The following is a 57,671-nucleotide window of genomic DNA, read 5'->3' as shown; positions in this document are numbered from 1 at the left end:
GGGGCATCAAAAAAGCCATCGACATCGCGGCGGTCTTCTAATACTTGCCCTTCCGCCATGAAGACGATCCGATCAGCGACTTCCCGTGCAAAACTCATTTCGTGGGTAACCACGATCATAGACATGCCTTCACTAGCGATTTTTTTCATAACATCTAGGACATCACCGATCATTTCAGGATCGAGGGCTGATGTTGGTTCATCAAACAGCAACATCTCTGGTGTCATCGCCAATCCCCGTGCGATAGCTACCCGCTGCTGCTGCCCGCCTGATAGCATCGATGGATAAGAATCCTTTTTATCTAACATGCCTACACGATCCAACAATTTTTCTGCTAAATTGATCGCTTCTTGCTCATTCTTTTTTAATACTTTGATCGGCGCCAACGTAATATTTTCTAACACGGTTTTATTTGGATATAGATTGAAATGTTGAAAAACCATGCCAATGTTTTTTCTGACATCCGTCAGCTTGACATCTTTATCAAATAAATTTTTGTTATTGACCAATAATTGTCCACCCGAAATCGTTTCTAATCCATTGATGGTACGAAGCATGGTGCTTTTTCCGGATCCAGATGGGCCAATCACAACAACAACTTCACCTTTTTCAAATTCAAGGTTAATGTTCTTTAATGCATGGAATTTGCCATAATACTTTTCTACATTTTTAAATTCGATCATTGCCATTGCTTCACACTCCTAGCTTTATTTAAAATTACATGAGTAATTGGTAAGATTTGATTCATATTATAGCCTAAACTTTTTTGTTTTGTAAAGGCGCTTTTCGTTTATCCTTCCTTTATTAATGAAACTACCTTAGTTATTTTACTGATATGTCAGGTTTTTGTCCATGAAAATTTTTATGGAAAATTTTCTTCCTCCTTGGGGAACGAGTTGTTTCTTTTGCCAAAAAAAGGTAAGATAAACAATATACGTATCGTAAAGGTGGATGACATGTGAATACAATTTTAACAGGCGATCGCCCAACCGGGAAATTACATCTTGGTCATTACGTGGGCTCTCTCAAAAAACGGGTGGAAATGCAAGCAGACCCAGACAATCAACTCTTCGTCATGGTTGCGGATATGCAAGCATTGACGGACAATGCCAAAACACCGGAGAAAGTTTCCGCAAATATTTTGGAAGTTGCGCTAGATTACTTGGCTGTAGGAATCGATCCTGCGAAAACAACTTTATTTATTCAATCGCAAATTCCTCAATTATCTGAATTAACGATGTACTATCTCAATTTGGTCAGTGTGGCACGGGTTCGACGCAATCCAACGGTCAAAGCTGAAATCGAGCAAAAGAAATTTGGCGAAGGTGTCCCTAGCGGATTTTTTATTTATCCAGTTTCTCAGGCAGCTGATATAACGGCTTTCAAAGCCAATCTTGTCCCGGTGGGTGAAGACCAAAAGCCTATGCTGGAACAAGCGCAAGAAATCGTCCACAGTTTTAATAGTACCTATCAAGAAGTGCTAGTAGAACCCAAAGCAGTCTTGCCCCCTAAAGGTATGGGCCGGTTAGCTGGAATCGATGGCAATGGCAAGATGAGCAAATCATTGAACAATGGCATCTACTTGGCTGATCCTGCTGACGTATTGCAAAAGAAAGTCATGAGTATGTATACGGACCCCAATCATATTCATGTCAATGATCCAGGACAAGTGGAAGGCAATATGGTCTTTACGTATCTTGACGTCTTTGGCACGGAGAAAGAAAAAATTGCAGACTTGAAAGATCAATATCGACAAGGCGGCTTGGGGGATGTCAAAATCAAACGCTATTTGATCGATGTTCTTGAAGCAGAATTCGCACCGATTCGTGCACGTCGCGAAGATTTCGCAAAAGATCCTGGAGCAGTGATGGATCTTTTGAAAAAAGGCAGCCAGCAAGCCGAAAAAGTGGCAGCTCAAACCCTATCTGAGGTCAAAAAAGCAATGGGTATCAACTATTTTGCTTAATTAAACCGCATCACATGAAACAAAAACATGACAAAAAAATCACACAACGGATATTTTCCGTGTGTGATTTTTTCTGCTTGGCTCGTTCTATTGCTTACCGTACTTCAGCTTGTAATTTTTCTTCTAGATTTTTCGTGATTTTGGCCATTGCCTGATTGATTTCTTCATCAGTCAATGTCGCTTCTGGATTGGCAAATGTCAAACTATAGGCCAATGATTTTTTGCCTGATTCGATATTCTTGCCTTGATACACATCGAACAGACGGACATCTTTCAAGAATCGTCCTGCTGATTCGACAATCACAGTATTCACGGTTTGGTTGGTCGTTGTTTCACTCAGCAACAAAGCGATGTCGCGATTGACTGCTGGATATTTCGATACGGTTTGATACACCGTTTGTGCGGATGTATCTTGAAGCAGTTGATCTAGATCCAGTTCAGCAACATACGTTTCGGTCACGTCATAGGCTTTAGCCACTGTCGGGTGTACTTGTCCGACAAAACCGATGACTTGCTGATCCAATTGGATCATAGCCGTGCGGCCAGGATGCATCTCTTGCAACTGATTTGTTTGGATATAGGTGATGCGCTTAGTCAATCCCAATTGATCAAATAGATTTTCTAAAATGCCTTTGACATGATAAAAATCAACTTTTTGGGCTTGTGATTGCCAATCTTTGTTATGGACATTGCCCGTTACGGCGATGCTGACATGATTGACTTCTGTTGGCAATTCTTTTTTGCTATCCCCTGCTTGTTTAAAGACGCGGCCAATTTCATATAAAGCCACATTGCTGTTTTTACGGGCTAAATTATAAGCGAGGTCATCTAGCAAACCGGCAATCAAGTTTAGACGCAAGACTGCCCGGTCTTCTGTCATCGGCCAATCCAAACGTGTGACTTGACTTGACGTAAAGGTGAATTGTTGCGCTTTGTCTTCTGTTGTCAATGCGTAGCTGATTGCTTCACTGACACCATTGCCTTCAAGGATCGTGCGTACTTTGCGGGTCAACATTTGTTCATGGGTCAAACGGCCGGCGACTGTTTCGCCTGAAGGTAGTGTTGAAGGCAAGCGGTCATAGCCATAGATCCGCGCCACTTCTTCAATGATATCTGCCTCAATGCTAATATCCCAGCGGCGTGGCGGTACAGATACATGGTACGTTTCATTGTCTAATGTCGCAGTAAAACCTAACGCCGCGAAAATTTCTTCCACTTCAGCTTGATCGATCTTCGTGCCTAAATAGCGATTGATGCGATCCAAGGTGATTGCCACAGATACAGGCGCAACATCGACTGTCGCACCTTCTACAGCCCCTTTCAGCACCTGTCCACCGGACAATTCAGCAATCATAACAGCAGCGGCATCACATGCGGCTGCAACCGTTGCTTGGTTGATGCCTTTTTCAAAGCGAGCAGATGACTCACTGCGCAAATTGAATTTTTTGGATGTCAAACGAATCGCTAATGGATCGAATAAAGCAGCTTCTAAGGCTACTGTGGTAGTTGTCGCGGTGATTTCTGAGTCTAATCCACCCATCACACCTGCTAAAGCAACAGGAACTTGTCCATTGGTGATCACGATATCATCCCCAGAGACTGTTCGTGATTCTCCGTCAAGGGTCACCAATGTTTCTGCATCTTTCCCACGGCGAACCAAAATCTCTTGAGTATTCAATTTTTGGTAATCAAAGGCATGGAGCGGTTGACCGAATAACAACAGGATATAGTTGGTTACATCCACGACATTATTGATGGGTCGAATACCTTCATTCATCAAACGATTTTGCAGCCATTGCGGACTTGGCGCGATGGTCACGTCTTCAATGATGCGAATTTGATAGGCTGGTGTATCTGCTTGGTCCTCGACTGTCACGTTGATTTTTGAGGCAGCTGCGGTTTCAACTTCATGTAGTTCAAATGGTGGGAAGTTTGGCGTTTGACGATAGATTGCCCCAACTTCATAGGCAACGCCACGCATACTCAAGGCATCTGCCCGATTTGGGGTAATAGATAATTCAATCAGATGGTCATCCATAGCCAAATATGGGAACACTGGTTTACCAACTTCAGCATCCGCTGGCAAATAATAAATGCCTTCTGCATATTCTTTCGGTATGACACTGTCTCCATAGCCTAATTCTTGTAAAGAACAGATCATGCCATTGGAAACTTGCCCACGCATTTTGCCTTTTTTGATTTTGACATTGCCGGTGATGCGAGAACCTGGCAAAGCAACGATCACTTTGATGCCGCTTTTGACATTTGGTGCACCGCAAACGATCTGGGTGATTTCTTCACCGATATCGACTTGGCAGATCGATAAGTGATCAGAGTCTGGATGAGGTTCACAGGCTGTGACTTCCCCAACGACGATTTTCTTTAACCCTTCTTCTGGCACGTCGATTCCTTCAACTTCGATGCCTGTCACTGACATTTTGTCTGCCAATTCTTTTGGCGTGATAGCTGACAGGTCAAGGTATTCATTTAACCATTTATACGATACTAACATTTATTTATTCCCCCTTGAACTGACTGATAAAACGAAGATCATTGGTATAAAATTGACGAATGTCGTTGACACCGTAACGTAACATCGCCACGCGGTCTGGTCCCAACCCGAAGGCAAAGCCTGAATAGACATTGGCATCGATCCCTGACATTTCTAGGACATTTGGATGAACCATGCCTGCACCTAAGATCTCGATCCAGCCTGTGTGTTTGCAGACATTACAACCGGCACCGCCGCATTTGAAGCAACTGACATCGACTTCTACGGAAGGTTCAGTAAAAGGGAAATAACTAGGCCGCAAACGGATTTTTCGGTCTTCACCGAACATCTTTTGCATCATAACTTCCAATGTCCCTTTTAGGTCACCCATGGTCACATCTTTATCGATCACCAATCCTTCGATTTGGTGGAATTGATGACTGTGTGTCGCATCATCCGTGTCCCGACGGAAGACTTTTCCTGGCGAGATCATGCGTAATGGGCCTTTGCTGAAATCATGGGTTTCCATGGTGCGCGCTTGCACAGGTGAAGTATGGGTTCGAATCAAAATTTCATCAGAGATATAGAAGGTATCTTGCATATCCCGTGCTGGGTGATCTTTCGGCAAATTCATGCGTTCAAAATTATAATGGTCTTTTTCGACTTCATACCCTTCAACGACTTGATAGCCCATGCCCACGAAGATATCTTCGATTTCTTCCATGATTTGTGTCAAGACATGGCGGGTGCCTTGCGGCATGTTCTTCCCTGGCAATGTCACATCAATCGCTTCTTCTGCCAACGCTTTTTCAAGAGCTGCGGCTTCCAATTGGACTTTTGCTGCCTCGACAGCTTCTGTTAAGCGATCGCGGATCTCATTGGCATAACTCCCTACCTTTGGTCGTTCTTCGGCAGACAGATCTTTCATCCCCCGCAACACCTCAGTGATGGGGCCTTTTTTCCCTAGAACATCGACTCTGATCTGATTCAGGTCTTTGATCGTCGTGCTTTCATTGATTTTAAGAAGCGTAGATTCTTTCAAAGCTTCTAATTTCTCTTGTAAAGACATAAGTTTCCTCCTTCTAAATATAAATAGTGCTGGTCTGTTTCTTATCCATGACATGTGCTTGTGTTTTTTTGGCAACAAAAAAAAGACGTGTCCTCTAAAAGGAACGACGTCTTCGTGTTACCATCCTCATTCGCAGCAATATACTGCGCACTCACTTCATTTAACGACAAGAATACTGCCGACTGACGAATCAGTAAGCTCCAGAAGTGAAATTCATTTAGTGGATACAGGATATGCTTGCAGTCTATGGCATATCTCCCTTGACTGATCCAGCCAAATTACTAGCTTCTATCATCGCTTTTTCAACTATTCATTTAATGCTAGTTTACCTAAAAACCAAACATAAATCAACTGCATTCTTCTTCTGTGACCCAATTTTCTGCCCATCGCTTCACGCTCATCATACTATTTTCTAATGCGACCCCTCGTGGTGTCAAGCAGTAAAGATTGCTTTCTTTACAGACAATATCTTCCCGCTCTAATTCTTTCAATCGTTCAACCAAGACACGATCACTAACTTGAGGGATTTTATTGGCTAAGTCAACAAATCTTTGTTTGCCATCTTCCAGAAGGACATCAATGATCAAGCCATTCCACTTTTTCCCCAAAATCGAAAATGCTTTCTCAAATTTAGGGCAAAGGGCGTACTCTGTTTCTACTTTTATCATTCTCCATCACCTCTTGTGGCTATTATAGCATATTGCTTACGAATTGTAAGAAACCCGGCTTCTCTTACGAAAAGTCAAGCACCTGTTGTGCGTGCAGCAAGACTAGGTACATATGGCGAACCGGCTTATCTAAAGCTTTTTCAAGCGCTTGGCCATAGAGTTTCAATTGGCCGTAATAGCGATCTTTCATTTTTTTGATCATCCGTTCCTCGTTACCAAAGGTATCATCTGTTTTAAAGTCATATAAGATGATCTCGTCTGGCAATTCGATATACCCATCAATGATCCCATGGATCAAGAGTTGCGCGTCGGGTTCGTCAAATCCTTCAAATATCGTATCCGCTTCTTTTAACATCGAAAAGGGTTGTTCTCTTTTGACGCTATCTGAAAATTGAACCACTTTTTTTCCTAGCTCAGTATGATAAAACCATAAAATACTGTCGCGGTCAATTTGTTTGGCGATTTCTTCAGAAAAAAATCGTTTTTCAACTAAGCGATCGATATGTGCGGTCAACGACGCAGTTGTAGGTTGTTCACCCAATGGCAGCATTTGCAGTACAGTATGGGTGGCCGTGCCAATCGCAGCTGCGTCTGATGCAACAGTTTGCATGAATTTAGGTTTTGCCAATGCCTCTTGAACATACCGGTGCTGTTGCTGTGTCTTTTCTGTGGCGCTTTGCCAGGCCAGTAACGTCGTTTGTTGATCATCTGGATCATTGTACAGCCGTTTTAATTCTGAGACAGATTGATAGCTGGTGGTATCTGTTGCCTTGGGATATGTGTATTGATAGCTCAAGCGTTGAGTCATATCGGCAATATCAACAGAAGCTGGATCATCAACCACAGCCTCTTCTGTGACTTCTTCAAGGATTATTTCTTGAGCAAGTGCCGCTTGGTTCCACCAGGTGATCGAGAAATGTGCTGGATGCTGGATCGTTCGCTTACGGTCTAGCGCTTCAGAATAAACTGTTTCCATATCTGGGTGACGCATCAAGGTTCGACCGATCCAATCCATCAGGTTTCCCCGCGCGACCAACCGCAACGCCGGATCAAGCACGAGGTCTTTTTGGGTCAACCCTGCTTGCCAGGCTTTGAAACCATCTTCCTGATTTTTGTAGGATCCTACCAAAAAGAGTTTTTGTTCCGCTCTAGTCAAGGCAACATATAGTTTCCGCATTTCTTCAGATAACGCCTTTTTCAATCGGACTTGCTTGATTGCTTGAAACGGCAGCGTTTCATACTTGATATTTTCAGCCGCATCTATATATTGGATCCCAGCGCCTAAACCTTCTTCGAAGATGTATCGCTTTTGAAAATCTTGATAGTTGAAAAATTTTGTGGTGTCTAACAAGAAGACTACAGGAAATTCTAAGCCCTTACTCGCATGGACGGTCATGACCCGTACTGCATTTTCTACGGGGGTGGCCAGTGGTTCTGCTAGATCCTTGTTTTTTTCCTGCATCTTCTCGACAAATCGGATAAATTGGTAAAGGCCGCGGAAACTGCTCTTCTCATACTTTTCAGCACGGTGGATCAATGCCACTAGGTTGGCATAGCGCTGTTGTCCTGCTGGCAGCCCCACCACATAATCTAAGTAGGCTGTTTCCTCATAGATCCGCCACAATAAATCTGGGATCGTGCTGCGGCGTGCGTCTTCTCGCCAATGGGCTAAAGCGGTCAAAAACTGATGGACGGTTTGAGACAATTGGTGTGTTTCTTGCTGATGCACCTCGTGATAGGTTTGCAAGGCATCGTAGTAGTCCCCCACCCGATCCGCCATACGGATCTCAGCCAATTGGTCTTCCGTCAAGCCGACGATCGGCGAGCGCAAAACAGCCACCAACGGAATATCTTGATAAGGATTGTCAATGATCTGCAGCAGCGAGACGATTGTTTGGATCTCCGTTGCTTGGAAATAATTTTGGGCGTCATTGACAGCCAATGGCAAGCCGAATTTTTTGAAGACATCCAAGATCACGAGATTATTTTTGCGCGTCGGTGTCAACAAGACGATATCCCGATAAGTGATTGGCCGATTCTCTTTGGTTTTTTTGTCGTAGATCATAAACTGCTCATCGATCAACGCCCGAATCTTTAAGGCGGTAATATGCAGTTCACCTTCTGTTTTGTCATCGATGACTTGTTCTGATTCACCTTGCTCTTTCTCATAAAGCAAAATTTCTGTCTGATACGCATCGCTTTCAGGGAAATTGGGAAAACCTGTCACCAAGGCAGCCGCATCATCATATGGGATTTGGCCAACCCGTTCATCCATCAGCTGTTGAAAGACCAAATTGGTAAAATCCAGCACATCAGAACGCGACCGGAAGTTTTCGGCTAAGACGATCCTGCGACCGCCATTTTCCGTTTCAAAATCCACATATTTTTCGATAAAGAGCGTTGGATCTGCCAAACGAAATGAATAGATGGATTGTTTGACATCTCCGACCATAAACATATTGCCTGGATTGTTATCGACTTGACGCACCCAATAAAGCAAGGCTTCCTGCAAGCGATTGACATCTTGATATTCATCCACTAATACTTCAGCAAAGCGGTCGCGATAATAGGCCGCCGCTTCACTGCCCCCGCCATCCCCTCGCAAGATCTGCAAGGTAAAATGCTCAAGATCATTAAAATCTAAACGTCCAGTTGCCAATTTGCGGTCTTGAAATGCGCCCATAAAAGCCGCAGTCATTTCAGCCATTTTATCCACGATCGGCGCTGATTTCCTTAATAAATCGATCATCTCAGCTGGCGGATAGGGAAAATAAGCTTTTAACTGCTCGACCATTTTTTTGGCCTCATCTCGCAATGGTTTGATTTCTTGCGACAACTCTTTTTGCTCCGCTTTGCGGTAGGCCGGATAACGTGCATAATTTGGTTTTTGGATGTTGTCATAAAAAACATCCACCTGATCTTGTTGGATCAACCCTTGCAGCTGCTCCACCAATGTGAGATCCTGCTGCAAAACAAGCGCGGCTTTTTCCATTTCTGCTGAGGGATCGGCTAGGTCTTTGGCCGCAGTGACTAAAGAATGGGCAGTCTGCAAGGTTTCCTGCAGCATAGGTTTGATATGGGATCGATAGAGCGGTTGATCTGCAAATGTGCCTTCGACTGTATATTGATCTGCCAAATGATTCAACCAATGGATCGGATCTGGATTTGCGCGGGCAAAGTCATATAAAGACATGATCAAATCCCCGACACCTTCATCAGAACGATCACTGGCAAAGTTTTCTGTCAGGCGGAAAAAGGCTTCATCATTGGCTTCATACTGTTGATCCCGCAGTTGGGTCCAAATCTCTTCTTTCAGCAATAGCGTTTCTGTTTCATCCGTCAGCATCCGAAAATTCGGATCAAGATCGATCAAATAATAAAAACGGCGGATCACGGTCAAACAAAAAGCATGCAGTGTAGAGATATTGGCTGCTGGCAGCAACTGCAATTGACGAACAAAGTGCTGTCGCCTGACCTCATCACTTTCTTGATTGATAGCTTCATGCAAGGCTTGTTCGATCCGTTCCTTCATTTCTCTGGCGGCAGCTTCGGTAAAGGTCACGATCAGCAACGCGTCCACGGTGGTTCCGGCTTTCAATTTTTCGATCACCCGACGGACCAAAACAGTGGTTTTGCCAGAGCCAGCAGATGCAGACACCAATAAATTATCCCCATGGTCAAAAATCGCTTGCCATTGGGTATCCGTAAATGCTTCATTTTGCGGTTTTAAAGGGATCTTACTCATGTTCTTCCTCCCTTAAACGTTGTATGATTTCTTCTTTTGAAAGATTTTCTAATCTATGATAATCATTTTCTTTCAATAATACATCAAATTCACAAATACTGCGGAAAGGGCAAAATGCACATGCCCGCTTCTTATCTTTGATTTTGTAAGAAGGATTCAATGCGATATCACCACTGAGCAATTTCTCCGCACTCTGTTGCATGTTTTTGCGATTATGCCCCCGCAGCAAATCCAGTTCCTCTTCGGTGTAAAACTTATCTTTGGCTTGGGCGGTTTTCTGGTAGGCATCATTCTTGTCTTTGCGAATCGGAAAGATCAATGAATTCTTGCTTGTATCTACCTCTTGATCCAGTAAAGGAAAGACTTTTGGCTCATCAATGAATAAACCATCATACTTGAATCGTTTCAACCGTTCCTCTTCATCCGCCGATTGGCCATCCAATAAGGGATCATGGACGTGCAGATAATAAGCCCCAGCAGGATGCACATCTGGCGAGCCAACCAATTGGACGGCATCTGTCAAAGCGACATCTAAATACGTGATCAACTGCATCGCCAAGCCATAATACGCTTCTGACAAATCAAATTCACGGCTGCTGGATTTGTAATCAACGACAGAAATCCACTGTTCTTCTTCACTTTTGGCGGTATCCACGCGATCGATTTTGCCGCGTACATGGAGTTTCCCTCCTGAACTTAGTGGCAATTCGATGCCGTTGATGCCATTTGAGCCAGCGATTTGACCAAACAAGACTTCTGTCTTTTCAGGTGAAAAATGCATTTTCTGACCTTGTCGCATCAATGCCCAGGCCACCCGTTGAATTGTTTTGCCCAGTTGGTATCGAATAAAGTTCATGCGCGCTGAACTCGTCAGTAAGCGATAGCGGCTTTCCCCAAATATTTGTTGTAAAACAGCTTCAACAAACTGCGTCTTTTGCTCAGCTGTCAACTGAGTCAACGCGATGTTTTCTGTAATCAGCACTTTGACAAATCGGTCTAAGGCATCGTGGAAAAACTCGCCTGTCATGGCTGGACTTAGTCCGTAGATATCTCTTTCCTTCAGGCGCAAACCGTAACTGACGAAATATTTGTATTCACATTGGTAGAATGTTTCCATCTGAGAAATCGAGCTGTAGATCGACGGGCCGTACAATGCAGCGGCTTGTTCTTGTGACAGTGGCACAGGAATATTTTGATGGGTTTGGCTTTCAAAGACTTTATGGGCCAATCCGCTCCACTGAGTAGTCAATAATCGCTGCTTCAACGTTTGCCAAACTGGTGGCAAGTGGCTGTCATTTTTTCTAGCTTGCTGACTTAGGTTGTTGATTTGATAAATCAAACTGCGATAGGTTCCAACATAATAGGCCGCCGGGCTCGTCAAGGATAAGAAACCACGGTCGACAAAGCGACTGGATGTTCGCTGCGTGATCCGTTCTAGATAAGGTGATGGTTTGATATTTTGCTGGGTATCAAAGTTGCATGCATAAGATAGATATAAATGATCCGTTGCTGACAGCAGGATCCCATAAAACAAATAGGGCTCCTTGACGCTGCCTTCGATGATCGTATCACGCAAATATTTTGCGCCAGCAAAATGCTGATTAAATTGTTGCCGCTCTTCATTGGTCAGTAACGTACGGTTCTCGACTTTTCTAGGTAGCACACTTTCATTTAAGCCTAAAGCAAATGTGATCTTCGCTTGTCGTGGTCGGGCAAGGTCATGACGGTTGATATTGACTTGGTCGATCGCTGTTGGGATTTTGCCAAAGGTCACTGCTTCTAGACCAGTCATGACGATGTCTTGAAATACATCTAGGTCAAAATCATCTTCGCCATAGACAGCAATATATTCATCTAAAAGATCCATCAAGGCTTGCCAAGCCTGTTCATGATTGCGGGCTTGGTCTAATTTCCCCTGGTCGATCGCTTGATCACGCCAATGCCGCAGTTGTGCTTCGACACCTGACTGGATCAAGAATAAATACACCAGTTGCACTGCTTCTTGATTGGTTTGGACGGCCGTTAGTGCTTGTAAAGTTTCTGCAATGTCTGCACGAAAAGCGCGGCGCAACTCATTGGTGGCTGCTGTCAACGCAGAGATTTCTGTTTGTTCTTGCTCGTCGGTCGTGTAAGCTGCTAAAGTCCAATCTTCTGCTTTGGTCCATACGGCACCTTGAAAATCATGTGCTAATGCTTGATTTTCAGTGATATCTGTCAATTGCCGAAAACGATCTCGTGCGGCTAGCCAATCGGCTTCTTCCTGAAAAGCGCGAGGCAAATATAATTCAGTCCGCAACAGCCGAAAGACATCCCGCAAACGAAAGCCATATTGTCTGCAAGCAAAAAAAGCATGCAAGAACTCCACTAGCGGATGTTGCGCCATCATTTGCTCTTCATCAATATAAAAAGGAATCTCATATTCGCTGAATATTTTGGGCATATATGGGTGATAGACCTCCGGTTCTGCCACCAGCAGCTGGATATCACGATAGCGCAAACCCGCTGGATCCGTCGCTTCACTCATCAAACGGCGGATCTCAGCCGCGATCTGCCGCACTTCTTCTTCCGGGTTCCCCAACTTCCATAAGGATACATGCGGAGCGAGGGATGTCTGTTGCTGATACTGCCCTTGCGATTGGGTTTCTCGCCAAAAAGTTTCTAATTCAAAATAAGCCCTTTGTTGTGCTGATTGGCTCGTCACTGGAGGCAATTTTTGATCAAGATATACTTTGAACCGCTTTTCTTTGGCGTACTGATAAAACTGATAATAACTGCGGCCTGCTTCATAAAATAAATCTAATGGCGATGGCAGTTCATTGGTGTATGGCCGATCCAACAATAGATCGATCACCACATGACCTTTTTGCATCAATACATTGAGCAATTGCTGTTCTTGTGTAGAAAAACTTGAAAAACCGTTGACTACAAATAACGTGTTTGATAAGTCAGGTCTTTTCAAGCGGAGGCGATCATTGTCGGTTGTTGTGCTTTGACTGGAAAAGTCCTCTTCATCCTCTGTCAAATACTGCGTCAATAAGGTGATTGGCTGATCGACCTGAAGGTCTCGCGCCAGTAATTCTGCTTCAAACCGTTGAAAAATCGCCGCTAATTCAGTGAATTTGCGGTTGGCATCTGTCTTGCTTTCAATGATGCTGCCCCCTGCCAATAATTCCTCGACACCCAGTTGGCTGGTATGCATTTCCTGATAGAATGCCAGCAATTGTTGAATAAAACCGCTCTTGTTGATTTCTCCGCGATACAATACCAGTTCATCTGCCATTTCCAGCAGTAGTTTTCGCATGATCATTGTGGCGCCATTCTCCGAAAGTGTGCCCTGTGACAATAAACCGGTTTGTTGCAAATAGTACCACGCCAAACGATGAAAACTATAGACTTGTCCGCGTATCGAAGCAAAATCCCCCGAACGACCTGCCTTTAGTCCTTGCAATATTTCTCTCTCTCGTTCAAATTTATTATAGTTTGGTACCAAAAAAAACACTTCGTGCTGCGCTTGTTGCAGCCATTCTTCAGCCGCAGTCTGTATCCCCTGTTCGTGGTCACTGCGTCCGTCGCCGATGATAAATCGTAGACTCATAATTGGCTCCTTCCTTGCAAGACTGCCCTATTGCGTGGCGTTGTTTGACTACCACAAAATAAAGGCTGTGTATCCTAATCATTTTCTAGTCGCCCAAAATCAGCTAATGGCCAAAAGACAAAAGCCACGTCCCCTAATACGGCGGTTTCATCGATCAATCCCAACTGACGACTGTCTTTCGAGATGCGTCGATTATCGCCTAAGACCAGCAGTTTTCCTTCTGGTACTTCTGTTTCATTGAATAATGACATATCAAAGTCATCCGTTAATGGAAATCCATCATCTAGCGTCGCTTTGTAGGCTTCCAAATAAGGTTCATCATAGGCGGTTCCATTGATGTATAAAGTATCATTTTGATAAACGACTTGATCGCCAGGCAATCCAATGACGCGTTTGATGTAATTTCTGCCTGTGTCATCCGGCGCAATAAACGTAATAATATCAAAACGCTCGATCTCCGTTTGCTTGAGGGCGATCACCCGCTCCCCATCATGCAACGTGGGATCCATTGAATCGCCTTTCACGATCACAGGCGTAAACACGTACTGTCGCAACAAAAAAAGAAACAGTGCGAAAATCGCGATAAATCCTAATGTTTTCAGTAATTCTTTCATATCATTTACGCATCCTTACCTGTTGACTCATTTGATGATTCGATGTGAAATCGAACAAACATTCTTATTTTTTTATTTTAACATAAATCAGCACAAAGGTAAGTCAAAGGAAGACTTTCTTTAAAAAAACTTGACTAGGCCATCTTGCATATGAATTGTCAGATAGACGGATCCATGCTACGGTTTGAATAGAACGATACATTGAAAGGAAGTGCCAATATGAACAGACAATTACCAGAAGTACCGACAAAATTATTGATTGATGGCAAATGGGTCGATGGCAGTCAAGAAGCGGTGGCTGTGCTGGATCCCGCAACCAACGAAGAACTGGTCAAAGTCAGTCAAGGCAGTACCAAAGAAACCAAAGAGGCAATCGATGCCGCAGCAAAGGCCTTTACCACATGGTCTCGCTTATCGCCAAAAGAACGCGCTGACCATATGAACAAAATCGCTGATTTGATGGCTGAAGAAAGTGACCGTCTGGCGTTGATCATGAGTTTAGAGCAAGGCAAACCTGTCAAAGAAGCTGCTGCTGAGATTCAATCAAATGTCGATAACTTCCGATGGAATGCGGCTGAAGCACAGCGCGTCTATGGGGAAGTGATTCCAGCGCCTGAGACGAACCACTGGCTGGTGCGCAAGGAGGCGATCGGTGTCGTAGGTGCCATTACGCCTTGGAACTTCCCTTCTAATATGATCGCCCGCAAGATTGCTCCGGCGATTGCCGTTGGTTGTACGTTGGTGATGAAACCATCAAAAGAAACACCGCTATCGGCTTTAGCGTTAGGCGATATTTTCCAACGCGCTGGATTACCTGATGGGGTTGTCAATATTCTTTTGGGCGCTTCCTCAGATATCGGCAAAGAGTTGACAGAAAATGAGACCGTCAAAAAAATCACCTTTACCGGTTCAACAGAAGTTGGCATGAAACTCTATGAACAAGCAGCGCCTACTTTGAAGAAAGTATCATTGGAACTAGGTGGTCACGCCCCTTTTATTGTTTTCAGCGATGCCGATCTCTCCTTGGCAGTTGAAAAATTGATTGCTGCTAAGTTCAGAAATAATGGACAGGTTTGTACCTCTCCTAATCGCATCTTTGTGGAAGAATCAATCAAAGAAGCTTTCACAGAACGTCTACTTGAAAAAATGAAAGATGTGACAGTTGGACTAGGCACGGATGACCCAACTGTGGGCCCATTGATCAACCAATCTGGCGTGGACAAAGTCGTCGATCAATTGGCTGATGCGACCAATAAAGGCGCCACCATTTTATACGGCGGACACAAATTAACAGAGGGTGATTATGGCAAAGGAAACTTCTTTGAACCTACTGTGATCGATGGTATCACCACAGACATGGACATTTATTATGAAGAAACATTTGGCCCAGTCATCCCATTGATTGCTTTCAACGACCGTGACGCAGTGATCGATGCAGCAAACGATACTGTCTTTGGTCTGGCTTCTTATTTCTTTTCCACCAATTTACAGACGATCTCGACGACTGCACAAAAATTGCAGTACGGCATGGTAGGTGTCAATGATATCGCCATCTCCAACCCGGCAGCACCTTTTGGCGGTGTCAAACATTCAGGTTTCGGGCGCGAGAATGGCAAATATGGCCCTGAGGAATATGTGACGGTCAAATTTATCGCTATTGATGCACAATAGCTTTAGCTTTATCTAGGAGTCCAGCATATAGCTGGACTTTTTCTAAGCACTTTTATTTACTAACATTAAGTAAGCATGTATACTACAGCTATATTATAAAAAGGTGGTTACAAGATGACAACATTCTTAGATACAATCAAAAAACGCCGTTCAATTTATGGATTAGGCAAAAACGTTACATTATCCGAATCTGAAATTGAAGCAATCATCAAAGAAGCAGTCAAAAACAGCCCGACTGCATTTAATGCGCAATCTCCTCGTGCCGTGATCTTATTTGGTGAAGCCCATGAGAAATTATGGTCATTAACAGAAGCAGCCCTTGAGCCATTAACGCCGCCTGAAGCTTTTGATGCGACCAAACAAAAATTAGCCGGTTTCAAAGCTGGTTTCGGTACCGTATTGTTCTTCATCCATACGGATACAGTCAAAAATCTGCAAGAGCAATTTGCCCTTTATGCAGACAACTTCCCTGTTTGGGCAGAGCAGTCTAATGGTATTGCCCAATCAAATACATGGGTGGCTTTAGAAGAAGCTGGCCTTGGTGCCAACTTGCAGCATTACAATCCAGTGATTGATGAAGCAGTGGCAAACGAATGGTCGATTCCTGAAAACTGGCAATTACGGGCACAATTGGTCTTTGGCTCAAAAGAAAGTGAAGCCAATGAAAAAGAATTTCTAAGTGATGATGAACGATTTTTAGTCATTAAATAAATAAGTAAAAAAACACCGCCGTTCAAAACGGCGGTGTCTTTTTGTTTGCTTATAGGTTCTATCTGTTATGGCTGAGATCGATCATCGTGATCAACTAAAATATCGATGGGTGTGCCTTCTTTTAGATGCTCACTCAAGAAAACGACGATTTCCGCCATTGGCTGCTTGAATTTCAACAATGGCCCGCGGATACCCCGCCGAAAATAATTCATTTTGATCGGGTCTCCTTCTTTTTCTTGATACAAGACGATCCGATCAATGTCTGGATACGCAATTCCTTTGATATTCATGGGGTGTATAACGATCCGATCATTGGCCAATCCTTTGCTGTCTAATGCAAAGCTAAGAAAAATAAAGCCGGATATCATCCCGCGCAGACGATGATCTAAGGTATCATCAATCAATAGCATCGACACGATGACCAGCAGTGAAAAAAGCACAATCGCGATCCTCACCCCTGTTCGTTCTGCAGCTATCATCACAATTTCCCGCCGCAGCAGCAGCAAAAATAGAAAAAGCACGATCGTAAATAGACCCATTAATAGTGTTAAACCTGTCATATGTTTCTCCGTTCAGCTTTTTTCTTATTCTATCAAAGATTTAGGATTCCTGAAAGGAATAAATCATCGGCTATGTTTTATAGTACCCAATTTTTGGATAATTCGGTACAATAGGAAAAAAGGAGGTAACAACTATGAATGCATTTTTTGATAAATTGTATCGCTATGATTTGATTAGAGCCATCGTCTATATCATTTTTGGATTGATCATTCTCATCGCGCCGCGTACCGTATTCGATACGATCGTTTACCTAGTAGCAGGCTATATCGCTTGTTTGGGTATCATTAGTCTATATACCAACTATCAAGACCAGAAAAAAGGCTACCGCAATGTCCAATTCATTTCTGGTATTTTATTGTTGATTTCTGCCGCAGCGATTTTGGTCTTTGCCAGTGGATTGCTGTCGATCATCCCTTTCTTCCTAGGGATCTTGATCACGATTAGCGGCTGTACCCGCTTAATGGCCAACTTTAGCCAAAAACGCAGCGGTGCACCTTATCTGATCGGCCTGATCGTTAGTTTTCTGATTATCGCAGCTGGGATCATTTTGGTGTTCAATCCATTTTCAACAGTATTGTTCTTCTTTCAAATATTTGGTGGGATTCTTTTGTTTATGGGCCTATCGGATGCCATCAACCATTTTCAGCGGAAAAATGCCTAAAATGAGAATGTGCTAAAAATCAAAGTTTTCTGACACCTTCATGTAGACTTTTGGGCTTTGACCTTTTACAATAAGGTAAAGTATCAGAATCAAGGCTAAATGACTGTAGGAGGTGCGACATGCAAAAAATCAACCCAGAAGCAAAACATCCCAATGACGTACCAGTGATCTTTTTGACAGATCCCACAGGTAAAGTGATGCGGAAAATTTCGATCAATGAATGGCGGGCATTGCACGCTGACACTGATCGCATCGAAGAATTGGATATCAAGTTATACCGTGAGGCCATCAGTTTTTATTTGCAAGAAGACTATCCAAAAGCCAAAGATTTGCTGTATTTTTTGATCAATAAAACCAACTATACCCATTATGAATATGTGGAACGTTTGGCGAATATCTACCGCTTAGAACAAGAATCTGCAAAAGAAAAAGCGTTACTCCTCAAAGCGTTTCAGGCAATCAATCAATTGGAATCAGTTGAAGGTATTCTTCGGCGCATTGAAAAGCGTTTAGAAAAAATCAATTCTTTCCAATTTCCAACAGATAGCCAATTCAGTCTTTGAATCAGACATAAAAAAACCGCTGCTAGCTGCCTTTTGATAAGGCGTCTAGCAGCGGTTTTTTGTTTACTCTGGCAGTTTTCTTAATAATCGCAGACCATTCAGCAAGACCAGCAGTGTACTGCCTTCATGCGCAATCACACCTAAGCCGATATTCATCTTTCCAAATAGATTCAATAGGACGAGCAAAGCCACGACCAGCATGGAAAAATAGATATTTTGCCAAATCACTTTGTCTGTCTTTTTGGCAACCCGATACGCATAATCAACACGGTACAGGTCATTTTTCATAATGACTGCATCTGCAACTTCGATGGCTGCATCTGATCCTTCCCCCATCGCAAAACCGATGTCAGCTTGTACGAGTGCGGGTGCATCATTGATGCCATCACCGACCATTGCGGTGACACCATATGTTTGCTGCACGCCTTGTAAAATTTCCGCTTTGTCCGCAGGCATGACGTTGGCAATCGTTTGATCCATGTCTAACAAACGACCGACACTTTCTCCGGCTGCTTGCCGATCTCCAGTGATCATCACTGTATGGATCCCTTGCTGCATCATTCGTTTAATCATCGCAGCTGCTTTAGGATTTGGTTGATCCATCAAGCCAATCACAGCCTCCACCGACTGATTGATCGAGAACAAAACGATTGTCTTGCCTTCTGCTTCCATTTCAGCGACAGCTTTTTGCAGTGGTTGAGCCATTGCCAGTGTATCGCTCACTTTTCCCAATCGATAGGTTTTGTCAGCTTTTCTGGCAATCAGACCGCTGCCTGCCTGATTGGTGACCGCTATGGTTTCTTCTGGCAGGTCTTCTCGATCGAAATGGGCAATGATTGCTTCCGCTAAAGGATGATTGGCTTGTTTTTCCATTGCTGTAATCACTGTATCGATCATCATTCGATCGGCATGATCATGATAGACAACATCAGTTACACTAGGTTTCCCTTCCGTTAATGTTCCGGTTTTATCAAAAGCAATGGCATTGATTTGCGCCAATTGCGTCAAATAGGTACTCCCTTTGAATAAAACACCCCGCTTAGCCAAGTTGGACAATGCCGAAAGACTGACAGGCACTGCACTGGCTGCTAAAGCACAAGGTGATGCCGCGATCATCATGACCATACTGCGATAAAAACTAGTTGACCAATCCCAACCGAGTAAGAAATGCGCCAGTACAAAAAACAAAGGTACCAACACGAAGACTGTTTCGACATAGATCGGTTCGATTTTCTTGATCCTTGTTTCAGTTGGTGATTGATTGGTCTGAGCTGCTGTGGCTACGGCAATGATTTTGGCAAACACTGAGTCTGCACTGTCTTTTGTTACTTCCATCGTGAAATTGCCTGAACCATTCAAGGTACTGCCGAAGACTTCATCTCCCACTGATTTTTCTCGTGGGATGCTTTCCCCATTTATGGAAGATTCATTGATATCACTTGCGCCCGTGATGATGATCCCATCAGCAGCAACTTGATCGCCTGGCAAGACTTTCAGATGATCACCTTTCTTGATTTGATCCGCTGCAATTTTTGTGACGGTTCCTGCAGCATCGATCAACCGCGCTTCTGTCGGATTGATTTTCAAGAGATTGGTGATCTCACGTCGACTCTGCCCTTCTGCATACTCTTCCAGAAAATGGGCGCCGGCAAAAATCAGGATCAATAAGGCCCCTTCGCTGTAATTTCCGATGATCACTGAGCCAACAGTGGCTGCGGTCATCAATAAGTGCACATTTGGTGTCAGCCGCTGATTGATTTTGGATTGCGTCACGGTATCGACGATTCCTTCTGCAATCACATGATAACCTGCTAAGATGATCGTTGCTAAATATAAAATTGTCTTTAAGTTGTCACTAGGAACAAAGAGCGCTGTGATAAAAAGCAAGAAGCCAATCATAAACCAGATACGCGATAAATGACCATGTGCGTGGTCGTCGTGGTCATGGCTATGCGTTTCGCTATGGGTATGTCCTTTTTGACACGTATGTTCTGCCATTTGAATCCCTCCATCCTTCACATGAATACATGAACATATTTACATATATCATTATATATGAACATATAATCATATGTCAAATAAAAAAATATTCTTTTTTTGCTTTTGTAAGGGTTTAAATTTTTGTGTCGGTCCAGAGCATGATACACTTATAAGTAGATAATGAAAGGAGTGTTTTGTATGCGGACATTTACTGGCGGTATCTCTCTGAGTCCCCCCTTGAAAATGCTAAAAGAAAAATTGATGATCGAACAAGATGACCTCTTATGTTTCTCGCCAACCATGGTTTTTATCCCATTAGCGCAACATATCGGCGCACCTGTCGAGCCTTTAGTGTCAGTTGGCGATTACGTCAAACAAGGACAAGTCATTGCCGAAGCAGATGCGTTTGTTTCCGCAAAAGTCCATGCCTCAGTATCTGGAACGATCGTGGATATCGTAGACTGGCCAAATCAGAACAATGGTGAAGGCACTACGATCATCATTGAGAATGATTTCAAATTCAGCAATGATTTTTTACCCTCGGCTTTTGATTGGTCTGAGGCATCAAATAAAGAGATTTTGGCTAAGATTCAAGCAGGGGGCATCGCTGGCAAAGGCGGCGCCACGTTCCCTACCCATGTCAAATTCAGTGTAGATGATACGAAAAAAATCCATACATTGATTTTGAACGGCTCAGAATGCGAGCCCTTTTTACGCAGCGACGCCTTTTTGATGCAAAAAGAAGCCCAGCAAATCATCACTGGCGCCAAAATTGCCCAAAAATTATTGGCCGACCCGAAGATTTTGATTGGGATCGAAGATGATAAGCCGCAAGCAATCAAAGCGATGACCGCTGCGAGTGCAGACGATGACACCATCGAAGTCGTTACTGTCCCAACTGTTTATCCAACCGGTGGTGAAAAGCAGTTAGTAGAGTTATTGACCGATCAAGAAGTGCCCCTCGGCGGATTAACCGCTGATATTGGCATTGTTTTGATCAACGTTGCCACCAGTTTTGCATTGGCTGATGCTGTTTGCTTCAATAAACCTTTGATCGAACGGTACACGACTGTCACAGGTGATGTGCAAAATCCTTGTATTGTCAAAAATCCTTTAGGTACGTTAGCAGGAGAATTGATCGATTTTGCCGGTGGATTTCAAGGTGCCCCCAGCAAATTGATTCTTGGCGGACCAATGATGGGCAAGGCCGTCAATACATTGAAAGTCCCCGTCACCAAAGGCAGTAACGGTGTGATCGTCTTTAATGAAGAAACTGATTGGCTCTATAAAGAAAATCCATGTATTCGCTGCAACAAATGTGTCGAAGCTTGTCCCATGCGTTTGATGCCGATGGAAATCGATCAATATTATCGTGCAGGTGATTATCAAAAATGTGAAGATCTATTGGCAGAGGCTTGTATCAATTGCGGTGCTTGCACCTTTGTCTGCCCTGCGAAACGGTCTTTAGCCGCCAATATCACAGCTGCAAAAAGCAAAGTTGCGCAGCTGCAAGAGGAGGCGAAAGAAAGTGCCTGATTACTATCAAGATTCAGCGAGTGAAAAAATCTTTCAACAACGAAAGAATCAAGAAACACCGCCTAACCCACATATTCGCGACAACAACGAAACGGTAAAGATCATGGGTGCAGTGATTCTGGCTTTGCTACCAGCAGTTTTGTTTTCAGGCTACCTTTTCGGTTTTAAGGTCTATGGCTTATTTTTGATTGGGCTTGCGACGGCTTTCGCTGCCGACATTGGCTGGTCTTTCTTAGTCAAACGCCCGATTCGATTTGATTTGAGTATTGTGATTACTGCCTTATTATTGACAATGAATCTTCCCCCCTCTGCGCCTTGGTATTTCCCAGTGATCGGTGTCGCTTTTGCGGTGATCATCGTCAAAGAATTCTTTGGCGGCATCGGTTATAATTTTCTTAATCCAGCGTTGGGGGGCCGGGCTTTATTGATTGGTTTATTTTACAATCAGATGTTTCTGATCAGTTGGCCCGATCCGCCTTTTGGCAGTATCAGTCCTGACGTCGTCTCGCAAGCCACGGCCAATGATGTGGTTTCAGGGGCAACACCGCTTGCTGTGATGAAAGCCGGTGATACATTATCCAATCAAGAACTTTGGGATGCCTTTTTGGGATTTACTGGTGGGCGTGTGGGTGAAACCAGTGCGCTATTGCTGCTACTGGGTGGCATTTTTCTGGTTTGGCGTAAAATCATTTCTCCTCGTATTCCCCTGATCATATTTGCAACGATCGGTGTTTTTGCGTTTATCTTAGGACCTGAAGGATTATTCACAGGTACATGGCAGCATGTGATTGGCCATATCATCAGTGGCGGTGCGATGCTGGGGGCTATTTATATGGCCACAGATTATGCATCTACGCCTGGGACGAAAGCCGGTGAAAATTTATTTGCATTGGGTGTTGGCTTGCTTGTCGTTCTTTTCCGCTTTTATGGGTTCACCAATGAGGGAATGAGTTATGCCATTTTGATCATGAATTGCTTTACACCATTGATCGATCGTTTCTTGCGTCTAAGAATCTTGGGTGAAGGAAAACCCACCCCTTTCAATCTTAAAATCATGCGTTGATCAACTGTTTTCAAAGGAGGAATCTATATGACGATCGCCAACAGACTTGTGCTGTTTCTCATGATTATTTTGACAAATTATGTATGCCAACAACTGGCCCCTCTCGTTGGCAAGAAAATGCCCAATGTCACGACCCGCGTCTGTTACCTTGCAAGCATCATTGGCGCAGCTTATTTTATCAGTGGAACGTTGTTTTTTGCGGTGATGCACCTTCAACTCGTATACGGAAACGTCGTCGTGACCAACTTAGTCACTGCTGCTTTGATTGCCCTAATCGTTACTGGGGGCGTCCTGGCAATCGTTCCTGGCAAGAAGCGTTACCTGACGGACCATCTGATCAAAACGACCTTTATAAGTGTGCCGATTTTGACCTTAGCAACTGTCACGCAGTTTCCCTATCATCAATATATGCTGCACCTAGCGACCGCAGCTGGGATGTATTTGCTGTTTGCCTTCGCGTTATCCGGTGTGCGGACAAGAGTTGAGATTGCTGCGATCCCCAAATTACTGCAAGGATTGCCCCTAGATATCGTCACCTTGTTTTTGTTTTATCTCAGTTTTTCTTTTCTCAATGGTGTTTTTTTCAACTACTTATTTTAAGCCCAACAAAGCCAGTCAGATCAAGACGTTTTATCACGACTTGATCTGACTGGCTTATATATTTATGTGTAGGCAAGTATCTATTTCTTTCGAAACATTTCCCGAAAAGAACCGATCAAAAAACCGGTTGTATAGGCATTATCGGCTTTTCTATTTTTTTCCTCAGCCACTTTTTGCCGGGTTTTCAGCCCTTTATTAGCGTTCTTTCTTTTTCCCTCTCGCAGTTCTTTCGAGGCATTTTGCCATTCTTTCGAAAAACGATTGTATCCAGCCATCAAAATCACTCCTTTGTTTCAGCTTATCATAGACAGATAATTATTTCATGTGAATTGCCTTTCCTTGCTAAATCGGGTAACATAGCTAGTAGAAAGAAGTATGTATGCTGCTTAGAAAGGAAATGACTATGAACGAAACACATACAGGATTGCTTGTGAATAGCCGGGTCTTTCAAGAAACACCTATGATGTTGACAGGGATCCAATTACTTGAAGACCATAAAATCGTCAATTGTATCATCAAAGACCGTTATCTTTCCAGCTACGTCTTACGGTTGCCATTAAATAAATACAACCTTGAAGTAGAAGGAAAATGGAATAAGCGTGAGCAGTTGGTGATCAAACATATGAAAATTAAAAATATCGACGCATTTATCAAAATCGTCGGTACACCAGAGTAAAAACCAACCAGAGCAGCTATCGCGGCAGCTCTGGTTGGTTTTTACTTGGCCATTTGGGCTATGCGTGCTAGAAACTGTTTTTGCTCTTCTTGAATCCCCATCGCCATTGGTTTGATCAATAGTTTGATCGTCGCGTTCGGCGTGCGAATACTCAGTTTCTTATTCAAGACACCGGTGAATTGCAACTGTGTGATATCATGCAAAAAAATGGTTTGCAAGGCTTTTTCATTAAAGTCCAAATCTAACTGGATCAAATGTAATTTTTCTTCATCAAGGACCAGAATATAGTATTTAGGTAATGGGAGAGCAATCATTTTGGCTTCTTCTGCATAAGCTGCAAGTTTGCCGTCAAACTTCTGGCGGTAGACTTCAAGATCTGCTTTTTTGACGATCCACTTCATGTTCAGCAACCCCTTTCACTTAGTATCAGCATACGCGCCACTGATAAAATCTGATAATAATATGCCTGTGGTTTTTTTCACATAAGCATCATAAAGTGAAAATAACATTTATTATGCTATTCAAGGTGAAATCCTTTACTTTCATCATTCTTTCCGATATTCTATTGCTAAATTGAATAGAATGAGGTGTGCATGATGAATGAATCACAGTTAGATCTAAGCATTGATTATTGGGCAAAAGTCATTGGACAACCAGATTTAGTGGAAGTTCAAGTCTTACATGTCCTTACAAATACAGCTACTGTTTGCATCAAAGAAACTGGTGAGACCGGCGTCGCAAAACTGTGCGATTTAGTTGCACAAGAAGAAAAATTGATTGTATAACTTAACGCCATAGAAAAAGACAAGATCAGCTGATCTTGTCTTTTTTAGGATAAAAACGCTGGATCAGTTGGCTGAATACTGGTGCCAATAAAACATAAAACGCACCGTTGCCAAAAGCATGCAAAGCATCAAAACTGAGCCCTTGTATGTAATAAGGCCAAAAATGAGGCAGCTGATACCACTGAACACTTAACCATGAAATCACCCACCCATACAGAAATCCTGCACTCATGCTGTACAACAATTGCAAGAGCTTAGTTTGCCGATAGCTGCGAGACAAACAAAGCACTGCTTGTATAGCTAAAACGACGGCATAACTAATGATTTGCATGACCGTCCACAGACCCATCCCCATATACAGATTGGTAATGACCAGCGAAAGGATCGCCACGATCATGCCGCGACTGAATCCCAATGACAAAACGATCAATAAGAAAATCACTGTCATTGGCTGTACGTTCGGCAAAGGATGCAGCAAAGTCCGTCCGACCACTGCAGCAGCCGTTAATAAACTAAGAAATGCCAGTTCCCGCACGGGAAGAAATGCTTGTTTATTCGAATTTTTCATAGGTAAAAACCACTTTGTCGTTTTCCCCTAAGAAGGTATCATTGGCGCCTGTATTGATCATTTCATCATTGATCGTGTAAGTCCAGTAATAGCCGTTGCTTTCATCTTGGGCCAGGCCATCAATACTGGTGATCATGCCCTGATCCTCTACCAAATCAAAATTGTCTTTCATGATCGACATCAGCGTTGTTCCCTCATCAAAGGTCACAGTTTTATCTGTTAAAGAAGATGCCTCTTCATCGGTTTTGTTGACAAAAGAAATCTCGGCACTCCGTTGAGTTGCTGATTTTTCAGCTGATGAAGCTTCCATTGTTGCGTCGGTGCCATCAATACTTGGTTTCGCACAGCCCACCAATAAAATACTCATGACGATTGCATAGCTGACCATCCATTTTAGTCTCATTTTTTGTTTCATTTGTTCTCCTCGTTTCTTTTTGTTATGCCAATATTGTCCTAAACTATATTGTACTAAATAAGTATAGAAAATTCGATGGTTTTTGCAAAGTAGATGGTTTTCCATTGTAAATAGCAGAAACAATCGTTATACTAACATCAATTCTAAAAGACATGACAAATATGGGAACAAGTAAGGAGAACAAGTATGGAAAGAAAAACAGCCTCTTGCACCACGATCTTGATGGGAAAAAAAGCCACCAATGATGGATCAACGATGATCGCCCGTAATGAAGATTCCGGCAGTGGATCAGAACCGCAAAAATTTGTGGTGATCACCCCTGAACAACAAAGCACGTCATTTTATGCCGTTTTAAGTGACTGTACGGTTGCATTACCGAATGATCCAATGCGCTATACTTCGACACCTGAAGCAGATCCTGCACAAGGCGTATGGGCGGCATCAGGAATCAATGCCGCGAATGTGGCAATGACCGGCACAGAAACCATTACCACCAATTCCCGGGTCTTAGCAATCGATCCTTTTGTATCCACCGGCATCGGCGAAGCGGATTTTGTCAGTATCGTCTTACCGTATATTCATTCCGCTCGAGAAGGTGTTTTGCGCTTAGGTAAATTACTCGCACAATATGGTACCTACGAGTCTAATGGTATTGCCTTTTCCGATCAGGATGAAGTCTGGTACATGGAAACCATTGGTGGCCATCACTGGGCGGCCATCCGTATTCCTGACGATGCCTATGTCGTCGCGCCAAATCGCTTGAATATCGACCACTTTGATTTTGACGCTGATCACGTCTTATACGCCGCAGGATTGCCAGAGATGATCGACAAACACCACTTGAATCCCGATTTTGAAGGTGTCAATCTACGTCATATTTTCGGCAGTGCTACTGAGAAAGATACACGGTATAATAATCCTCGTTCTTGGTATATCCAAAAACATTTCAGTGGATTAGAGGCCGAGCCAATCGATCATGAATTGCCTTTCTTGTGTTATCCCAAACGAAAGCTAACGATTGAAGATGTCAAATGGGCGTTAAGCAGTCATTTTCAAGATACACCTTTCGACCCATATGGTTCCGGCACAGCGGTAGAGAAAAAACAATTTCGTTCCATCGCGCTCAACCGAAACCAGCAGATCCATATTTTGCAAATCAGAAACAATATCGCGCCTGAACTTGCAGGAATCCATTGGTTGGCTTTTGGACCAAATACGTTCAATGGGGTTGTTCCTTTTTATAGCCATATCACGGATACACCTGCTGCTTATCGAGATACGACGAAAGTCTATGATCCTTTGAATCATTACTGGTTAAGTCGGACCCTTGCATTGATTGGTGATAGCGACTATGACCGTTATAGTGATCTAGCAGCGAGATTTGAGTTAGATACGATGGCTTATAGCCGCCGCATCCAGCACCAAACGGATCAAGCATGGCTTGATCATGATCAGCCTGCAATGCTTTTAGAAAAGGCCAATGCACAAATGGCGGATTACTACATGGAACAAGCAACTGCTCTTTTGGGCAAAATGGTTGAATCAGGAAGTCAAAAAATGACGTTGCGCTTTAATTTGGCTGACTAGTATTCACACAAATTTTACCTAAAATTGTTTCGAACCATACATTCATCCTTTATCATGAAGTTACCTGTTCCTCCACTAAAAAAGCGAAGGAACAAGGAACTGTTGGGAGGAATGACTATGCAAACACACAAGTATCGGACCATTACCAACGAATTGATCAAAGGTGAGATCATCACCCGCTATGACCATCAATCGATTTTGATCATCCAAGACCGTGATGGTTTTCTCCATGTCGTTGAAAAAACCCCCGCATCCCCCGTAAAAGCGAGAACAAAATGAAGACAAAAAACCGCAAGCGCAATGAAGAAGAAAACAGGATCTCTTCTTGCGTGAACGGTTTTTTTGTTGATGAATCATTACTACTGCAGACTTTTTGTCAACCTGGTCATTCCTTCTTCGAGTTTTGATCGAGGACAACCAATATTCAAACGCAAAAATTGCTTTCCCGATTCTCCATAAACTGCCCCATCCATGATCGCAATTTTCCCTTGATTGATCAATCGGTCTTGAATCTCAGGCATTGAAAATCTCAGCTTTGAGCAATCCAACCACATCAAATATGTTGCTTGACTATTCACTATCTTGATGTCGCTATGATACTTTTGCAAGTAGTTTTTTACAAAAGATATATTCTGATCAAGATAAAGGTTTAGTGCATCTACCCATGTATCGCCTTCTTGATACGCAGCAATCGTCGCCGTCAAGCCAAAAATACTAGTGGAACTCAAGCCGTTAGCTTCTTTCATTTGCTTGATGAATTTATCTCTGATGTTTTGATTAGGGATCAGTCCATAGGAATAAATCAAGCCAGGAAAATTGAACGTTTTGCTTCCCGATGTCACGACCGCAATATTTTGATCAGCCAACTGAATTAACGGCACATGAACTTGTCCCTGCCTTAATATATCCATATGGATTTCGTCTGAGATAACAAATACACCATGCTGATCGGCCAGCTGCAAGATCGCACTTAACTCTTCTTTCTTCCACACACGGCCGGTGGGATTATGCGGACTGCATAACAGTAAAACTTTATTATTTGGCTGAGCCATCAACTGAGCAAGTTCAGTCAGATTGATCTGATAATTTCCGTCTTGGTATAGGAGTGGATTGTCAACTAGCAGGCGGTCATTACTGATGATCAAATGAAAAAATGCATCATAAGCTGGTGTCTGAATGATCACGCCATCCCCTGCAACTGTTAAAATATCTATCAATTGTTTGATACTGTATATCACTGATGGACTATAAACCAACCAGTCTTCACTGATCGAAGTCGCAAATCGCTTCTGGTACCAAAGATATACTGATTGTTTGAAATCAGTATGGTTCCAACGTGTATACCCGTAGACTGGATGCTGCATGCGTTTGATCAGTGCCTTTTCAACCACACTTGGCACCTTAAAATCAGTATCTGAAATCGTAAAAGGCAGCAAATCTTTTTGACCAAAGCGATCCTCAATATAATCCCATTGCGTACAATGGGTTCCTCTGCGATCTATCTCTTCATCAAAAAACATAACATCGACTCCTCTATCCATCTACAAGATGGCATCCAATTGATTTCTTACTGTGGTTACTTTCGTACCAATAATTACTTGGATATTGGTATCATTCAGATGCACAACACCTAGAGCACCTAATTTTTTCAACCGCGCATCATCGATGATCGATCCATTTTTGACGACTAATCTCAAACGAGTAATACAATTATCCAATGATTCAATATTTTCTGCACCTCCCAGTGCATGTAGTATCCCCGTCGCATCAAAACCGCCTTTGGTATCATGTTTCAATTCTTCGTCGGAATACGTCATGTCTTCGGGTTCAGTCTCTTCGCGCCCAGGTGTTTTCAAATCTTTACGTACGATAACGGTCTTGAACACAACATAGTAAAGGGCAAACCAGCAAGCACCCACGATTAAGACCATCCACCATTTTGTATCAGTTCCTTGCATGACACCAAAAATAATGAAATCTAGGATACCGCCATCCGTATTGCCTATCGTCACACCTAAGAGACTCATCACCATAAACCCAGCCCCCGTCATGATCACATGGAAAATCCACAATAACGGACTGATGAACAAGAATAGAAACTCGATGGGCTCGGTGATCCCGGTGACAAAAGTTGCGATCACACCTGAGATCAGCAAGCCTTTGATTTTATGCCGATTTTGCGGTTTGGCTGTTTGATACATTGCCAACGCTGCAGCTGGTAGACCAAACATAAATGTTGGCATTTTCCCCTGTGACAAGAATGCTGTCGCGCTTGGCGAGATACTCAAACCATTTTGTAATTCTGCATAAAAGATATTCAACGCACCAAAAACTTGCTGACCATCAACGATCTGACTGCTCCCAGCTTCAGTAAAGCGAATCATTGATACCAAGATATGATGCAACCCAAAAGGCAGAAGCAAGCGCTCACCAGAACCAAACAGAAACGGACCAAATGGACCTGCCTGCTGGATCAGATTGCCAATCGCAGTAATAACAAACGCGAACACAGGCCAAATCATAGGGATCACGACACCTGTTATTGCCAGAGTCATTGAAGTGACGATTGGTACAAAACGGGCACCTGAAAAGAAAGCAAAACTATCGGGTAATTGAAAATGATAAAATTTCGTATGCAGTTTATATACGATAAGTCCAGCTATAATACCACCTAAAACCCCCATTGATAATGTTTGAATGCCGAAGACCATCTCTTGACCTGATTCTCTCATCAGTTCTGTACTTGCAAGTTGGTTGGTTTCTTGTAAATAAAAATTGATAGATAAATGCATGACTACATAACCAACAAACCCTGAAAAAGCGGCTACCCCTTTTTCTTTGCGCGCCAATCCTAATGGAATCGCCATGGCGAACATCACCGGCAGATAGCTGAATGCGAAACCACCAATCGTTGACATAAACCGAAAGATCACTTGCAACCATCCTGCGCCTAAAACAGGGAAGGCATCAATCGTGGCTTCAGAAGAAAAGGCACTGCCGATACCTAAAAACAATCCCATAAATGCCAGTAATGCAACCGGCAACATGAATGTTTTTCCTAATCCTTGAAAAATCTCCATCCAACTAGCTTTTTTTGCTTTTTGCATGCTTATTTCCTCCTAGTTTCATATTTCCTTACAATAAAAATGTAAACGATATCATAAAATGAGACAAGGCACAACGAAAAAGAAGAATAGCCATTCAAGAATCAGAATGGCTATTCTTCTCAAATTGCAATTGATAGGCAAATTGGATCATCAAAACATCTAAGATTCCGGCCAAAGGAATGCGGGGGCTTAAATCAATATCTTGCGTGTACATCGTACTGCTTTGGGCTACGAAAGATAAGGTTGCTCGTTCTGTCAACGAACTGCCCTGTGTACCTGTGAAAGCAATAATCGGCACTTGACGAGACTGCAGCCGATCTGCATAATCCAACATACCAATCGTTTCACCACTTAAACTGATAAAAATGGCTAAATCACTGCTTGTCAGATGATTGCTTACAGCAAAAAGTTCATCCCAATCAGTTGCGGCGCCAACAGGTTTGCCCAGAAATCGTAATTTTCGGCTTGCAGATAATGCCACGGGCATGCTTTGACCCAGTGCAAAAAACTCGATTCGTTTGGCTTTCAGCAGTAACTCTGTAGCGGCCTGTATACGCTTCAGGTCAATACCTTGCATTGATTGGGTAAAATCGTCAACCATTTGTTGAATCAGCTGCACCAAGGCAAGTGGTTGGTTACTTGAACTTGGGGTATCGATTTTTGTCACTGTTTGCTGGCTTTTCAGAGCAAATTTAAATTCTTGGAATCCTGCAAAACCAAGTTTCTTTGCCATACGGGAAACTGTCGCTTGACTAGTGAATGTTTGACCTGCCAATTGAGTCGCTGTCATCTCTGAAACAATTGTGGAGGCGCTCAAGCAATAGTCTAATACATTTTTTTCAACACGGTTCAATTTGGGGATTTGATACTGAATTTGTTTATATAAATGATTCATCACATCGGTCCATTTCATTTGATACTCTTATTATACCCGTGCCAAAGAAATGTACAACTATCCCTTATTTACTACCAGAAATTTAGTTCAACAATGTCAGAGAGAAGGCTCTTTCTTGATGGTAAACTCTTGTCCGTCTTCTTGAATGATCCGGTTATTCGGCACTTCTAGCGTCTTTCTTCTGCTGCTACCCGATCCTTTTTCAACGAGAGCGATGCCACTGGCCACAAGCCAGACCAACAACGCGGATCCTTTTATACAAACGAATTTGACCTTTTTCATCATGAGACTGCTCCTTCACATGTAGCGTTTCTTTAGATCATACCTTTCTCACCTTAAATGAACCTAAAAAAAGCAGAGTAGTTTCCCTTTGTGCGAATTTGTGGTACATCTATAATGAAAGGATGAATACATTTATGACAAAGACTTTGGTCATCGCGAGCCACCCTAACTACCAGCATTCACTTTCACAGCGATTTTTTGCTGAAAGTGCCAAAATCCCAGGCGTGACCCTTCATTTTCTTGATCAATTGGATCAGTTTATCCTTGCGGATGAACTGGCATTATTGGCAGATTGTGATCGATTGATTCTCCAGTTTCCCCTGTATTGGTATAGTGTTCCAGCTAAAATGAAAGCCTGGATCGATACGATATGGACAGAGGCAAAACCTTTATTGACCGGCAAAGAAATTGGCTTTGCCATTTCTACTGGTGTGGCAGCAAAAGAATTTCAATTGGGTGGCAATGAACAAATCAGCTTCAACGAAATATTGCGGCCGCAATTGAGAATGGCCCAAAAATACCACATGACGGTGCTGCCTTTGATCGTCTTAGATCAGTTCATGTATAAAACAGAAACACAAAAGCGAAGGTTCGTAGTGGACTATCAACAACTACTCACTATGCCCTATCCTTTTTCATTTGATCAAAAGCAGCAATGGTTTGCAGATAGATTGCACTCGCTCATCGAAGTCAAACCTCAGCTGGCACCTTTATTGACACAATTGGAAGAAAATCGTGAGCTGATTCAAGATTTAGATGAGGCATTGGATAGTTTGGAGGAATCCCTATGATTGAACCATGGATCGAACAACTCATTACTGCTGCCAGCAATGAAACCAACGACTATCACGAAAAAGCCCTCTTACAAGGGCTAGCTGCATTATTTCAAGAGCAAGAACAGCGTATCACTTCTAAACAAGGTGAGTTGGATGGTAAATTGTGGAATCCCAGTGACTGGTAATCAAAAAACTGCGCCAAGATTCGGTGAATCTGGTGCAGTTTTTTCAGTTCTCTAAATGGCGGCGATGTACGCTTGCTGCAACAACGTCGTGATTGGGCCTCTCTCGCCATTTCCAATCAATTGGCCATCAACCGATACGATCGGTATGATTTCCCAAACAGAATTGGTCAAGAAGCATTCTTGGACATCCTTTAAGCGAGTAATCGATACGGCTTCTTCTTGCAACGATAGCCCCAATTCTCCGCACAGTTCCCGCACCTTGATTTTGGTGATCCCTGGTAAGACCAGAGGTCCATCGGGATGTGTATACAGTTTTCCTTCTAAAACGAACCAAAGATTCGATGCCGAGGCTTCAGTAAAAAAGCCATCTCTTTGCAGCAAAGCATCATCAAAGCCTTTTTCAATGGCTTCATCCAATGACAACAAATTTCCCAATAAACTTAACGATTTGATGTCGCAATGCAACCACCGCTGGTCTGGGATCACAGTTGCGTTCAGTCCTCTTTGCTGCATCTCTGTTGGCCGTTCGAAAGGAATTGCATTGGCTGTCAACACTGGCTGAACAGTTCCTGGATCAGGAAACTGGTGATTTCTCGGAGAAAATACGCCTCTTGTGATCTGCAGGTAGATTTCTCCATTGTCGATGCCTTCAATGGCAATCAATTTCTGCAAATTGGCGGCAATCCGCTGTGGCTCATAAGGCAAGGCTAGTTTGATCTTTTTCGCACTCGTTGTCAATCTTTCCATGTGTTCAGCCAACATATAGCACTGACCACCATACACTCTGATCACCTCATAAATGCCATCACCGTATTGATAGCCACGGTCCTCTATATCGATGTTTACCTGATCTCGTGCAACGATATCTTGATTCCATAATACGTTCATCCTACCCACTCCTCAAGACTTTCTGTGACATTAGTATAGCACGTTATGGGTGTCAAAGGGATCGCAATTTACTGAAAAAAATGTTGTGGGATCGTACAAAAAAACAGCTATCCGAGGATAACTGTTTCAACAATGTTATTCTTTTTCAATCACTGAATGCGATAAACGATGCGCTTGCCAATAACGAATAAACGTACCCGACATGGCCACAACGATCGAGTAGACAGGCAGAGCCACGATCATTCCTACAAACCCTAACAGGTTCCCAGCAATCAACAACAAAAAGACAGCAATGATTGGATGGATGTGCAGCACTTTATTCATCACTAATGGAGAAACCAAATACGATTCACCAAACTGAATGATCGTGATCCCAAGCACCAGAAGTAGACTTGTTTGGATATCTTGACTGAGTGCAAATAAGAATGCCGGTGCAGCCCCAATAAAAGGACCAAAGTAAGGAATAATGTCCAGTACCCCGCAAATCAGCCCTAATAAAAGGGCATTTTGCAAACCTAGTAAAGAGAAAACCAAATAACTAGATACAGCAACATAAGAACATACAAGCAATTTGCCGCCGATATAAGCTGAAGCCGCTTGATGGAAATCATCACACAACTGCAAAATCAAGGCGCGATACTTTTTGGGTGATTTCTCTGAAAGAAGTGCTGGCAGCCGGTCCCCATCTTTGAACATATAAACCAATAGCAGCGGAATCGTGAACAAAATAATCGCCGAATGAGATACGATCGAGATCAGGCTGGTTAAACTATTGGTAGCCCCTGTCAAAAATTGCAGCGCAAAATTGCCGATTTGTGAAAAATTGACAGATTCCACCAATGGATCAAAGACCGTTTGCAAATAAGAATGATCAATATTCTCAATCACTAAATTGATGATGATTGGCACTTGACTGATAAAGCGTCCCATTTCAGCGGCCAAGGCAGGACCAATGACTTGGATGATCAAGTAAGCCGCAAAGACAATCAACAACAATGTCAACATCAGAGCCACTTGTTTTTTCTGGGTCACACGTTTGACCCAATTGAAAAAAGGCAAAAAGATGTAAAAAATAAAGATCGAAATCAAGACTGGCAGAAAGACACTCGAAAAAACAGCCTCAAGGGGTCTGAAAACGAATAATATATTAGAAAAGATCCAGATTGCTAGTCCTGTCAGGCAAATGATCACCAAACATGCAAAAATTTTTGATTTTTGTAAAAACTTCAAATGATTTTCCTCCAAATGGCTTTAAATGATTTATATGTTTATATGTTTAAATGAAACGCATTTACCGATTAATTTTGATGTGCGGAAAAAGGAATATGTTGGTGAGCCACACGAATGATATGTCTGCTCAGTCCAAATTGTAAGAAACCAATCAGCAAGAAGAAGACATGCAGCCCATTTCCGCCCCGCAACATCCCCACTTGAATGAGAACCCAAGCAACCAAGCAGCCACCCATACACATGCTTAGATAGTTATCTTTTTTCCGTATCATCAACAACGCCGCACTTAAATTTCCTAGGCCCAATACCAAAAACAAAAAAATGCCAGGAACCAAAAAAGTAGAAAAGGGCGTATGCCGCAGCATGGTATGTGACAACCCCATGTATGTGTCACCATTTTCCAGCGGCTGCCAACTCAGCCATGCAATCATTCCCCCAGCACAAGCCCCAAGACCAACAAATAAAGCGATAAACAACAGCAGCCACTTCCCCATCTATTCACACCTTCTCCTTTTTTTAGCCATTGCCAGCGTGTATCTGATCTTCCTCTCATGAAGAAAAGCCGTATGCTACCCCACCTGTTTTGCCCACTTGTTTAAAGCCGCATGCTTCATAAAATGACATAGATTGTATCTGGTCATCTGTCAAAAGAATCTTTTGTCGTACATCTGGAAAAGCGGCAATCATCTTTTCTAACAACGTTCGGCCGATATTTTGCCGTTGATAATTCGGCAAAACCAATAGATCCTGGATATACAAGATCGTTTCTCCATCTGTTACAGCTCTGATCAAACCGACTAAGCGCTCTTGATCATACGCTGCCAGCACATCAGAACGCCGCAAACCCGCCAGCAATTTCTCAGGCTTTCGGGTGTACAGTGTCCAACCAACTTCTTGATATAATGCCAAAATTTGTGCCTCATCGTGAGGGACACCTTCCTGAAATACGATCATCATAGCCACTCCTCACCTCTGCCAAATACATCATGCCTTATTTGGCTCATTTTATTCATGGTATCGTGGCGAAACACACCTGTCAACGTTTTCAGCTGAATAAAGGACATTTATTATCAAGTGGTCATTTGATCTGGTTGCTTGCCAATGCTCTATCCGATTCACTGAAGTGGACAAACACACTATATGTCAAACTGCTGACTGACCCGCTCAAACAAAGACTAGCCAGCAGATCACTGGGATAGTGCACACCAAAATACACGCGCGTCATCATCACCAGCAAAATATAGACCATACCACCGGCCATCACCCATTTCCTAATATGCGATTGACGTCTTGAAGACTCAGAAGCCATCAAATATGGAAAGATGACGATGCAAGTCAGAACGAAGGTAACCGCCAATAAGGTATGGCCGCTAGGAAAGCTGAAAGATGCCCGTTCTGCATGACCGGCAAATGAAGGTCTTGGACGCGCGATCATTGATTTGATCCCTTTGCCCAAGCCGCTGACCAGAATCAAGTTCCCCCAGAGCCAAATCATCAATGTCCACGAACGACGCCAGCATAAACCGATGCTTAAAAGTAAAAGAGCAGCTGTGATAGGTATGATGGTGGCCGTCGCTGCAATTGCGCAAAAAAAAGTATCTAATTGATCTGAACGATGCAATGGCCATTGACTGAACAAATGGTCAATCGTTGACAACATAGCTGGATGCAACCAGACGAGCAGCGACAATAGCAAGAAAAGAACGGCGAGAACAGCACTACAAATCAGATATCGCTTTTGATGCATACTCACTCAAACCTCATTTCCGAATCCTGTCTTGAATCGATTGCCAGTAAAGGCGCTTTGTTCAAGCCCAAAATGATGCCCATCGCCATGCTGATCGCCAGTAAAGAGGTGCCTCCTTGACTCAGAAACGGCAAGGGGATACCCGTCAAAGGCAATAATCCGATCGCTGCACCGATATTTTCGAAAATCTGAAAGACTAAACCAAAAATAAATGTGATGGCAATATAGACTGAAGCTTTGTTGTTTGTAGATAACGCCGCGAAAATCACTTGATAAATCAAATAGAAATACAAAAAAATCACCAAAGTACTGCCTAAAAAGCCAAAGGTTTCTCCAATGACAGTAAAGACCATATCGGATTCCCGGACTGGCACATACACAGTCACATGCTCTGGACTTGCCCCTAACAATCCACCAGAACCAATGGCCAACATACTACGTACTTGCTGGAAAGCAATCGAATCTTGATAGGCAAAAGGATCGACCCATGCTTTGACTCTGTCAAGCTGATACTGAGAAAAGGTCAATTGGAATAGTAGCCGATTGCCCCATTCTGTAAATACCAGCAACAGCAAAACACCGCCAACGAAAACAGCAAGACTAGCGATCACCGTCAATATTTTCCAATGAACACCGGAAATAACAAATAATGCCGCCAGCATCACAACAAAAACCAGGCTAGTCCCAAAATCTCGCTGCATATACATCAGCAAAAATGTCGGTACACTATATAATAAAATGCTGCCAACATACATCTTATCGGTTTGAATCGTGCGCGTTGTTTTGCGTTTTTCATAGCGTAAGGTCAAATAGACCATAAATAAAACAAAGGCGATTTTCATCAATTCAGAAGGTTGGATCGTAAAGCTGCCGATCCGCAACCAACGCTTTGTATGTGTTTCAGCAAACATGAAGGGATCATATAACCAATGCAACGATGCCATCAGTCCAAGAGATAGGACATACCAGATGCCAGAATAACGCAATAGAAACGATGTTTTTAATAAGCTAGCCGCCCCTAATACAAGGACCGACAACACACAAAATATAATCTGCCGCAGCATCACGGAACCTGGTTCGCGACCATCCATTACTGCCGCTTGATATTGGACCCAAATACTCAGTAGATACAATAAAAAAATCGGTAATAACAAGGCATAATTGATTTCACGCTGTTTGTACAATCGCATATTGTTCCACTTCCTCTCTCGCCAATTTTAGACATAACCCGAAGGCAAAAGATAAGATAAAATAACTGGATCCACCATAACTGATGAATGGCAGCGGCACACCAGTCATCGGCATCAGGCCGAGGATACTGGCAATATTGATACTGGTTTGCATCAACAATAAAGTCGCTGTACCAAGCAAAATCAGCCCAACCTGGTTATCCTGGCATGTGGCACTACGCATGAACAAGCGCATAATGATCGTAAACAACAAGCCAATCACAAAGATACCGAAAATCAAGCCCATTTCTTCTACCAGAACAGAGAAAATAAAGTCAGTTTCAGCTACTGGCAAAAACCCTTTTTTCGTAATACTATTGCCTAAACCCAATCCGCTTAAACCACCATTAAACAAGGCATAATAAGAATGGATCATCTGAAATCCTTGGCCATATGGATCAGAAAAAGGATTCCCGACCAAGCGAATCCGGTTATAGACATGTGCAAACATCGTTGGCAACAAATTATGCTGACCTAGAAGCAGAATCAGTCCCCCTACGCATCCCATCATCAGGACTAAACCACCAAATAACAGCGCCGTGACCTTGACTGGGACTTGAACAGTTGTGATCATCATAAAAGCCAAAAACAACAAGATAAAGACCCCAGCCACTTTTGGTTGAAAGAGTATCAGCAAGCAGCATACCACAAGCAGCACAAATGGTTTCTTCATCTCTTGCAACGAAGCTTTCGGCGCCTTAAAAAAGTGCGCCAGGTACAAAATCATGCCCACATTGACGATCTCAGAAGGCTGGAACTGTAGCCCAGCGATTGCTACCCATCTTTGGGCGCCATTGACAGTCACGCCAAAAAACGGTATATGAGCCAATAAAAGCGTCAATACGCCAAAGCCAATCAAACCTACAGCCAAAGAACGCCCTAGCAGCACTTGAACGCGCACCCGCTGCAGCAAAAGAATCAATCCCCAGCTTAATACCAAAAAAATCAACTGCCGTTTGAACAATGCGGAAGGCTGTGCCCCAATCGTCAATAGGCGAAACGAACTTGCGCTGTAAATCATCAAAAGCCCAATCGTACTTAAGACAATATACGATAGGACCATGAGCCAATCCGTCTTTTTCGTTTTCATTCGATCCACTCCTCTTTGCCTTAGAGTCGGTGTTCAGACGGTCATCGATCTAACGTGCAGCCTAAGAAAAAAGTCTAACTTCCCTTAGGACGTTAGACTTTTTGCAATCTCATCGTCCGAGTTTTAGCACTATACAACGTAAAGCAAATCAACTTGCTTAGCTATTTTATGAAAAGCCTTAATCCGACAATTCCTGTTTTACACATTGGCGTCTTTCGACGTTTCTGCGCAATAGCCTATGTTTGTATAGGAGCCTCACCTAACAAGGTTTATTGTTATTTTATATCCAGTAAGATGTTACCTTTCTTCGACCGCTTTGACAATAGCCGCCAAATAATAAAGGATATTCTTTACTATTTCTTAATTATATCCCTCGTTTTGAAGATATTCAATCACTTTCTGAATTTTACTCTTTTGGTCTTTTAAACGTCTTATTTAAAAATAAATAACTTTCGTAATAAAAAAAGGTCGCTATTCAGACATTATCTGAACAACGATCTTTCTCCTTAAAGGCATACACCGTTCCATAGAGTGTTCGCCTTTATATGGTTAAGGTTTCTGTTTCCCTTGTTTCTTTAATTGTTTATACGCTTTTTTGGATCCGCGAGACAAATCTTTATTGAACTTATACGTGCGATGATCTATAAATAATTGATCAAGATCATACCCTTCCGGATACAATTCCGTTTGTTTGATCAGCAAGCGAATTCTTTTCACTGCGACCATGGCCATCTCCTCATCGATCCATACTTTGGCCTGACCGTTGTCCGCATACTGATAAAATATCCCCTTTTGCCCTCGATCTCCTGCTAACACTTGATCACCCTTGCTCAGTAACTGGGAATGTTCAGATAAATGTGTATGCTCAGGAAGCGGTGCAAACACATTTTTTTGCAAAGGGTACGCTTTGCTCGACAAATAAGTGATTGCTTTGGCAACGATTGGTTTGGGGATCTGCATTTTCTCAGCGATCCAAAAAGCATTGCTTTCGCCTACCTGATTGACCAATAGACGATACTTAGGTGCCAATGTCTGGGGATCAAAAGCCATAGCAGCCGTTTGGAAGTCAGGATGATCCACTGCAAACTGCTTGATTTCACCATAATGCGTCGTGGCGATCAGCAATGCCCCGGAACGATAGATGGCATCCATGATCGCGATTGCGAGTGCGGCGCCTTCATTTGGTTCCGTGCCACTACCAATCTCATCCAATAACACAATAGAATTGCGCTGATTTTCAGCTAAAATACCGGCAATATTTGCCATATGGCCTGAAAAAGTACTTAAGGCATTCGCCAAACTTTGCTGGTCGCCGATATCCATCGAAAGACTTTTTAAAAACGGGATGCTGCTTTGACCATGATGGTTAGGAAACAACCCATGATGCGCCATGGCACAAATCAAGGCCACCGTTTTTAAAACAACTGTTTTGCCTCCTGCATTTGGTCCTGTGATCACCATACAGCGTGTTTGCATGCCTAAAGACAAATCTAGAGGAACTGCTTCATCGCCAAGCAAAGGATGCTTGACCTGATCCAAGATTAGTTCTTCCTTCTGGTTGAGCGTCAAGGGCATCCCGTTGATGTCTCGGCAAAATTTGCCCTTGGCAAAAATCACATCGAGCACAGCTAAGCAGTCTAAGCCTTGGTGGATCAACGGCAATTCCTCAGCAATCAAGCCGGTCAGTTCAGCTAAAATCTGATACTCGATCGCTGTTTTTTCCGCTTCTGCCAGAATCAAACGATCATTTAACCGGGCAACTGTCTCGGGCTCAATGAAGACAGTTCCGCCTTTGTTGGATCGTTCAATGATCGACCCTTTGAATTGATGCTGCCACTCTACGCGTACCGGCAATGTATAGCGATCATTCTTCTTGATCATGCGGTTGTCTTGCAAGTACTTCCCTTGTGATAAAAACTTTAAAAAAACTTTTTTTAAATCAGCTTCGATCTGATCAATTTTACGAACGATCTTGCGCAAATGCCGATTTGCCTCTGGATCAATGCGCTGATGACGGATGGATTGGCTGATTTTCTCAGTGATCAGCGTAAAATCCGCCAACGAATCACTATATCCGGCCAAAATCGGTGCCAAAGCGCGGTGCTTTTCAAAGAAAGTTTTGATTCTCGGCATAGATCGTAAAAAGTCGCCATAAGACACCAATTCATGGGGCATCAAAATAAAACCTTTTTCGATTTTTTCTGTATCAGATTGCGCATGCTGTATGCCCATAAATGGCACGGCAAGGCCTGCTGCCAATAACGTGACGGCTTCCTTTGTTTCCTCCATCCGCTTAACTGCTGTTGTGTAAGAAGCTGCCGGTGCCTCAGATGAAAATAAGTTTTTGCCGTAATCACTGATGATTTTCTTTTTTACTTGTACTTTGATTTGTTCAAATTCTGCTGCTTGAGGTATCTTCATGTCGGTTGTCCTTTCTGGTGCCTGCAGAATCCGAACATCTCTGCGTCCAAAAAAGTGTACAAAAAAAGCGATAGTTCCCCATCACCTGTTTCATCAATAACGATTTGTATCGGTATCTGCAGGCACAACAAATAAACATACTTTATTTCGTTTATTTGTTTAAATTGTCTGATTAGATACCGTAGACACTCATAACATACCTCTTTCGCTTTTTGAACGTGTTTCATTCATTGTAAACGAAACCACTGAAACTTGTCAACATTTGGCCTGGTCCTGCAAATCAAAAACACCAAAGTCAGATCACTTTGGTGTTTTTATCAAATAAGTTGGCTTACGAGCGAATCAAATGATCGAAAGCACCTAATGCTGCAGTGGCACCAGATCCCATTGAAATAATAATTTGCTTGTAGGCACTATCTGTACAATCGCCGGCAGCAAAGACCCCTTCAATGTTGGTCGCGCCTTGTTTGTCAACAACAATTTCATTCCGCTGATTCAAGACGATCCGGTCTTGCAACCATTCTGTATTGGGCATCAAGCCAATCAGAATAAAGACCCCTTCAACAGCCAATGTGAATTCACCGTTTGACGCACGATCCGTATAAGTCAACTGCTCTACGTGATCTGATCCAGTGATTTCTTTGGTTGCAGCGTTTGTAATAACAGTGACGTTGTCTAATGTCTGCAATCTCTTTTGCAAGACCAAATCAGCTTTCAACTCTGGCAAGAATTCCAATACATAGACATGCTTTGCCATCCCTGCTAAGTCGATCGCTGCTTCGATACCGGAGTTTCCGCCGCCGATGACTGCTACTTCTTTTCCAGCAAATAGTGGGCCATCGCAATGAGGGCAGTATGCGACCCCTTTATTTTTGAATTCTTTCTCTCCTGGCACATTGATATTGCGCCAACGGGCACCTGTGGCCAAGATGGCTGTTTTGGTTTGTAAAATAGCACCATTATCTAATTCTACTTCAACAAATTCATTGCGGCGGATATCTTTGGCACGCTGGCCTTTCATCACATCGACTTGATACTCATTGACATGATCTTCCACTTGACGCATCAATTTAGGTCCTTCGGTATACAAGGTGCCGATCATATTCTCGATCCCTAGTGTTTCCATCACCTGTCCGCCGAAAGTTTCAGCCACCATACCGGTTTTGATTCCTTTACGCGCTGCATATACCGCTGCACTTCCACCAGCAGGTCCGCCACCGACCACAAGGACATCAAATACTTCTTTATCCGTAAAGGCTTCTTTACTGGTTGGCCCAGCTGCTTTTTCTAACAATTGTTCAATCGTTTGGCGACCGCTGGCAAATTCTTCATTGTCTAAAAAGACCGTTGGTACAGCCATGATTTTCTTTTGATCGATTTCATCTTTGAACATACCGCCTTCGATCATTGTATGACGAATATTCGAATTCAAGACAGCCATGATATTCAATGCTTGTACAACATCCGGACAGTTATGACAAGTCAAACTAACATAGGTTTCAAAGTAAAGCGGCCGATCAATGGCTTTGATCCGCTTTTGCAATGCCGCATCAATTTTCGGCGGACGACCGCTGACTTGCAGCAATGCCAGAATAAATGATGTGAATTCATGCCCAAGAGGTAATCCAGCAAAAACGATGCCGCTGGTCTTTCCTGGTTGTTCGATGGAAAAACTCGGTGTCCGTTCCAAACTTTGTTCTTGCATCGAGATTTTTGGCGACATTTCAGCGATTTCAGTTAAAAAGTCCCGTACTTTTGCCGAGCCTTCATCTGCGCCTAACGAAGCTGTAAAGACAACATCCGCTTCTAGCATCGCCAAATATTGAGTTAATTGATCTTTGATCCCTTTATCTAATCCCATGTGTACCTCCTATATTTTCCCTACTAGGTCCAAACTAGGTGTAAGTGTATCTTCGCCTTCTTTCCACTTGGCTGGACATACTTCCCCTGGATGGGTGCGTACATATTGCGCTGCACGGATTTTATCGATCAATCCGCTTGCATCGCGGCCAATCCCGTCAGCATTGATTTCGACTGTTTGAACGACACCATCAGGATCGATAATGAACGTGCCCCGTTGTGACAAGCCAGAGGCTTCATCCAGCACATCAAAGATCTCTGAGATCACATGAGAAGGATCTGCGATCATGATGTATTCGATTTTGTTGATTGCGTCAGAATGATCATGCCACGCTTTATGGACATAATGTGTATCAGTTGAAACTGAGTAAACTTCAGTGCCCAATTCTTTCAATGCATGATATTGATCTTGCAAGTCTTCCAATTCTGTTGGACATACAAAAGAGAAATCCGCTGGGTAGAAGCAGACAACATTCCATTTCCCTTTGAAATCTTCAGATGAAACATCGATAAATTTACCTTCGTGATAAGCTTGCGCTTCGAATGAACCAATTTCTTTTCCAATTAATGACATTACATTTCCTCCAATTAGAATTATTATTTGAGAATAATCTCTATTAATTATTAGACTAATTCACCGAAAATTGCAATAGTTCTCGCAGAATTCCTTTATTTAAATTATTTTCTCCTCATAAATAAGCGTTTTCCTTTTACTCTCCTGAAAAATATTATATGATTTTTGGCTGACCTTTATTATGAACGTTATTTTAATCCTCTGAGCATTCTCATTTACTATCTTGATTCTCAATTACAAAAAAAGACCCGCTCTCGATTTTTCGGAAACGGATCATCTATTTATTTAGTTTGCGTCGTTAAGAAATGGAACAATCCAACAATCGTCGCCCCTGGTAATTCTAAAACCGTATCATCCAGACGGGCTTCTTCCACTAGATAATGATCTTGAAATGCTTGACCATTCTCATGTACACTGTGATTTTAAACCTGCTATCACGGGATGTAAAGAAACCTTGCTTGCCAGAAGGCTGTTTCTTTAGTTGCGTTTTCGATTCACTTGCGCCAAAAAGAAATCTTGTAAAATGCCCCCTACAACGAAAATCAGCCAAGAATAGGCCCAAGCATGAAATACAAATGACCACATAAAATATACCACCAAAATCACTGGCCAATAGACCGTATGAAAGAAAATAACTTTCCCTGCTGCATCCCCATATTTATGCTTGCTGGCCCGATGCCCCATCTGATCTTCATCTCGAATAAAATACGTTTCATTGACTAATTTTGCATAACCTGAGCGAATCACACTGACGTAAACAATGAAGAAGACCCCCACAGCCACCATCAATAAAAATAGCGCAACACCAAAAGGCATATCATAGTAAAAGATACTACTCATCAGTACAGGAGCCAAAGAGAAAATACACAAGCCGATCCCCAAGACCAAACCAATCCGAAAACTTTTTTCGTAATCTTCCAATTGCTGCCGTGCAATGTGTTTGATCGTTTTTGAGATAAAGCGATCATCCATTTTCTTGCGGCTCGCTGCATATTTTAAAGCAGCAGATAGGATGAACCCTACCCCGAGTGCACCAAAAACCAGCATCATCAAGACCCCCAACGCGCCAGAGCCTTGCCCTAACAAAAATGACATAATAGCAAGCGAGGCAATACATAGACCAATGCCTGTTGACACATACAAAGCAAAATAGCGCACCGTCTGCCAATAGTCAAAAGATTCTTCTTCGCTGAGGGCATCTGTCCAGTCCTCATCCTCTTGCGCTGCTTCAGATGAAATGTCCAATGCCTGTAAGAGTTCATCCACAGAGCCAAATTCGCTGATGACTGCACCGATCGCTTCATGTTCGCTTTTTCCTTGACTGATCAATTCATGGTAATGGTCCTCCATGATCGCGGATAAATCTTCTTTGGCTTTTCTCGTTTCAGGTGTGATTGGCACGTTCAAGAATAAACTGTCTAAATAGTCATGTATGGTTTTCATTTTGCTCCTCCTTGTAAGAACTGGTCAACGACGATTTTGGTCTGTTGCCATTCTGTTCGTTTCTCTTTCAATAACTGCTTGCCTGCGGACGTGATCTGATAATAGGTCCTTTTCTTGCCATGGGTCACTTCACCTGGATATGAACGGATCAGGCCTTGCTTTTCCAAGCGGGTAAAGGCAGAGTATAGCGTGGTTTCTTTGATGACATAGACGCCATCTGTTCCTTCTCGGATCTGTTTAGAAATCGCATAGCCATATGAATCTTCTTTTGCAAGAATAGATAGAATGATCGCATCATTGTATCCCCGAATCCCGTCACTCGAAATCATACGATCCCTCCTCAATTACTGCATCTGTCGTACTAATTATAAAACAATTACTACGACAGGTAAAGTAAACTTGCTAAAATTTACCAAAATCGGTCTAAGGTCTTACTTGAATACAAAAAAAAGAAGTGACCTGTCATCACTTCTTTTTGCATTGATTTACTTATTCAACAGCTGGTTGGACATCCGCCAGCATTCGTTCAATTGATTCTATCCCTGATCCTGCCAAATACCAAACCGCCGCATCCAACTCAATGATATGATCATTTTGACCAGCAGTCGTTTCTTGCACGATCTCGTTACTGATAAAAGCAGATTGCGATTCTTCGCCGCCAATTGCTTGCGTGCGGTCCACAACAAAAATCAGATCTGGATTTTTTTCTAACAAAAATTCATACGAGATGCTTTCTCCATGGGTCGATGCCTCCAACGTATCATCCACTGGAATGAAGCCGAAAGTATCATACAAAATACTATAACGAGAACCTGGACCAAAAGCAGACAAATTGCCTTCGTTGACCATCACGATAAGCGCCGTTAACCCGCTTTCTTCGGCACTGGCATGCAAGGTGTCGATTTGGCTTTGCAAATCAGCCATCTGACGCTGCGCTTCTTCCTCTTTGCCAAAGATTTCTGCCAGTGTTTGGATATTGCTTTCGATCGAAGCCCAAGTATCATCATTGTCCACAGAAAGAAATATCGTTGGTGCAATCGCCGCTAACTCATCTTGATAGTCTCTTTGACGGCCAGAAATGATGATCAAGTCCGGCTGCAGCTGATTGATTTTTTCTAAATCAGGTTCTTTGATGCCGCCTGCGGATTCCACCGTTTCAAATGCAGATAGATACGCGGGCAAATTGCTGATAGCAGCACCCACCACTCGATCGCCGACACCCAGCACATTCATGGTGTCTATTGCACTGTTATCGAAAACCACGACTTTTTCTGGCTGATAGGGTACAGTCACCTTGCCATTGCTGTCTGTCACTTCGATGTTAGTAGGTGTGTCTTCCGTAGACGCCTCTGTTTGTGCAGCTGTTGATGCTGCTGTTTGACTCTCTTCTTGCGTTGTACTGCTTCCGCAAGCAGCCAACCCCAAAAACATCCCGATCGTGATTACGCCTATAACTAATTTCTTCATTGTATCCTCCTAAATTTTTTTTATGTGAAGGGGTAGCAAAAATAACTGCCCTCCACGGGTACCAATTTGATAGGTAATTCATATAATTCAGACAACAGAGATTCTTGGATGATCTCTGTTGTGCTGCCAGCACGCAAGACTTGGCCGTCTTTCATGGCAACGATATAGTCTGCATAGCGTGCCGCATAATTGATGTCGTGTAACACGATCACTACCGTTTTCTTTTCTGATTGCACCAACTCGGTCAAATGATTCATGAGCTGGCTCGCATGTTTTAAGTCTAAATTATTCAAAGGCTCATCTAACAAGATATAATCGGTTTCCTGCGCTAAAACCATTGCCAAGTAGACCCGCTGCAATTGTCCGCCGGATAGCGCATGGATCGACCGCTCTTTGAAATCTGCCAGTCCCACTTTGTGGATTGCTGAAGCAATGATCTGTTCATCTGCAACGGTTTGGCGTCCGCGGTTATAAGGATAACGGCCAAAAGCCACGAGTTCTTCAACGGTTAAGTGCACACCATATTGATTGCTCTGCTGCAGATAGGCCAACTTTCGTGCCAATTCTTTCCCAAGCCATTGTTTTAATTCTCTGCCGTCCAGATAAATGGCGCCTGTCCGTTCATTTAGCACGCGGCTAAGCAGAGAAAGCAAAGTGCTTTTGCCGGCACCATTGGGTCCAATCAAGGCAATCAGCTGTCCTTCTGGTAATGTCAGATCACAGGCTTTAATGATTGGCGTTTTCCCATATGATTGATGGAGATTTACTGTTTCGATCATCCTTTTTTCCTTTCCAGAATCAATTTCGATATAAAGAACAGACCGCCTAAAAATTGGATCACAGTATTGACTGTGATCGTCCAACCAAAGACTTGTTCTACAAAAAATTGCCCAAAGACCAGCAACAAAAAGGCGATTAGCGTGCCGCCAAGAAAAAGCCATCCGTGGCGAAAAGTTGGTATGACTTGATAAGTGATGGTCACGACCACGAATCCTAAAAAGACGGTCGGACCAACCAATGCTGAGGCGGTTCCGGTGAGCAGAGCAATCAAAAACAACAGCAAGCGATGCACGAAAGGTACTGGTATCCCCAAACTCACGGATTGTCGCCTGCCTAAATGAAGGACATTCAGTTCAGGAATCAAAAAGACCAGACAAAGACTGCCGAGCAAGATGATGCCGGCTGCCCATAGCAAATGCTGTGTATGAATGTGATTAAAGCTGGCAAACAACCGGCCTTGAAGCATATCGTATTCATTTGGGTCCATCAAGACTTGCAAAAAAGTACTATAACTGCTGAACATCGTGCCGCAGATCATGCCCGCCATCAATAACAAAAATAAATGATGGCCTTTATTCTGATAAAAAAATCCAATCAGCAGACTGCCCAAGAGCGCTGTGGCCAAGATTGACAACAAAAACATCGTTGTCGTTTCCTGACTGAGTATTTGAATCCCCCCTACCAAGAAAAACGACAGGGTCTGGATCAGAACATATAATTGATCTAATCCTAGAATGCCAGGGGTCAAATAACGATTTTGCGTCATCGTCTGCAACGTAAACGTACTGAATGAACTAGCGATCGCTACAAGTCCAAAGGCCAGCAAGCGTCTGCCCCGCAACGCGAAAGCAAAAGACCAGTTGCCATATGTGTTATAGGTTAAATAAGCAAAGACTGCACATAGGCTCAAAAGGAACAAACTCCCCACTTTTACTTTCATCGTATCTGCCTCCAAAATAGTAAACCTAAGAATAAGCTGCCGCCAATCATGCCCGCAATCACGCTGACAGGCATTTCATACGGTGCAATCACGGTCCTGGCTAAGAGATCGCAGATCAGCAAGAAACTGCTGCCGGCAAAACAAGTCAACCACAAATTGTTCTTTAAATGATCGCCAAAGAATATGCCAATCATATTTGGTACCACGATCCCTAAGAAAGGCAACTGTCCCACCATCAACAAAACAATACTGCTGGCAAAGGCCACTAACCCTAGAACGAACATCCGCAAGAAGCCATAATTGATACCTAAACTACGGGCAACATCTTCTCCCAACCCGGCAATCGTGATTTCATAGGTCACAAAATATAAGAGAAAGAATACAGGAATGATGAGATATAACCATTCATATTGGCCGACTGTGATCGTTGCAAAATTGCCTTGCAGCCATGAAGATACATTTTGGACTAATTGATAACGATAGGCCAAGAAGCCGCTGACTGCGCCAATGATATTGCCAAACATCACCCCAGCCAATGGCAGCATCATGGGGTTGTCCTTCGGCAATAATCGACTGATCGACAGAAACAGCAAGACACCAAGATAGGCAAACAAAGCAGCCACTGCCGTCCGCAGTAAAACCGAGCCATTCGGCAAAAACAACATAACCATCAAAATGCCCAATCTGGCACTATCACTTAGTCCTACTCCTTCAGCTGCCACAAATTTATTTTGCAGTAAATGCTGCATAACCTTGCCGCAAAGACTCACGATGCTCCCGGCAATCACTAAACTGATCGTTCGTGGCAGTCTGATTTTGACCAGAACCATCCATGCTTCCGGTACCCCTGCCAGCAATCCAGCTATTGAAAGCTCGTGGGTGCCAACAAATAACGAGGTGATCATTAAGATACAAAACAGCAGAAAAACACTGATTCTTTTCATTTTCTCCTCCAAAATATAATTGATAACGATTCTCATTCTCTATATAAGGGTACTTGATAATGAAAAAAATCACAAGCATTTTATGCATAAAAAAAAATAAACCTACAAAAAACGTAGGTTTACATCGCTATCCGTATTTTAAAATAACTGTGCATTATTTGATCAGCGCATCGATGGCCAGTTGGTTTAAAAAATGTAATGGAAATGAGATCGTTGGATTAAAAAAGTAGTCCATGGTAGCCAATTGCTGCAATGTTGCTTCACTATGGATCAAAGTGGAAATCGTATTGATGATCTCCAAACTACCGCGATCACTCGTAATGATCTGCCCGCCCATAATCACTTGACTCTCTCGATCATAGATCAGTTTCAGCGTGACTTCGAAGTTTTCTTCCCGGGTAAAAAAAGTACGGGAATGAAAGGTTTTGGTCACAGAATCAACCTGAAAGCCATAATATGGTGCTTCCGTTTCATTGATACCAGAGCTGCTGACATAATAACCAAATAATTTACTCACCACTGTTCGCTGCATTTTTGGAAATGGGATCTTGGCGGTGCCATTTACAGCTGCCAACAGATTGGTTGCTGCGATGATTCCCGTCCGATAGGCGTTTGTGACTAGAGGGATATACAAAGAACTATCAGAATGATTGAAAGGTATCGACACCAAATCGCCAATCGCATAGATTGACGGATCAGATGTTTGCAAATAATCATCCGTCCGAATCGTCCCATCTAGATTAAGGGTCAGAAATTCCTCCACCAAAGCAACATTTGGACGGGGATTGACCGCGTAGACAACGATGTCCGCAGAAATTTCCTTACCGTTGGACAATAAGAGTCCTGTGTAATTCCCCGCTGCATCTTTCTTGGTATGGGCGACATTGCTATTCAAATAAATGCGCAGATTTTCAGGAAAACGCGCCATCAAAATTTCAGCGATTTCCTGATCGAAATAGCGAAATAACAATGTATCCATCCGGTCAATCAAATGAACTTCCTTATGCTGTCCGCTTAATGACTCAGCCAACTCGAAGCCAATCAATCCAGCACCGACGATGGCCACCGTTTTGGCCGATTGAATCTTAGCCAATGCATGACGTGACTGTCCAATCGTTTTATAGGTGGTGATCTGTGCTTCAACATCTTCTGCAAATTCCGTCCGAAACGTACTGGAACCCATTGCCAAAATCAAGCCATCATAGGCGACTTCATCCTCTTGCACAAAAGATGCTGTCGACGTCTTGAATTGAACCACTTTACGCGCAGGATGAATCGCAATGACTTCACTATTGAGCATCACATTGATCCCTTCTGACAACAGTTCGCTCGCTGTCGCAGTTCTAGAGTCTTGCAACTGCTCGATATACCCTTCCAAGACTAGATTCAAGCTGCTCGCAATGTAGCCTAGAACACTCGATTTTTCAATGATGATCACATCTACTTTGGGATTTGCTTTTTTTAAATGCCGTGCTGCTGCTAACCCTGCATGAGAGCCCCCGATTATTACTATTCTCATACTCTTTCCAACTCACTTTCAAGGTTATTTCTTCTGATTTCTTCAACGATCGCATGCAATCGTGCTTCTTCAAACGGATTGGCACCGCCTGTCAAGATCATTTGCTTTTTGTAGCGATAACCTTCTGCTATCTCTGGATGATCGACAATCAATAGATCATAGACTACTGTTGGCGCTTCTTCAAAATGTATATTGGGATAGCCAGCCAATTCCTTGATCAAAAAGCGCCGCAAGAATGCACTGCGCAGTTGAGATTGGGATAGCAAGATCCCCACAATAAATTTTTGTTCTTGCTTCACTTGCAGCCAATCCTGTACCAGCAACAATTCATTCACTAAATGCTGGATCTTCTCTGCTGAATAGACTTGCCCTGATTGTTTGGCCAATGCAGCAATCGCTTGCTGACTCGTGGTCAACTCATGTGTATTCGAGACCGTTTCAGGCTGTAATTCAGCAAAGGCAACAATTGATCCTTGCTGATAGATCGACTGGACACTGATTGTTGTTAGCATCGAAAATAGGGCTTCTTCTTGGTGGCGTCCCGGTGTCATGTCATTCAATGCTTGCAACAATACTGTGTTGCTCTTACTGATTTGAGACCAAAAAAAATGAGCGCTATCTGTGTCAGGAAGGGATGGGACGATGATGCCCTCTGCCAATAAAAACAAATACAAATAAAGGGTTTCGTAGTCACTCCAAGAGACGGCAAACCGACTTAAATAACGACCCATCACATTTCTAAGCACTTGAAAATCTGCATCATTTTCCAGTGATTTTAAGAGTTCATAGGACCCATCATGCTGTTGCGACCCTCGGTAATCGAAACGGGCTTCCATCAAACCAAACCACAAACTCAGTCTTGCTGCCTGACCCTTTGATAACTTGATGGCCAATTGGCCCTCGATCACACGAATCAGATTATCCGTACTGGCCCGTGAAAAATGACTTTTTATTTTGGCTGCAGGATAACTTTCTGCGAAGAATTGAAAAAAGAAGAAACGAATTTGACGTTCATCCCCTACCAACTTCTTGTTCTTCAATTGAATCTCAAATTCGGCTAATAACGTATTGATCGTTTTGAAATGACGAAAAAGCGACGCTTCACTCAGCACCAATTCCAGCATCATTTTGGTCGTCGATTCTTCTCGATGAAAAAACACATAGGATAAAATTTTAAAATCGATGGCTTCTGATAAATATTGGTACAAAAATTCTCGTAAATCAAAATCTACTGGGAGCGTCAAATGGACACGATCATTTTCCCCATTGCTGATAGTCGCATCTTGATGAAACGCTTGTAAAGAGGCAGCAAGATTTTGCATTTCTTTTTGCACTGTAGGCGCAGACACAGATAATTTTTTGGCGATTTTTTTATAGGAAATCTCTGAACCTTCTCGAAAAAACATCGCCAAGATCTGGAAATGGACCTGCTGATTTTTTTCAAGTAATTGCATCAAATTCACTGGGGATCCCTCCTCACGTATGATCGATCGACTCATTGGTTCCATCCTGGTTTTTCCTCTCCATTGTTCATGGGCACAACGCACTTTGTTTTGTTTCTCTGTAGTAGAAATGGTAAAATGCAGGGTGGAGAAAGGTGTGTACAAATGAAAACACGATTGATTGTTTTTTTTAAGAGTGATTTATTATTCACTTTATCATTGATTTTGGCCCTTGTCACCTGTTTGACCGGGCGCTTTAGTTGGTCTTTTATTGATTATAAAGTTATCTTCTCATTATTTGGCTTGATGCTCGTCATCAATGGCTTGGAACACGCTGGTCTGCTCCATACATTAGGGCAAACCATCCTTCAAAAAAGTCAAAATTTAAGAACATTGATTCGCTCGATCGTGCTCTTGAGTTTTTTTAGTTCAATGCTGCTGACCAATGATGTGGCAATTTTGACTTTGCTCCCCATGTATATCATGTTAACGCGTGGCATACAAGAACGCAGTAGTGTCCTACTAGGTGCTGTCTACCTGACAGCGGCGGCAAATATGGGCAGTAGCTTATTTCCTTTCGGCAATCCGCAAAATTTGTTTCTATTTTCGTATTATGCGATTCCCTTGCCGCGCTTTTTAGCCACAACAGCTACCTTTGTTGGGCTTTCCTTGCTTGCTTTACTCCTATTGATCCAACTATTGCCGAAAAAACCGTTGAAGATCACAGTAGAACCAGTGATCTTCAAAAAGAAAGAAACAACAGTATATAGTGGCTTGCTGCTTGTGATGATCCTCGGTATATTTGACCTATTGCCCATGCCAGCTGCTGTGGGTCTTACTGCTGTTGTGATTTTTTTTCAAAACAAGCAATTATTTGTAAAAGTTGATTATCTGCTGCTGTTGACTTTTGTGTTCTTTTTTCTGATCGTGGGCAACATCCAAGCACAAACTGTAATCATTGATACGATCCAGCCTTACTTTCAAGAAAGTCATCAAGCACTGATCGGCAGTATCTTGTTGTCACAAGTCATTTCCAATGTTCCGGCAGCTATCTTGAGCGCGCCCTTTACTACCTTGGAAAAAGCGTTATTACTTGGGGTCAATCTTGGAGGTCTCGGTACGTTGATCGCATCATTGGCAAACTTGATTGCTTATAAATTGATCAAACAAGCCTTGCCGCAGGAAACCAAACAGTATCAAAAACGCTTTTACCTTGTGAACACTGCCTTGCTGATCACAGTAGCAGCTGTTGTTTATATACTCTTATGATCAGCAACACATTCATTTCGAACGATTAATAACTCAAAGACGATTTTGGTCGTACTGATACGGTGCTGCTTTTGTTCAAATACTTGTTGACAGATTGTGTCAAGCGCACTCGGTGCATAGTCATCCGCAAAATAAGCCCGAAATGTGGGTTGGTCAATAACTTCCGTGACCACATAGGCAAATTGCTGACTTTTCCATGGAATTTCTGCTTGATCCAGCCATCTTTTATAGGTATTGTTCAATTCAAGTGCATCATTAGCTTCTGCAGGGATTTCAAAAGGCTGAAAAAGATCCTCTGACTCCTCCACCACCCGCAAAATCAACAAGCACGTGGTTTTTTGACAAAAACGCAGCAATGATTCTTCATCGACCAATGCAGGATTCATAGCCATAAAAATACATGGATATACAGTGGGATCAGCAAGGAATGACTGCTGATCTTTTTTTATCCGGATGATTTTTTCTTGTGGATCTGGTACACGTTGACGTATGATGCGCAGCATTTCTTGTGAAAAATCAAGCGCTACATATCTTTGAACAAAAGGATAGAAAGCAGCGACGTACTTTCCGCTTCCTGCCGCAAAATCGACGAAGGTGTCAAGCGGCAAGATGTCTATTTCCCGTAAATAGGCCACCAGGTCTTTGGCAATCGGCAGCTGTGACTCTTCTTGAATCTCAGCGTAGGTATCAGCAAAATCATCCCAGAAAAGCTCCTCTGGTGTAGACATCAAGCAAAGCCTCCAGTGACCACGACTTTACCCGTATGATGGTTTTCTACGAGCGCAGTCGCCTCTTTCAGATGAGGGACCGTTATCCCACCAGTAATTGTTTTGGTTACAGTAGCATGGATGGTTTTATCTGCCAATAATTGCGCAATCTTAGTCAGAATAGCGCCTTGAGAAGCAATATCATGACCGGTATCTGTTTTAGCAAACATATATTCCCAGAAAAAATCGACACATATATTCTTAAATGGATTCAAATCAAGTGGTTTTTCGGTGTTGACGATCATGCCGATTTTACCAAAAGGCGCGATTAAATCAATACATTGAGGCAAGTAAGCCGATCCGTCATAGAATAATACGATTGCCTGAAATGTACCCTCGATCTGCTTCTTGAGGGGCTGATGGTGATCGATCGGGAAATCAACACCATTCTGGCGAAGCCATGTCTGGTTTTCTGGACTACTGGTTCCATATACTGTCAAACCAGCCCATTTTGCCAATTGCGCAGCAATTGATCCTACCCCGCCGCTTGCATTCACGATCAAGATCGAACCGGTATTGGCGTTTTCTCTTGGCACAAACCCCATTTTTTCAAATAGCAGCTCCCAAGCAGTGATACTGGTCAACGGCAACGCAGCCAGCACTTCTTCGGTGACACCCTCTGGCGCTTTGGCTACAATTCTGCTGTCTACCAGCTGATAGTGTTGATTTGCTCCCGAACGATTTGTAGTTCCTGCATAAAATACCCGATCTCCTATAACGAAACCTGTCACAGATTCACCAACCTCTGTAACCACGCCGCAGGCATCATACCCTTGCACGATAAACTGATCGGACTTTTTGATGCTGGTCCGTCTTTTCACGTCGATTGGGTTGACAGATATTGCTTTTACCTCGACCTGTAAATCCTGAGGGCCTAATGTCGGCAAAGTGATCAATTGTTGCTGGAAAACACCCGGGTCTGACAAAGAACGACCTTCATAAAAACCAATTGCAGTATGCATCAAAAAAACTCCTTTCAAAAAAAGCCAAAATGGTTATAACAACCATTCTAGCATTTTTCTTCTTATAAGGGCTAAGATTATTTACTAGGTACCACTAATGGAACCAAAAACGCATAGCTGGTAAAGAAATCCAGTAATGACCGTTTCCATTGGTCAGAATCGATCGTTAGCACAGCCGAATTTGGCTGCATATGAATGGTCAATCGTTGATTTTTGTCTAAGAGGATACGTATTTCCCCTACATTCTCCGTCTGGAAATCATAGTCTTTATTTTCCATTGTGGTAATAAAAATTTGATCCAAGACAGTGTCCCCAACAGGAAAATCTGTTTCCATATCCACCGACAATCGTTGTGTATTGTCGATCAAGCTTGGTGATACAGTAAAGCCTAATTCTTTGATATGGGCTAATATTTGATTGATATCATAGTTGAAGAGTGACAATTGATTGACTGAGAATATATTTTCTGCATGCCATTGGCGAATCAAATGCAAGATTTGATCATCATTCACTAAGACCGATCGCTGTGCTGAATCAATGGTCAGTAGCGGCAAGTAACTTGATTCATAGGTACTGTTGATTGGATTCAGTTTGAAATACAAGTCAAGCTGCTTTGCTTCCGTCAACTGGAACCTGACATAGAAATGTTTGGTTTGCCATGTGTCATAATTATCTGTCGCGGAGAGCTGAATCGATTTTAGTGGTTTCAAAAATTCATAGGCATAGTATTCCAGCAAAGTTTTCTTGGCAATCGTCGATATGTCTTTTTCGCCTATGATCAAATGCTGATAATGGGTATGTAACCCTTCGAAATCAGATTCCATCATCGATTTGCGTAATTTTAAATCAGCCAATTCTTTTTCGGCTTGGTCGATCAGTGCTTCGATCCTTGCGTGATCTTGGGCTTTTGCCTGATAATAGTCATCTTCAAGGACTGCGTCTGTATCTTGCGGCCATTGTTGCTCAGATGGATCATTTATCTGGTCCGTTGACACGTCCAAAAGTGTCTCTGATTCCTCCTGATACACATCAATCGCTTCTTCAGATGTTTGAGTCTCATCAACTAGATATTCAGTTTCTTCAAGTGAATGTTCATTTTGATTACTCGTAGATTCTTTCGTCAAGTTCATGCAACTCCTTTCCAGTATACCGATTCAAAAAAGTGATCAATTTAGCCGAAAAATCTTCAAATGAACCGAAGTAAGCATCGATTTGGCGAAATTCTTTTTCCACTATGGCTTTCTTCAAGCGTAAGTTTTGGTATTTTTTTTGCAAACGTTCTTTCTCATAGGTGATTTCTTCTTCATTGTTGGTATATCTTTCCCACTCTTTGCGTTTATCTTCTAAAGCTTTTCGTTCATTGGTCAATTTTTCAAGTTCTTCCTCCACTTTCGTGCGGTTAAAGAAACCTTTCGTTTCAGTCAGCTCCTTTTCTGCTGCTGAAACTTGATCGATTTTTTCTTGGATCGTTTTGACTTCAGAAATTGCTGTGATCCGTTTGGCTTCCAATTGATCGATCTGTTTTTCAATCGACGTCAACATTTCCCGATTGCCGCGTTGAAACTTATCCCATTCATCATCGATTTGGGGAATCACAAATATTTCTGGAACACTGGCATCGATCCCAATCGTCGCACGTTCATGGAAATACGTGCCGATTTTATAATAATGTACGGTTGGTGAAACCTTTTCGCAATGTAACATGAACGGAAAGGTCAGCGTGAAATGATCATGGATCTTCCGCGCCAATAATTCATCTATTTCATGGTTTTGATTTGATGTTTCCTTTAATTGCTTGTGTAGACGACCATTGTAAATTCGGTAAATTTCTGGAATATCTTCGTTCTCAATTGCTGTTTCAAAATCTTGGAGATCTTGCAGCATTTGACCAATATTTTTAGAGGCAACATGCTTGATATCGACAAATGTTGCTTCTTCTGAGCTGGAAAAATCTTCATGATCTACTTCAACTTGTTCTTTTTTCCCTTCATCAGTCATATGACCCCTCCTTAAAATACTTCATTACTAGTGTATCATTTTTTACAAAAAAAAGTTATTTTAAGTCATCACTTTTAATAATTTCATGTAATATCTCATTTTTTCCATGTTGATTGGCTTCAAATATAAAGTAATGTGATTATCTGCTATAGACCATAAAAACAACATAAAAAAACGTATATCGTGAAATATACGTTTTACATTGCGTGGCGACGTCCTACTCTCACAAAGGGAAACCCTTCACTACAATCGGCGCTAAGAAGCTTAACTTCTGTGTTCGGCATGGTTACAGGTGTATCCTTCTTGCTATCGCCACCACACTATTCAATTG

At 42.7% G+C, this 57,671-nt stretch carries 54 protein-coding genes, 1 rRNA gene and 1 riboswitch (1 of these 56 running past the window's edge); of the genes, 15 read left to right on the top strand and 40 right to left on the bottom strand.

Annotated elements, in window-relative coordinates; genetic code table 11:
• On the bottom strand, positions 1–689 hold the 5' portion of the coding sequence (locus ACYVRS_RS12440; protein ID WP_054114596.1) for an amino acid ABC transporter ATP-binding protein. Its footprint begins 49 nt before the window's first position; only the first 689 of its 738 coding nucleotides appear in the window; it begins with the start codon at positions 687–689; its stop codon lies off the left edge, out of view.
• Between the two features lie 269 nt (positions 690–958).
• On the opposite strand from ACYVRS_RS12440, the gene trpS reads away from it, so the two are divergent.
• Complete coding sequence (trpS, locus tag ACYVRS_RS12435; RefSeq protein ID WP_461203460.1) at positions 959–1,966, top strand: tryptophan--tRNA ligase; 1,008 nt, start codon at positions 959–961, stop codon at positions 1,964–1,966.
• Between the two features lie 94 nt (positions 1,967–2,060).
• Here trpS and pheT read toward each other — a convergent pair whose 3' ends face one another.
• The 6 genes from pheT to lepB form a co-directional block, all read right to left on the bottom strand.
• Complete coding sequence (gene pheT, locus ACYVRS_RS12430) at positions 2,061–4,478, bottom strand: phenylalanine--tRNA ligase subunit beta (protein ID WP_461203459.1); 2,418 nt, start codon at positions 4,476–4,478, stop codon at positions 2,061–2,063.
• Between the two features lie 4 nt (positions 4,479–4,482).
• Positions 4,483–5,526 (bottom strand): phenylalanine--tRNA ligase subunit alpha, encoded by a 1,044-nt coding sequence (pheS, locus tag ACYVRS_RS12425; protein ID WP_461203458.1) that lies wholly within the window; start codon positions 5,524–5,526, stop codon positions 4,483–4,485.
• Between the two features lie 347 nt (positions 5,527–5,873).
• Entirely contained in the window at positions 5,874–6,194 is a 321-nt protein-coding gene (locus tag ACYVRS_RS12420; protein WP_054114592.1) for a winged helix-turn-helix transcriptional regulator, read from the bottom strand.
• A gap of 64 nt (positions 6,195–6,258) precedes the next feature.
• Positions 6,259–9,939: a helicase-exonuclease AddAB subunit AddA gene (gene addA, locus ACYVRS_RS12415; RefSeq protein WP_461203457.1), complete on the bottom strand. Its 3,681-nt coding sequence runs from the start codon at positions 9,937–9,939 to the stop codon at positions 6,259–6,261.
• Positions 9,932–13,534, bottom strand: coding sequence for a PD-(D/E)XK nuclease family protein (locus ACYVRS_RS12410; protein ID WP_461203456.1), 3,603 nt, complete (start codon positions 13,532–13,534; stop codon positions 9,932–9,934). The genes addA and ACYVRS_RS12410 overlap by 8 nt, the downstream gene beginning before the upstream one ends.
• A gap of 74 nt (positions 13,535–13,608) precedes the next feature.
• Complete coding sequence (gene lepB, locus ACYVRS_RS12405; protein WP_313537799.1) at positions 13,609–14,148, bottom strand: signal peptidase I; 540 nt, start codon at positions 14,146–14,148, stop codon at positions 13,609–13,611.
• A 219-nt stretch (positions 14,149–14,367) separates the two neighbouring features.
• Here lepB and ACYVRS_RS12400 point away from each other — a divergent pair, with 219 nt between their 5' ends.
• Both ACYVRS_RS12400 and ACYVRS_RS12395 read left to right on the top strand, forming a co-directional pair.
• A complete protein-coding gene (locus ACYVRS_RS12400; protein ID WP_312497485.1) occupies positions 14,368–15,819 on the top strand; it encodes an NAD-dependent succinate-semialdehyde dehydrogenase in 1,452 nt (483 codons plus the stop codon).
• Positions 15,820–15,933: 114 nt separating this feature from the next.
• Positions 15,934–16,530 carry a nitroreductase family protein gene (locus ACYVRS_RS12395; RefSeq protein ID WP_312541125.1) on the top strand — a complete coding sequence of 199 codons (597 nt, stop codon included), beginning with the start codon at positions 15,934–15,936 and terminating at the stop codon, positions 16,528–16,530.
• A gap of 65 nt (positions 16,531–16,595) precedes the next feature.
• Here ACYVRS_RS12395 and ACYVRS_RS12390 read toward each other — a convergent pair whose 3' ends face one another.
• Positions 16,596–17,090 carry a hypothetical protein gene (locus ACYVRS_RS12390; protein WP_312497483.1) on the bottom strand — a complete coding sequence of 165 codons (495 nt, stop codon included), beginning with the start codon at positions 17,088–17,090 and terminating at the stop codon, positions 16,596–16,598.
• A gap of 134 nt (positions 17,091–17,224) precedes the next feature.
• Here ACYVRS_RS12390 and ACYVRS_RS12385 point away from each other — a divergent pair, with 134 nt between their 5' ends.
• The gene (locus ACYVRS_RS12385) at positions 17,225–17,752 is read left to right on the top strand and encodes an HdeD family acid-resistance protein (protein ID WP_054114585.1); all 528 of its coding nucleotides are present in this window, start codon (positions 17,225–17,227) and stop codon (positions 17,750–17,752) included.
• Between the two features lie 119 nt (positions 17,753–17,871).
• Positions 17,872–18,315 (top strand): hypothetical protein, encoded by a 444-nt coding sequence (locus ACYVRS_RS12380; RefSeq protein ID WP_461203455.1) that lies wholly within the window; start codon positions 17,872–17,874, stop codon positions 18,313–18,315.
• A gap of 63 nt (positions 18,316–18,378) precedes the next feature.
• Here the strand turns inward: ACYVRS_RS12380 and ACYVRS_RS12375 are convergent, their stop codons facing one another.
• Positions 18,379–20,313, bottom strand: coding sequence for a heavy metal translocating P-type ATPase (locus ACYVRS_RS12375; protein WP_461203454.1), 1,935 nt, complete (start codon positions 20,311–20,313; stop codon positions 18,379–18,381).
• Positions 20,314–20,493: 180 nt separating this feature from the next.
• On the opposite strand from ACYVRS_RS12375, the gene rsxC reads away from it, so the two are divergent.
• From rsxC to ACYVRS_RS12360, 3 genes are read left to right on the top strand one after another with little or no spacing between them, the layout of a single operon-like run.
• Positions 20,494–21,831, top strand: a complete 1,338-nt coding sequence (rsxC, locus tag ACYVRS_RS12370; RefSeq protein ID WP_461203453.1) for an electron transport complex subunit RsxC — start codon at positions 20,494–20,496, stop codon at positions 21,829–21,831.
• Positions 21,824–22,894: an RnfABCDGE type electron transport complex subunit D gene (locus ACYVRS_RS12365; RefSeq protein ID WP_461203452.1), complete on the top strand. Its 1,071-nt coding sequence runs from the start codon at positions 21,824–21,826 to the stop codon at positions 22,892–22,894. Before rsxC ends, ACYVRS_RS12365 begins: the two co-directional genes overlap by 8 nt.
• Before the next feature lie 27 nt (positions 22,895–22,921).
• Positions 22,922–23,494 (top strand): hypothetical protein, encoded by a 573-nt coding sequence (locus ACYVRS_RS12360; RefSeq protein WP_461203451.1) that lies wholly within the window; start codon positions 22,922–22,924, stop codon positions 23,492–23,494.
• An 80-nt stretch (positions 23,495–23,574) separates the two neighbouring features.
• On the opposite strand, the gene ACYVRS_RS12355 is transcribed toward ACYVRS_RS12360, so the two are convergent.
• Positions 23,575–23,769, bottom strand: a complete 195-nt coding sequence (locus ACYVRS_RS12355; protein ID WP_312497477.1) for a hypothetical protein — start codon at positions 23,767–23,769, stop codon at positions 23,575–23,577.
• 128 nt (positions 23,770–23,897) lie between these two features.
• On the opposite strand from ACYVRS_RS12355, the gene ACYVRS_RS12350 reads away from it, so the two are divergent.
• Entirely contained in the window at positions 23,898–24,170 is a 273-nt protein-coding gene (locus tag ACYVRS_RS12350) for a hypothetical protein (protein ID WP_054114578.1), read from the top strand.
• 41 nt (positions 24,171–24,211) lie between these two features.
• Here the strand turns inward: ACYVRS_RS12350 and ACYVRS_RS12345 are convergent, their stop codons facing one another.
• Positions 24,212–24,571, bottom strand: a complete 360-nt coding sequence (locus ACYVRS_RS12345; protein WP_054114577.1) for a hypothetical protein — start codon at positions 24,569–24,571, stop codon at positions 24,212–24,214.
• Between the two features lie 195 nt (positions 24,572–24,766).
• Here ACYVRS_RS12345 and ACYVRS_RS12340 point away from each other — a divergent pair, with 195 nt between their 5' ends.
• Positions 24,767–24,955 (top strand): hypothetical protein, encoded by a 189-nt coding sequence (locus ACYVRS_RS12340; RefSeq protein ID WP_054114576.1) that lies wholly within the window; start codon positions 24,767–24,769, stop codon positions 24,953–24,955.
• Between the two features lie 25 nt (positions 24,956–24,980).
• On the opposite strand, the gene ACYVRS_RS12335 is transcribed toward ACYVRS_RS12340, so the two are convergent.
• Both ACYVRS_RS12335 and ACYVRS_RS12330 read right to left on the bottom strand, forming a co-directional pair.
• On the bottom strand, positions 24,981–25,523 hold the full coding sequence (locus ACYVRS_RS12335; protein WP_461203450.1) for an ECF transporter S component: 543 nt from the start codon (positions 25,521–25,523) through the stop codon (positions 24,981–24,983).
• A complete protein-coding gene (locus tag ACYVRS_RS12330; RefSeq protein WP_312541135.1) occupies positions 25,507–25,938 on the bottom strand; it encodes a DUF4430 domain-containing protein in 432 nt (143 codons plus the stop codon). The genes ACYVRS_RS12335 and ACYVRS_RS12330 overlap by 17 nt, the downstream gene beginning before the upstream one ends.
• Positions 25,939–26,124: 186 nt before the next feature.
• Between ACYVRS_RS12330 and ACYVRS_RS12325 the strand changes: the two genes are divergently transcribed.
• Both ACYVRS_RS12325 and ACYVRS_RS12320 read left to right on the top strand, forming a co-directional pair.
• Positions 26,125–27,525 carry a C69 family dipeptidase gene (locus ACYVRS_RS12325; protein WP_461203449.1) on the top strand — a complete coding sequence of 467 codons (1,401 nt, stop codon included), beginning with the start codon at positions 26,125–26,127 and terminating at the stop codon, positions 27,523–27,525.
• A gap of 117 nt (positions 27,526–27,642) precedes the next feature.
• On the top strand, positions 27,643–27,804 hold the full coding sequence (locus ACYVRS_RS12320) for an aldo/keto reductase (protein WP_312497471.1): 162 nt from the start codon (positions 27,643–27,645) through the stop codon (positions 27,802–27,804).
• Between the two features lie 80 nt (positions 27,805–27,884).
• Here the strand turns inward: ACYVRS_RS12320 and ACYVRS_RS12315 are convergent, their stop codons facing one another.
• The 4 genes from ACYVRS_RS12315 to ACYVRS_RS12300 all read right to left on the bottom strand — a co-directional run bounded on the left by ACYVRS_RS12315 (position 27,885) and on the right by ACYVRS_RS12300 (position 31,809).
• Complete coding sequence (locus ACYVRS_RS12315) at positions 27,885–29,045, bottom strand: MalY/PatB family protein (RefSeq protein ID WP_461197458.1); 1,161 nt, start codon at positions 29,043–29,045, stop codon at positions 27,885–27,887.
• Between the two features lie 21 nt (positions 29,046–29,066).
• A complete protein-coding gene (gene malX, locus ACYVRS_RS12310) occupies positions 29,067–30,632 on the bottom strand; it encodes a maltose/glucose-specific PTS transporter subunit IIBC (RefSeq protein ID WP_461203448.1) in 1,566 nt (521 codons plus the stop codon).
• A 94-nt stretch (positions 30,633–30,726) separates the two neighbouring features.
• Positions 30,727–31,545: a MurR/RpiR family transcriptional regulator gene (locus ACYVRS_RS12305; protein WP_461203447.1), complete on the bottom strand. Its 819-nt coding sequence runs from the start codon at positions 31,543–31,545 to the stop codon at positions 30,727–30,729.
• A 78-nt stretch (positions 31,546–31,623) separates the two neighbouring features.
• Positions 31,624–31,809: a hypothetical protein gene (locus ACYVRS_RS12300; protein WP_461203446.1), complete on the bottom strand. Its 186-nt coding sequence runs from the start codon at positions 31,807–31,809 to the stop codon at positions 31,624–31,626.
• A gap of 122 nt (positions 31,810–31,931) precedes the next feature.
• Here ACYVRS_RS12300 and ACYVRS_RS12295 point away from each other — a divergent pair, with 122 nt between their 5' ends.
• Together ACYVRS_RS12295 and ACYVRS_RS12290 are read left to right on the top strand one after the other, a co-directional pair.
• Positions 31,932–32,600, top strand: a complete 669-nt coding sequence (locus tag ACYVRS_RS12295; RefSeq protein ID WP_313511111.1) for an NAD(P)H-dependent oxidoreductase — start codon at positions 31,932–31,934, stop codon at positions 32,598–32,600.
• Complete coding sequence (locus tag ACYVRS_RS12290) at positions 32,597–32,770, top strand: hypothetical protein (RefSeq protein WP_312497465.1); 174 nt, start codon at positions 32,597–32,599, stop codon at positions 32,768–32,770. The genes ACYVRS_RS12295 and ACYVRS_RS12290 overlap by 4 nt, the downstream gene beginning before the upstream one ends.
• 51 nt (positions 32,771–32,821) lie before the next feature.
• Here the strand turns inward: ACYVRS_RS12290 and dat are convergent, their stop codons facing one another.
• From dat to ACYVRS_RS12200, 18 genes are all read right to left on the bottom strand, one after another.
• A complete protein-coding gene (gene dat / locus ACYVRS_RS12285) occupies positions 32,822–33,658 on the bottom strand; it encodes a D-amino-acid transaminase (RefSeq protein WP_313540326.1) in 837 nt (278 codons plus the stop codon).
• A gap of 135 nt (positions 33,659–33,793) precedes the next feature.
• A complete protein-coding gene (locus tag ACYVRS_RS12280; protein WP_461203445.1) occupies positions 33,794–34,888 on the bottom strand; it encodes an AI-2E family transporter in 1,095 nt (364 codons plus the stop codon).
• Between the two features lie 68 nt (positions 34,889–34,956).
• On the bottom strand, positions 34,957–35,382 hold the full coding sequence (locus ACYVRS_RS12275; protein WP_313540329.1) for a hypothetical protein: 426 nt from the start codon (positions 35,380–35,382) through the stop codon (positions 34,957–34,959).
• A gap of 55 nt (positions 35,383–35,437) precedes the next feature.
• On the bottom strand, positions 35,438–35,845 hold the full coding sequence (locus ACYVRS_RS12270) for a GNAT family N-acetyltransferase (RefSeq protein ID WP_312497461.1): 408 nt from the start codon (positions 35,843–35,845) through the stop codon (positions 35,438–35,440).
• Between the two features lie 121 nt (positions 35,846–35,966).
• Complete coding sequence (locus tag ACYVRS_RS12265; protein WP_461203444.1) at positions 35,967–36,635, bottom strand: phosphatase PAP2 family protein; 669 nt, start codon at positions 36,633–36,635, stop codon at positions 35,967–35,969.
• A gap of 2 nt (positions 36,636–36,637) precedes the next feature.
• Positions 36,638–37,825, bottom strand: coding sequence for an FtsW/RodA/SpoVE family cell cycle protein (locus tag ACYVRS_RS12260; protein ID WP_461203443.1), 1,188 nt, complete (start codon positions 37,823–37,825; stop codon positions 36,638–36,640).
• A complete protein-coding gene (locus tag ACYVRS_RS12255) occupies positions 37,803–38,954 on the bottom strand; it encodes an FtsW/RodA/SpoVE family cell cycle protein (protein WP_461203442.1) in 1,152 nt (383 codons plus the stop codon). The genes ACYVRS_RS12260 and ACYVRS_RS12255 overlap by 23 nt, the downstream gene beginning before the upstream one ends.
• A gap of 101 nt (positions 38,955–39,055) precedes the next feature.
• A riboswitch (M-box (ykoK) riboswitch) is annotated at positions 39,056–39,228 on the bottom strand.
• A 275-nt stretch (positions 39,229–39,503) separates the two neighbouring features.
• Entirely contained in the window at positions 39,504–41,375 is a 1,872-nt protein-coding gene (locus ACYVRS_RS12250; protein WP_461203441.1) for an endonuclease MutS2, read from the bottom strand.
• A 331-nt stretch (positions 41,376–41,706) separates the two neighbouring features.
• Positions 41,707–43,236: an alkyl hydroperoxide reductase subunit F gene (ahpF, locus tag ACYVRS_RS12245; RefSeq protein ID WP_461203440.1), complete on the bottom strand. Its 1,530-nt coding sequence runs from the start codon at positions 43,234–43,236 to the stop codon at positions 41,707–41,709.
• 9 nt (positions 43,237–43,245) lie between these two features.
• Complete coding sequence (gene ahpC, locus ACYVRS_RS12240; protein WP_054114559.1) at positions 43,246–43,809, bottom strand: alkyl hydroperoxide reductase subunit C; 564 nt, start codon at positions 43,807–43,809, stop codon at positions 43,246–43,248.
• Between the two features lie 477 nt (positions 43,810–44,286).
• Positions 44,287–45,252, bottom strand: a complete 966-nt coding sequence (locus ACYVRS_RS12235; RefSeq protein ID WP_313539737.1) for a permease prefix domain 1-containing protein — start codon at positions 45,250–45,252, stop codon at positions 44,287–44,289.
• Positions 45,249–45,581 (bottom strand): PadR family transcriptional regulator, encoded by a 333-nt coding sequence (locus ACYVRS_RS12230; protein WP_312497453.1) that lies wholly within the window; start codon positions 45,579–45,581, stop codon positions 45,249–45,251. Before ACYVRS_RS12230 ends, ACYVRS_RS12235 begins: the two co-directional genes overlap by 4 nt.
• Before the next feature lie 160 nt (positions 45,582–45,741).
• A complete protein-coding gene (locus ACYVRS_RS12225; protein ID WP_461203439.1) occupies positions 45,742–46,719 on the bottom strand; it encodes a siderophore ABC transporter substrate-binding protein in 978 nt (325 codons plus the stop codon).
• Positions 46,720–46,739: 20 nt separating this feature from the next.
• Positions 46,740–47,498 carry an iron ABC transporter ATP-binding protein gene (locus tag ACYVRS_RS12220; protein ID WP_461203438.1) on the bottom strand — a complete coding sequence of 253 codons (759 nt, stop codon included), beginning with the start codon at positions 47,496–47,498 and terminating at the stop codon, positions 46,740–46,742.
• Positions 47,495–48,439 carry an iron chelate uptake ABC transporter family permease subunit gene (locus tag ACYVRS_RS12215; RefSeq protein ID WP_461203437.1) on the bottom strand — a complete coding sequence of 315 codons (945 nt, stop codon included), beginning with the start codon at positions 48,437–48,439 and terminating at the stop codon, positions 47,495–47,497. The genes ACYVRS_RS12220 and ACYVRS_RS12215 overlap by 4 nt, the downstream gene beginning before the upstream one ends.
• Positions 48,436–49,383, bottom strand: coding sequence for an ABC transporter permease (locus ACYVRS_RS12210; protein WP_461203436.1), 948 nt, complete (start codon positions 49,381–49,383; stop codon positions 48,436–48,438). Before ACYVRS_RS12210 ends, ACYVRS_RS12215 begins: the two co-directional genes overlap by 4 nt.
• Positions 49,384–49,537: 154 nt before the next feature.
• Positions 49,538–50,902 carry an FAD-dependent oxidoreductase gene (locus ACYVRS_RS12205; protein ID WP_054114551.1) on the bottom strand — a complete coding sequence of 455 codons (1,365 nt, stop codon included), beginning with the start codon at positions 50,900–50,902 and terminating at the stop codon, positions 49,538–49,540.
• A complete protein-coding gene (locus ACYVRS_RS12200; protein ID WP_313539746.1) occupies positions 50,899–52,356 on the bottom strand; it encodes an AcpB/EbpR/MafR family transcriptional regulator in 1,458 nt (485 codons plus the stop codon). Before ACYVRS_RS12200 ends, ACYVRS_RS12205 begins: the two co-directional genes overlap by 4 nt.
• Before the next feature lie 153 nt (positions 52,357–52,509).
• Between ACYVRS_RS12200 and ACYVRS_RS12195 the strand changes: the two genes are divergently transcribed.
• A complete protein-coding gene (locus ACYVRS_RS12195; protein WP_461203435.1) occupies positions 52,510–53,613 on the top strand; it encodes an SLC13 family permease in 1,104 nt (367 codons plus the stop codon).
• Here ACYVRS_RS12195 and ACYVRS_RS12190 read toward each other — a convergent pair.
• From ACYVRS_RS12190 to rrf, 5 genes are all read right to left on the bottom strand, one after another.
• Positions 53,598–54,341: a class I SAM-dependent methyltransferase gene (locus ACYVRS_RS12190; protein ID WP_461203434.1), complete on the bottom strand. Its 744-nt coding sequence runs from the start codon at positions 54,339–54,341 to the stop codon at positions 53,598–53,600. The two genes, ACYVRS_RS12195 and ACYVRS_RS12190, sit on opposite strands and share 16 nt — an antisense overlap.
• Positions 54,341–55,342 carry a zinc-binding alcohol dehydrogenase family protein gene (locus tag ACYVRS_RS12185; protein ID WP_461203433.1) on the bottom strand — a complete coding sequence of 334 codons (1,002 nt, stop codon included), beginning with the start codon at positions 55,340–55,342 and terminating at the stop codon, positions 54,341–54,343. Before ACYVRS_RS12185 ends, ACYVRS_RS12190 begins: the two co-directional genes overlap by 1 nt.
• A gap of 77 nt (positions 55,343–55,419) precedes the next feature.
• The gene (locus ACYVRS_RS12180) at positions 55,420–56,466 is read right to left on the bottom strand and encodes a hypothetical protein (RefSeq protein WP_396170714.1); all 1,047 of its coding nucleotides are present in this window, start codon (positions 56,464–56,466) and stop codon (positions 55,420–55,422) included.
• A complete protein-coding gene (locus ACYVRS_RS12175) occupies positions 56,444–57,340 on the bottom strand; it encodes a coiled-coil domain-containing protein (protein ID WP_461203432.1) in 897 nt (298 codons plus the stop codon). The genes ACYVRS_RS12180 and ACYVRS_RS12175 overlap by 23 nt, the downstream gene beginning before the upstream one ends.
• Positions 57,341–57,544: 204 nt before the next feature.
• A 5S ribosomal RNA gene (gene rrf, locus ACYVRS_RS12170) occupies positions 57,545–57,660 on the bottom strand.
• Between the last annotated feature and the right edge of the window lie 11 nt (positions 57,661–57,671).

This window comes from Enterococcus salsurae (genome assembly GCF_054784955.1).
The sequence above is the reverse complement of the archived record's forward strand: the minus strand, read 5'-3'. Positions and strand labels throughout refer to the sequence as shown.

What these genes read in the sequence shown, in the direction of transcription:
- ACYVRS_RS12265 (WP_461203444.1), bottom strand. Translation starts at nt 36,635, where the DNA reads ATGCATCAAAAGCGATATCTGATTTGTAGTGCTGTTCTCGCCGTTCTT.
- ACYVRS_RS12340 (WP_054114576.1), top strand. Translation starts at nt 24,767, where the DNA reads ATGAATGAATCACAGTTAGATCTAAGCATTGATTATTGGGCAAAAGTC.
- ACYVRS_RS12225 (WP_461203439.1), bottom strand. Translation starts at nt 46,719, where the DNA reads ATGAAGAAATTAGTTATAGGCGTAATCACGATCGGGATGTTTTTGGGG.
- ACYVRS_RS12350 (WP_054114578.1), top strand. Translation starts at nt 23,898, where the DNA reads ATGAACGAAACACATACAGGATTGCTTGTGAATAGCCGGGTCTTTCAA.
- ACYVRS_RS12300 (WP_461203446.1), bottom strand. Translation starts at nt 31,809, where the DNA reads ATGAAAAAGGTCAAATTCGTTTGTATAAAAGGATCCGCGTTGTTGGTC.
- ACYVRS_RS12410 (WP_461203456.1), bottom strand. Translation starts at nt 13,534, where the DNA reads ATGAGTCTACGATTTATCATCGGCGACGGACGCAGTGACCACGAACAG.
- lepB (WP_313537799.1), bottom strand. Translation starts at nt 14,148, where the DNA reads ATGAAAGAATTACTGAAAACATTAGGATTTATCGCGATTTTCGCACTG.
- ACYVRS_RS12185 (WP_461203433.1), bottom strand. Translation starts at nt 55,342, where the DNA reads ATGCATACTGCAATTGGTTTTTATGAAGGTCGTTCTTTGTCAGACCCG.
- ACYVRS_RS12215 (WP_461203437.1), bottom strand. Translation starts at nt 48,439, where the DNA reads ATGAAAGTAAAAGTGGGGAGTTTGTTCCTTTTGAGCCTATGTGCAGTC.
- ACYVRS_RS12235 (WP_313539737.1), bottom strand. Translation starts at nt 45,252, where the DNA reads ATGAAAACCATACATGACTATTTAGACAGTTTATTCTTGAACGTGCCA.
- ACYVRS_RS12250 (WP_461203441.1), bottom strand. Translation starts at nt 41,375, where the DNA reads ATGAAGATACCTCAAGCAGCAGAATTTGAACAAATCAAAGTACAAGTA.
- ACYVRS_RS12195 (WP_461203435.1), top strand. Translation starts at nt 52,510, where the DNA reads ATGAAAACACGATTGATTGTTTTTTTTAAGAGTGATTTATTATTCACT.
- ACYVRS_RS12400 (WP_312497485.1), top strand. Translation starts at nt 14,368, where the DNA reads ATGAACAGACAATTACCAGAAGTACCGACAAAATTATTGATTGATGGC.
- pheT (WP_461203459.1), bottom strand. Translation starts at nt 4,478, where the DNA reads ATGTTAGTATCGTATAAATGGTTAAATGAATACCTTGACCTGTCAGCT.
- ACYVRS_RS12255 (WP_461203442.1), bottom strand. Translation starts at nt 38,954, where the DNA reads ATGAAAACGAAAAAGACGGATTGGCTCATGGTCCTATCGTATATTGTC.
- ACYVRS_RS12345 (WP_054114577.1), bottom strand. Translation starts at nt 24,571, where the DNA reads ATGAAGTGGATCGTCAAAAAAGCAGATCTTGAAGTCTACCGCCAGAAG.
- ACYVRS_RS12190 (WP_461203434.1), bottom strand. Translation starts at nt 54,341, where the DNA reads ATGTCTACACCAGAGGAGCTTTTCTGGGATGATTTTGCTGATACCTAC.
- ACYVRS_RS12390 (WP_312497483.1), bottom strand. Translation starts at nt 17,090, where the DNA reads ATGACAGGTTTAACACTATTAATGGGTCTATTTACGATCGTGCTTTTT.
- ACYVRS_RS12270 (WP_312497461.1), bottom strand. Translation starts at nt 35,845, where the DNA reads ATGATGATCGTATTTCAGGAAGGTGTCCCTCACGATGAGGCACAAATT.
- pheS (WP_461203458.1), bottom strand. Translation starts at nt 5,526, where the DNA reads ATGTCTTTACAAGAGAAATTAGAAGCTTTGAAAGAATCTACGCTTCTT.
- ACYVRS_RS12330 (WP_312541135.1), bottom strand. Translation starts at nt 25,938, where the DNA reads ATGAAACAAAAAATGAGACTAAAATGGATGGTCAGCTATGCAATCGTC.
- ACYVRS_RS12205 (WP_054114551.1), bottom strand. Translation starts at nt 50,902, where the DNA reads ATGAGAATAGTAATAATCGGGGGCTCTCATGCAGGGTTAGCAGCAGCA.
- rsxC (WP_461203453.1), top strand. Translation starts at nt 20,494, where the DNA reads ATGCGGACATTTACTGGCGGTATCTCTCTGAGTCCCCCCTTGAAAATG.
- addA (WP_461203457.1), bottom strand. Translation starts at nt 9,939, where the DNA reads ATGAGTAAGATCCCTTTAAAACCGCAAAATGAAGCATTTACGGATACC.
- ACYVRS_RS12315 (WP_461197458.1), bottom strand. Translation starts at nt 29,045, where the DNA reads ATGTTTTTTGATGAAGAGATAGATCGCAGAGGAACCCATTGTACGCAA.
- ACYVRS_RS12420 (WP_054114592.1), bottom strand. Translation starts at nt 6,194, where the DNA reads ATGATAAAAGTAGAAACAGAGTACGCCCTTTGCCCTAAATTTGAGAAA.
- ACYVRS_RS12220 (WP_461203438.1), bottom strand. Translation starts at nt 47,498, where the DNA reads ATGATCGAAACAGTAAATCTCCATCAATCATATGGGAAAACGCCAATC.
- dat (WP_313540326.1), bottom strand. Translation starts at nt 33,658, where the DNA reads ATGAACGTATTATGGAATCAAGATATCGTTGCACGAGATCAGGTAAAC.
- ACYVRS_RS12275 (WP_313540329.1), bottom strand. Translation starts at nt 35,382, where the DNA reads ATGGGGAAGTGGCTGCTGTTGTTTATCGCTTTATTTGTTGGTCTTGGG.
- ACYVRS_RS12325 (WP_461203449.1), top strand. Translation starts at nt 26,125, where the DNA reads ATGGAAAGAAAAACAGCCTCTTGCACCACGATCTTGATGGGAAAAAAA.
- malX (WP_461203448.1), bottom strand. Translation starts at nt 30,632, where the DNA reads ATGCAAAAAGCAAAAAAAGCTAGTTGGATGGAGATTTTTCAAGGATTA.
- ACYVRS_RS12385 (WP_054114585.1), top strand. Translation starts at nt 17,225, where the DNA reads ATGAATGCATTTTTTGATAAATTGTATCGCTATGATTTGATTAGAGCC.
- ACYVRS_RS12210 (WP_461203436.1), bottom strand. Translation starts at nt 49,383, where the DNA reads ATGAAAAGAATCAGTGTTTTTCTGCTGTTTTGTATCTTAATGATCACC.
- ACYVRS_RS12335 (WP_461203450.1), bottom strand. Translation starts at nt 25,523, where the DNA reads ATGAAAAATTCGAATAAACAAGCATTTCTTCCCGTGCGGGAACTGGCA.
- ACYVRS_RS12200 (WP_313539746.1), bottom strand. Translation starts at nt 52,356, where the DNA reads ATGCAATTACTTGAAAAAAATCAGCAGGTCCATTTCCAGATCTTGGCG.
- ACYVRS_RS12360 (WP_461203451.1), top strand. Translation starts at nt 22,922, where the DNA reads ATGACGATCGCCAACAGACTTGTGCTGTTTCTCATGATTATTTTGACA.
- ahpC (WP_054114559.1), bottom strand. Translation starts at nt 43,809, where the DNA reads ATGTCATTAATTGGAAAAGAAATTGGTTCATTCGAAGCGCAAGCTTAT.
- ACYVRS_RS12230 (WP_312497453.1), bottom strand. Translation starts at nt 45,581, where the DNA reads ATGATTTCGAGTGACGGGATTCGGGGATACAATGATGCGATCATTCTA.
- ACYVRS_RS12395 (WP_312541125.1), top strand. Translation starts at nt 15,934, where the DNA reads ATGACAACATTCTTAGATACAATCAAAAAACGCCGTTCAATTTATGGA.
- ACYVRS_RS12375 (WP_461203454.1), bottom strand. Translation starts at nt 20,313, where the DNA reads ATGGCAGAACATACGTGTCAAAAAGGACATACCCATAGCGAAACGCAT.
- ACYVRS_RS12290 (WP_312497465.1), top strand. Translation starts at nt 32,597, where the DNA reads ATGATTGAACCATGGATCGAACAACTCATTACTGCTGCCAGCAATGAA.
- ACYVRS_RS12320 (WP_312497471.1), top strand. Translation starts at nt 27,643, where the DNA reads ATGCAAACACACAAGTATCGGACCATTACCAACGAATTGATCAAAGGT.
- ACYVRS_RS12175 (WP_461203432.1), bottom strand. Translation starts at nt 57,340, where the DNA reads ATGACTGATGAAGGGAAAAAAGAACAAGTTGAAGTAGATCATGAAGAT.
- ACYVRS_RS12305 (WP_461203447.1), bottom strand. Translation starts at nt 31,545, where the DNA reads ATGAAATGGACCGATGTGATGAATCATTTATATAAACAAATTCAGTAT.
- ACYVRS_RS12380 (WP_461203455.1), top strand. Translation starts at nt 17,872, where the DNA reads ATGCAAAAAATCAACCCAGAAGCAAAACATCCCAATGACGTACCAGTG.
- ACYVRS_RS12260 (WP_461203443.1), bottom strand. Translation starts at nt 37,825, where the DNA reads ATGCGATTGTACAAACAGCGTGAAATCAATTATGCCTTGTTATTACCG.
- ahpF (WP_461203440.1), bottom strand. Translation starts at nt 43,236, where the DNA reads ATGGGATTAGATAAAGGGATCAAAGATCAATTAACTCAATATTTGGCG.
- ACYVRS_RS12355 (WP_312497477.1), bottom strand. Translation starts at nt 23,769, where the DNA reads ATGGCTGGATACAATCGTTTTTCGAAAGAATGGCAAAATGCCTCGAAA.
- ACYVRS_RS12295 (WP_313511111.1), top strand. Translation starts at nt 31,932, where the DNA reads ATGAATACATTTATGACAAAGACTTTGGTCATCGCGAGCCACCCTAAC.